49 protein-coding genes and 5 pseudogenes (1 of these 54 running past the window's edge) are annotated in these 57,423 nt (G+C 56.8%); 20 read left to right on the plus strand and 34 right to left on the minus strand.

Annotated elements, in window-relative coordinates:
• On the minus strand, positions 1–353 hold the 5' portion of the coding sequence (locus RBH20_RS19810; protein WP_306711937.1) for an Eco57I restriction-modification methylase domain-containing protein. The gene continues 3,955 nt to the left of window position 1, outside the view; the window shows 353 of its 4,308 coding nt (coding positions 1–353); the start codon lies at positions 351–353; its stop codon lies beyond the left edge, outside the window.
• 253 nt (positions 354–606) lie between these two features.
• Between RBH20_RS19810 and RBH20_RS19815 the strand changes: the two genes are divergently transcribed.
• From RBH20_RS19815 to RBH20_RS19830, 4 genes are read left to right on the plus strand one after another with little or no spacing between them, the layout of a single operon-like run.
• The gene (locus RBH20_RS19815; RefSeq protein WP_306711939.1) at positions 607–3,339 is read left to right on the plus strand and encodes a hypothetical protein; all 2,733 of its coding nucleotides are present in this window, start codon (positions 607–609) and stop codon (positions 3,337–3,339) included.
• 4 nt (positions 3,340–3,343) lie between these two features.
• Positions 3,344–7,186, plus strand: coding sequence for a helicase-related protein (locus RBH20_RS19820; protein WP_306711941.1), 3,843 nt, complete (start codon positions 3,344–3,346; stop codon positions 7,184–7,186).
• Positions 7,187–7,192: 6 nt separating this feature from the next.
• Entirely contained in the window at positions 7,193–9,157 is a 1,965-nt protein-coding gene (locus tag RBH20_RS19825; RefSeq protein ID WP_306711943.1) for a hypothetical protein, read from the plus strand.
• 56 nt (positions 9,158–9,213) lie between these two features.
• Complete coding sequence (locus tag RBH20_RS19830) at positions 9,214–10,143, plus strand: phospholipase D-like domain-containing protein (protein WP_306711945.1); 930 nt, start codon at positions 9,214–9,216, stop codon at positions 10,141–10,143.
• Between the two features lie 403 nt (positions 10,144–10,546).
• On the opposite strand, the gene RBH20_RS19835 is transcribed toward RBH20_RS19830, so the two are convergent.
• The 4 genes from RBH20_RS19835 to RBH20_RS19850 all read right to left on the minus strand — a co-directional run bounded on the left by RBH20_RS19835 (position 10,547) and on the right by RBH20_RS19850 (position 13,673).
• On the minus strand, positions 10,547–11,377 hold the full coding sequence (locus tag RBH20_RS19835) for a hypothetical protein (protein WP_306711947.1): 831 nt from the start codon (positions 11,375–11,377) through the stop codon (positions 10,547–10,549).
• Between the two features lie 51 nt (positions 11,378–11,428).
• Positions 11,429–11,725, minus strand: coding sequence for a hypothetical protein (locus RBH20_RS19840; protein WP_306711949.1), 297 nt, complete (start codon positions 11,723–11,725; stop codon positions 11,429–11,431).
• Positions 11,726–12,162: 437 nt separating this feature from the next.
• Positions 12,163–12,681: a hypothetical protein gene (locus RBH20_RS19845; protein WP_306711951.1), complete on the minus strand. Its 519-nt coding sequence runs from the start codon at positions 12,679–12,681 to the stop codon at positions 12,163–12,165.
• Positions 12,681–13,673, minus strand: a complete 993-nt coding sequence (locus RBH20_RS19850; protein WP_306711953.1) for a ParA family protein — start codon at positions 13,671–13,673, stop codon at positions 12,681–12,683. Before RBH20_RS19850 ends, RBH20_RS19845 begins: the two co-directional genes overlap by 1 nt.
• Before the next feature lie 556 nt (positions 13,674–14,229).
• Between RBH20_RS19850 and RBH20_RS19855 the strand changes: the two are divergent.
• Both RBH20_RS19855 and RBH20_RS19860 read left to right on the plus strand, forming a co-directional pair.
• A pseudogene (locus RBH20_RS19855) lies at positions 14,230–14,450 on the plus strand (RNA-guided endonuclease TnpB family protein); the annotation flags it as partial.
• A 535-nt stretch (positions 14,451–14,985) separates the two neighbouring features.
• Positions 14,986–15,249, plus strand: coding sequence for a hypothetical protein (locus RBH20_RS19860; protein WP_306711955.1), 264 nt, complete (start codon positions 14,986–14,988; stop codon positions 15,247–15,249).
• Positions 15,250–15,482: 233 nt separating this feature from the next.
• Here RBH20_RS19860 and RBH20_RS19865 read toward each other — a convergent pair whose 3' ends face one another.
• From RBH20_RS19865 to RBH20_RS19900, 8 genes are read right to left on the minus strand one after another with little or no spacing between them, the layout of a single operon-like run.
• Positions 15,483–15,893, minus strand: a complete 411-nt coding sequence (locus RBH20_RS19865; protein ID WP_306711957.1) for a DUF3830 family protein — start codon at positions 15,891–15,893, stop codon at positions 15,483–15,485.
• Positions 15,890–17,179, minus strand: a complete 1,290-nt coding sequence (locus RBH20_RS19870) for a Zn-dependent hydrolase (RefSeq protein WP_306711959.1) — start codon at positions 17,177–17,179, stop codon at positions 15,890–15,892. Before RBH20_RS19870 ends, RBH20_RS19865 begins: the two co-directional genes overlap by 4 nt.
• Positions 17,179–18,588, minus strand: a complete 1,410-nt coding sequence (locus tag RBH20_RS19875; RefSeq protein WP_306711961.1) for a dihydroorotase family protein — start codon at positions 18,586–18,588, stop codon at positions 17,179–17,181. The genes RBH20_RS19870 and RBH20_RS19875 overlap by 1 nt, the downstream gene beginning before the upstream one ends.
• Positions 18,578–19,609: an ABC transporter ATP-binding protein gene (locus RBH20_RS19880; protein ID WP_306711963.1), complete on the minus strand. Its 1,032-nt coding sequence runs from the start codon at positions 19,607–19,609 to the stop codon at positions 18,578–18,580. Before RBH20_RS19880 ends, RBH20_RS19875 begins: the two co-directional genes overlap by 11 nt.
• Positions 19,606–20,706 (minus strand): ABC transporter ATP-binding protein, encoded by a 1,101-nt coding sequence (locus RBH20_RS19885; protein WP_306711965.1) that lies wholly within the window; start codon positions 20,704–20,706, stop codon positions 19,606–19,608. The genes RBH20_RS19880 and RBH20_RS19885 overlap by 4 nt, the downstream gene beginning before the upstream one ends.
• Entirely contained in the window at positions 20,703–21,614 is a 912-nt protein-coding gene (locus RBH20_RS19890) for an ABC transporter permease (RefSeq protein ID WP_306711967.1), read from the minus strand. Before RBH20_RS19890 ends, RBH20_RS19885 begins: the two co-directional genes overlap by 4 nt.
• Positions 21,611–22,639 (minus strand): ABC transporter permease, encoded by a 1,029-nt coding sequence (locus tag RBH20_RS19895; RefSeq protein ID WP_306711969.1) that lies wholly within the window; start codon positions 22,637–22,639, stop codon positions 21,611–21,613. The genes RBH20_RS19890 and RBH20_RS19895 overlap by 4 nt, the downstream gene beginning before the upstream one ends.
• The gene (locus RBH20_RS19900; RefSeq protein WP_306711971.1) at positions 22,639–24,342 is read right to left on the minus strand and encodes an ABC transporter substrate-binding protein; all 1,704 of its coding nucleotides are present in this window, start codon (positions 24,340–24,342) and stop codon (positions 22,639–22,641) included. Before RBH20_RS19900 ends, RBH20_RS19895 begins: the two co-directional genes overlap by 1 nt.
• 392 nt (positions 24,343–24,734) lie before the next feature.
• Between RBH20_RS19900 and RBH20_RS19905 the strand changes: the two genes are divergently transcribed.
• A complete protein-coding gene (locus tag RBH20_RS19905) occupies positions 24,735–25,529 on the plus strand; it encodes an IclR family transcriptional regulator (protein WP_306711973.1) in 795 nt (264 codons plus the stop codon).
• 493 nt (positions 25,530–26,022) lie between these two features.
• On the opposite strand, the pseudogene ureA reads toward RBH20_RS19905, so the two are convergent.
• Positions 26,023–26,097, minus strand: a pseudogene (gene ureA, locus RBH20_RS21425) (urease subunit gamma); the annotation flags it as partial.
• Complete coding sequence (locus tag RBH20_RS19910; RefSeq protein WP_306711975.1) at positions 26,094–26,225, minus strand: hypothetical protein; 132 nt, start codon at positions 26,223–26,225, stop codon at positions 26,094–26,096. The pseudogene ureA and the gene RBH20_RS19910, both read right to left, overlap by 4 nt.
• A gap of 140 nt (positions 26,226–26,365) precedes the next feature.
• Here RBH20_RS19910 and RBH20_RS19915 point away from each other — a divergent pair.
• The 6 genes and pseudogenes from RBH20_RS19915 (at position 26,366) to RBH20_RS19940 (ending at position 34,008) form a co-directional block, all read left to right on the plus strand.
• Positions 26,366–27,783: pseudogene (locus RBH20_RS19915) on the plus strand (transposase).
• Between the two features lie 584 nt (positions 27,784–28,367).
• The gene (locus RBH20_RS19920) at positions 28,368–28,865 is read left to right on the plus strand and encodes a hypothetical protein (RefSeq protein WP_306711977.1); all 498 of its coding nucleotides are present in this window, start codon (positions 28,368–28,370) and stop codon (positions 28,863–28,865) included.
• 1,162 nt (positions 28,866–30,027) lie between these two features.
• On the plus strand, positions 30,028–30,444 hold the full coding sequence (locus RBH20_RS19925; protein ID WP_306711979.1) for a hypothetical protein: 417 nt from the start codon (positions 30,028–30,030) through the stop codon (positions 30,442–30,444).
• 141 nt (positions 30,445–30,585) lie between these two features.
• Positions 30,586–31,032 (plus strand): hypothetical protein, encoded by a 447-nt coding sequence (locus tag RBH20_RS19930; protein WP_306711980.1) that lies wholly within the window; start codon positions 30,586–30,588, stop codon positions 31,030–31,032.
• Between the two features lie 281 nt (positions 31,033–31,313).
• Complete coding sequence (locus RBH20_RS19935; protein ID WP_306711982.1) at positions 31,314–32,729, plus strand: PQQ-binding-like beta-propeller repeat protein; 1,416 nt, start codon at positions 31,314–31,316, stop codon at positions 32,727–32,729.
• Between the two features lie 334 nt (positions 32,730–33,063).
• A complete protein-coding gene (locus RBH20_RS19940) occupies positions 33,064–34,008 on the plus strand; it encodes an SDR family oxidoreductase (RefSeq protein WP_306711984.1) in 945 nt (314 codons plus the stop codon).
• A 217-nt stretch (positions 34,009–34,225) separates the two neighbouring features.
• Here RBH20_RS19940 and RBH20_RS19945 read toward each other — a convergent pair whose 3' ends face one another.
• Positions 34,226–35,062 (minus strand): hypothetical protein, encoded by an 837-nt coding sequence (locus RBH20_RS19945; protein WP_306711986.1) that lies wholly within the window; start codon positions 35,060–35,062, stop codon positions 34,226–34,228.
• Positions 35,063–35,439: 377 nt separating this feature from the next.
• Here RBH20_RS19945 and RBH20_RS19950 point away from each other — a divergent pair, with 377 nt between their 5' ends.
• On the plus strand, positions 35,440–37,116 hold the full coding sequence (locus RBH20_RS19950; protein ID WP_306711988.1) for a transposase: 1,677 nt from the start codon (positions 35,440–35,442) through the stop codon (positions 37,114–37,116).
• A gap of 355 nt (positions 37,117–37,471) precedes the next feature.
• Positions 37,472–38,487 (plus strand): annotated as a pseudogene (locus RBH20_RS19955) (tyrosine-type recombinase/integrase).
• A gap of 216 nt (positions 38,488–38,703) precedes the next feature.
• Here the strand turns inward: RBH20_RS19955 and RBH20_RS19960 are convergent.
• From RBH20_RS19960 to RBH20_RS19970, 3 genes are all read right to left on the minus strand, one after another.
• The gene (locus RBH20_RS19960; protein WP_306711991.1) at positions 38,704–39,657 is read right to left on the minus strand and encodes a hypothetical protein; all 954 of its coding nucleotides are present in this window, start codon (positions 39,655–39,657) and stop codon (positions 38,704–38,706) included.
• 288 nt (positions 39,658–39,945) lie between these two features.
• On the minus strand, positions 39,946–40,077 hold the full coding sequence (locus RBH20_RS19965; RefSeq protein WP_306711993.1) for a hypothetical protein: 132 nt from the start codon (positions 40,075–40,077) through the stop codon (positions 39,946–39,948).
• Between the two features lie 310 nt (positions 40,078–40,387).
• Complete coding sequence (locus RBH20_RS19970; protein WP_306712029.1) at positions 40,388–41,221, minus strand: hypothetical protein; 834 nt, start codon at positions 41,219–41,221, stop codon at positions 40,388–40,390.
• 195 nt (positions 41,222–41,416) lie between these two features.
• On the opposite strand from RBH20_RS19970, the gene RBH20_RS19975 reads away from it, so the two are divergent.
• From RBH20_RS19975 to RBH20_RS19990, 4 genes are all read left to right on the plus strand, one after another.
• A complete protein-coding gene (locus tag RBH20_RS19975) occupies positions 41,417–46,027 on the plus strand; it encodes a VWA domain-containing protein (RefSeq protein ID WP_306711995.1) in 4,611 nt (1,536 codons plus the stop codon).
• The gene (locus RBH20_RS19980) at positions 46,024–46,536 is read left to right on the plus strand and encodes a hypothetical protein (protein WP_239641355.1); all 513 of its coding nucleotides are present in this window, start codon (positions 46,024–46,026) and stop codon (positions 46,534–46,536) included. Before RBH20_RS19975 ends, RBH20_RS19980 begins: the two co-directional genes overlap by 4 nt.
• Positions 46,537–46,721: 185 nt before the next feature.
• A complete protein-coding gene (locus RBH20_RS19985) occupies positions 46,722–47,183 on the plus strand; it encodes an Imm49 family immunity protein (protein WP_004595039.1) in 462 nt (153 codons plus the stop codon).
• Between the two features lie 5 nt (positions 47,184–47,188).
• Positions 47,189–47,722 carry a hypothetical protein gene (locus RBH20_RS19990; protein WP_306712000.1) on the plus strand — a complete coding sequence of 178 codons (534 nt, stop codon included), beginning with the start codon at positions 47,189–47,191 and terminating at the stop codon, positions 47,720–47,722.
• 553 nt (positions 47,723–48,275) lie between these two features.
• On the opposite strand, the gene RBH20_RS19995 is transcribed toward RBH20_RS19990, so the two are convergent.
• The 4 genes from RBH20_RS19995 to RBH20_RS20010 all read right to left on the minus strand — a co-directional run bounded on the left by RBH20_RS19995 (position 48,276) and on the right by RBH20_RS20010 (position 50,499).
• Positions 48,276–48,545, minus strand: a complete 270-nt coding sequence (locus RBH20_RS19995) for a hypothetical protein (protein ID WP_058992503.1) — start codon at positions 48,543–48,545, stop codon at positions 48,276–48,278.
• 63 nt (positions 48,546–48,608) lie between these two features.
• On the minus strand, positions 48,609–49,433 hold the full coding sequence (locus RBH20_RS20000; protein ID WP_306712005.1) for an N-6 DNA methylase: 825 nt from the start codon (positions 49,431–49,433) through the stop codon (positions 48,609–48,611).
• Between the two features lie 122 nt (positions 49,434–49,555).
• Positions 49,556–49,951, minus strand: coding sequence for a hypothetical protein (locus RBH20_RS20005; RefSeq protein WP_152422986.1), 396 nt, complete (start codon positions 49,949–49,951; stop codon positions 49,556–49,558).
• 107 nt (positions 49,952–50,058) lie between these two features.
• Positions 50,059–50,499: a hypothetical protein gene (locus RBH20_RS20010; RefSeq protein ID WP_306712010.1), complete on the minus strand. Its 441-nt coding sequence runs from the start codon at positions 50,497–50,499 to the stop codon at positions 50,059–50,061.
• Between the two features lie 106 nt (positions 50,500–50,605).
• Between RBH20_RS20010 and RBH20_RS20015 the strand changes: the two genes are divergently transcribed.
• Complete coding sequence (locus tag RBH20_RS20015) at positions 50,606–50,995, plus strand: hypothetical protein (RefSeq protein ID WP_080505417.1); 390 nt, start codon at positions 50,606–50,608, stop codon at positions 50,993–50,995.
• Here the strand turns inward: RBH20_RS20015 and RBH20_RS20020 are convergent.
• The 11 genes and pseudogenes from RBH20_RS20020 to RBH20_RS20070 form a co-directional block, all read right to left on the minus strand.
• A complete protein-coding gene (locus RBH20_RS20020) occupies positions 50,974–51,261 on the minus strand; it encodes a type II toxin-antitoxin system RelE/ParE family toxin (protein WP_005532770.1) in 288 nt (95 codons plus the stop codon). The genes RBH20_RS20015 and RBH20_RS20020 overlap by 22 nt on opposite strands.
• Positions 51,251–51,547 (minus strand): ribbon-helix-helix domain-containing protein, encoded by a 297-nt coding sequence (locus RBH20_RS20025; protein WP_049943801.1) that lies wholly within the window; start codon positions 51,545–51,547, stop codon positions 51,251–51,253. The genes RBH20_RS20020 and RBH20_RS20025 overlap by 11 nt, the downstream gene beginning before the upstream one ends.
• An 82-nt stretch (positions 51,548–51,629) precedes the next feature.
• The gene (locus RBH20_RS20030; protein ID WP_005532774.1) at positions 51,630–52,016 is read right to left on the minus strand and encodes a hypothetical protein; all 387 of its coding nucleotides are present in this window, start codon (positions 52,014–52,016) and stop codon (positions 51,630–51,632) included.
• 75 nt (positions 52,017–52,091) lie between these two features.
• The gene (locus RBH20_RS20035) at positions 52,092–52,991 is read right to left on the minus strand and encodes a transcription initiation factor IIB family protein (protein ID WP_306712018.1); all 900 of its coding nucleotides are present in this window, start codon (positions 52,989–52,991) and stop codon (positions 52,092–52,094) included.
• Between the two features lie 55 nt (positions 52,992–53,046).
• Positions 53,047–53,733, minus strand: coding sequence for an SWIM zinc finger family protein (locus RBH20_RS20040; RefSeq protein WP_306712020.1), 687 nt, complete (start codon positions 53,731–53,733; stop codon positions 53,047–53,049).
• 277 nt (positions 53,734–54,010) lie between these two features.
• Positions 54,011–54,199, minus strand: coding sequence for a hypothetical protein (locus tag RBH20_RS20045; RefSeq protein WP_188853641.1), 189 nt, complete (start codon positions 54,197–54,199; stop codon positions 54,011–54,013).
• Positions 54,192–54,395 (minus strand): hypothetical protein, encoded by a 204-nt coding sequence (locus tag RBH20_RS20050; protein WP_188853639.1) that lies wholly within the window; start codon positions 54,393–54,395, stop codon positions 54,192–54,194. Before RBH20_RS20050 ends, RBH20_RS20045 begins: the two co-directional genes overlap by 8 nt.
• A gap of 73 nt (positions 54,396–54,468) precedes the next feature.
• Positions 54,469–54,710: pseudogene (locus RBH20_RS20055) on the minus strand (IS5/IS1182 family transposase); the annotation flags it as partial.
• 55 nt (positions 54,711–54,765) lie between these two features.
• On the minus strand, positions 54,766–56,340 hold the full coding sequence (locus tag RBH20_RS20060) for a methyl-accepting chemotaxis protein (protein WP_188853637.1): 1,575 nt from the start codon (positions 56,338–56,340) through the stop codon (positions 54,766–54,768).
• Positions 56,341–56,342: 2 nt separating this feature from the next.
• Positions 56,343–56,624 (minus strand): hypothetical protein, encoded by a 282-nt coding sequence (locus tag RBH20_RS20065; RefSeq protein ID WP_188853636.1) that lies wholly within the window; start codon positions 56,622–56,624, stop codon positions 56,343–56,345.
• A gap of 532 nt (positions 56,625–57,156) precedes the next feature.
• On the minus strand, positions 57,157–57,387 hold the full coding sequence (locus RBH20_RS20070; protein ID WP_188853634.1) for a hypothetical protein: 231 nt from the start codon (positions 57,385–57,387) through the stop codon (positions 57,157–57,159).
• Positions 57,388–57,423: the final 36 nt, after the last annotated feature.

Below are 57,423 nucleotides of genomic sequence, written 5' to 3' on the forward strand. Positions count from 1 at the left end.
CTGTAGAAGTCGCCACCTTCCTCACGACGCTCGAAGGCACCACGAGCAGCGTCGTCGGATTCGAAGAAGCCGTAGTCGGGCCGGCGCTGTGTCCGGCTGGTACTCTCCTCGACCTCGAAGGGGATGCCCAGCTTCCGGAACATCGGTCGGATGAATTTCTCCTCGAGCTGGGGCTCATTGCGTTTGGGAGCGGTCTCTTTCTCGCGCTCCCAGAGGTCCATGATCTCCTCGCGGGCCTCTCTGAGGTCTGCATCACTGACTGCATCCCACTCTTCAGTATCAGGAAGGTGCTCGTCGAGATAGTGGTTGGAAAACAGATCGCGGTTCGTCCGGTATGTTAGTGCGGTTTGCATTGTTGAGAGTGAACAATCAGTCCTGGAGGGACCCTCCACGCTGGTGATTGCTCGTGATACCAGTCCGTTCCCGGACAGCCACATAAGTGTTTTCCAGAGCGGCGTGCCGATACCACCCCAGGCTACACGCGAGCGCGCTCGCGATGCGCGTGGGACCGGGCGCGCTTGCATGCGCCCATGAGCGCGTAAAAATTAGAAACGACTCACCCCCAAATATATGTGCAGGGGGTGAGTCGATGCAAGTGGAGAGTAAATGAGCAACTCATCGCTCGCGGGAGCTCCCTCCCGTACGTTCGCCGACCAGCTCCTTGTTGCAAACAGTCCCGATGCCGTCGCGACTGTCCTCGAGGAACTAGAATCAGACTACAACGTTGTCTGGCAGCCGCTGGGCAACGACGAGAACAACTACTCTGACGTATACACGCAGGCGGCCTCCCCGATTCCAGCGTTCTGTGAGCTCCCGCTGAACAGCGAGGACTCCCAGATGCTCCGGTTCTACGACGAGGCCGACGGCGTCGATCCAGATGAATACACCTCGATGAAGGCGGCTGTCGAGGCTGACTGGGTCGATCTCGATGACGCAGAAATCGAGATTATCGCCGATGGACTGAAGCCCTCGGATGGAAACCTGCTCAATCTCACGGTCCGTGACAACGGCAAGGGCAAGGGCCGAAGCGAATTCGAGGACTTCATCGGCCTCCATGCACCGGGCCTGAAAAAGCAGGATTACGGGTTTCTGCAGGGCCAGTACGGGATGGGGAGCACCGCTGTGATGCAGTTCGCCGGGAACATCCAGCAGGAGTACAACGAACGAGCGTACAAGTTCATCGCCAGCGCGTCAACAGACGCTCCGGGTGAGTGGACGTGGACGCTCATTCGAAACAACCCCCATCGGGCACAGGTAGAATACCTCACTGTCGGCGGCGAGTTCCCAGTGTTCGATGGAACGTTCGGAGAGGCGATGGTGGAGAAGTACCGCGACAGCTATCCGGACAAGTACGACTTCGAGAAACAGGCCGACGCGTTCGACCCACAGAAACACGGCGCGTTCGTCAAGGTCTACGATTATCAGACCACGGCCTCGCGGGCGCTTATCAGCGGGTACGAGGGGTTCCGCAAGAAACTCGAGCGCTGTATCGTTGATTCGCCGTTCCCAATCCGGCTAACCGATATGCGATACGAGAGCAAGCTCACCCAGAGCACGACCCGTGGCCTCCTGCCAGCGATCCGAGACGGCAACGAGCACCTGCTCAAGGGCGAGGAACACATCACGACCGAGACTGGCTCCGAGACGCTTGGCGAGCGGGACATTCATGTCCTGCTGTTCCGTGACGAGGACGAACTGGAAGATATCGAGACGACTACACGCGGCAAAAGTGATTTAGTCGCCGGCACAAGCGCCCACAAGAACGCAGCTAGCCGTGCAGGCATCCAGCGTGATCACGCGCTGATGCTGACGATCAACGGACAGACCCACGGGAGCAAGGGCGAGCGGTTCCTCAAGCGGCTCGGCTACTCGAAGGTGGCCGGAGACACCGTGGTCATCGTCGAGTTCGACGACCTCGCAAACCTCGGGATGGTCAACATGTTCTCGCCCTCGCGGGACTCGCTGAAAGATTCCCCACAGGCTAACCGGTTCACCGCAGCGCTCGAGGACGCGCTGGAGGACAGTGATCTCCTTTCGGACGAAGAAGACCGGCGACGAGCACAGCGCGGGAGCGAGGAAATCGAGGTCGACACGGAAACGTTCTCGGAGTTCGTGGCCGACCACCCGGAGTTCGCGAACTACATTGCGACCGGGACACAGGTCTCGGCTCCACGGATCCGGCCATCGGATCTCCCCGACGATGAAGACGAGGTGACCGACCCTGCGGACGACTCGGCCCGGTCAGAAACGGATGCCGAAGACGGGGAGGAGACCACCGACAGCACCACCGAGCCGCCGAAACTCCCGACATATCTGCGCCCCATCCGAGAGTACGATCCTGCAGGAGACCACGAGTACTGGGACGAGCGTGACGGCATCATGCCTGTCGAGATGCCAGTCAACAGTCGTACCGTTATCCGGTTCGAAACAGACGCACAGAGCAACTACCTCGTCCGCGAGGTACTGGGTGGCTCGCTCACCGTCTCGCCATCGGCCCGCTTCGAGGCCGTCGAACTGCAGGATGGTCTCCTGTCGCTGACGCTCTCGCCTGCCGAGGATGCCACAGTCGGTGACGACTTCGGTATGACGATAGAACTGACCCGGCCTGACCCGACCGAGTCCGACCTCTACGAGGAAGCTGCAGAGGCGTTCCCTGCCGAGCAGTCAGCGGAGGAGTCACTCAGTACTGACGGTGGAGCGGTCAACACCGGTCCGCTTACTTCGATGTTCACAGTTGAGTACACTGAACGCGAAGAGACCGACGACCAGACCCCGACACCCGGTAGCGACGACGATGACAGTCCTGATGGCGATCACCCTGACAGCGGTGAAGATTCCGCCAGCGACGAAGCCGCGGAAGCAGACAAGGGCGACAGCGAGACCACAGAGATGTCCTTGGCCATGCCGGATATCAACATCGTCCACGAGGAGAACTGGCGTGTCGACGACAGTGGTGATCCGATGGACCCCGAAGAATTCAAACCCGGGATCGCAGCGGACTTCGACGAGCAACGGCTCCTGCAGGTCGATGAGAGCCGTGATGGGACCATCAGCGGGCTCACACTGACGATCAACATGGATGCTGCTACGCTACGGTCGTTCATTGTCGAACAAAACGTCAGCGACACGTGGAAGCCATTCGTCGAGAATCAGTACCGCCTCGCAGTGGTGTTCTACGCTATCTGTGAGTTCCGAAGCTTCGTCGACCAGTACGGGCAGACAGTCGATGGCGGTGAACTAATGACAGCGGAACTCGTTGACCGCAGTATCAACGCGCTGGGACCCGCACTCATGCCGACGATCATCCCGGAAGACCAGCTCGACCGCATTACTGAATAATATCATGTCACAGCAGAAACCAGGCAGCCGACACAACACAGACGGACCGCCATCGGACGACGAACGGATCGCCCGCCATCTCAGGAAGCGGGTCCTCGAACGCGTCCGCGGTGACATAGACGAACGAATTCACCGTGACTTCCCCAGTGACCGGTTTTTCGCCGGTGCCCTCGCGCCAGGCAGTGAGGACCAGCTCGATGACCCCGACGATGATCTGCAGTCGAAGATGGAACCAAGCGGGCTGGGCGCAACTGTCCGTGTGAACAGCGGGGCCGAAGATGACGAACTGGTCCTTGGGGTGACGGCCAGTGTCTGGGTGCGAGTGAACCCAACATACGAGGAGATGGTCAACCGTGACTCCTTCGTGGCTCTGGGCGACCGGGATGACGACGACGAGGGCGACCAGCTCCTGCCGGTGTTCGAACGAATCGAGCTGGACGTTCCTGAGATACGGATTCCGGCCAGTGCGATCCAGACACAGACCCGAGAGACGCCAGAAGTTGTTCGCAAACGAGCCACAGACGCCTTCGAGGCCGCGTTCGAAGACGCCCGGGAGATTGCCCGGGCGAACTACGACCTGTATGCTGAGACGGAGGATGATGACACCGTCCCTACGGCCGCACTTGAGGACGAACAGAGTTTCCGGGGCTATCTTGCCGAGCGGGCTGCCGACGGTTCCATCTCGCTGCCGGACTGGCGAGCGGATCTGAATCTGTCAGTGATGCCCGATCGCGAGAACAGCGATGACAGCATGATCGTGGACCTTGAAATCGCCAATTCGGCGATTCAGTCGCGTGAAGACGCGATCTATACAATTCGTGACCCAACGCTATTCGAGGTTGGAATGGATCTCACGACGACTGGTGGGCTGCAGTTCGTCCCGTTCACCTTCGACCCGCTGCCGGAAGATTTCCGCTACAACCGCGATCTCTGGGGTCACGGACGAAACTGTACCGTGACCGCACCGGACAGGGATGACCAGCATGTTGACGAAAAGGGTCGGCCACCAGGTCGTCGGGCACCGGCTGCAAACCCGACTGCAACGCACTTAGAAACGCAGTTCATCCCCGAGTACCGCCAGCTGGTCTATGAATCTGCGGACCGGGAGGTGAATGCTCGCTTCGAGACGCTTGCTGCCTTGCAGGATGGGGGCCTCGACGTTCTCGACGCTGTCGCCACAGAGATGCGTGAGTACCTCACCGAAGAGTACGACGATGCGCTGGAGCAGTACCGCCAGCGTGACGACTGGGACGATGACCCGGAGGACGGTGACTTGGCTGATTTCAACGACGACCGTGCCGCCTTCGAGCGAGAGATCATCCGGTTCGAGCGTGGTGTCCGGTGTCTCCGCCAGCATCCAGAGACCGTGGGGCGTGCGTTCGAGCTGATGAACGAGTCGATGGACCGGATGCACGAGTTCCCCGGCTGGCGACTGTTCCAACTCGTCTTCATCGTGATGCAGGTCCCGGATATCGCCAGTCGGGAGCATGACGGCTGGGAGGAAGTCGAATGGCGCGATGGCGATACCGAGGATCTGGCCGAAGACGCGGATTCCGCGCTAGATATCGTCGACGTACTCTGGTTCCCCACGGGCGGTGGCAAGACAGAGGCGTTCCTTGGGGTCGCCGTCTGGAGTATGTTCTTCGACCGCATCCGCGGGAAGGACTTCGGCGTTGCAGCCTGGACGCGGTTCCCGTTGCGTCTGCTATCCCTCCAGCAGCTCCAGCGAATGTCCGAGACGGTGATGTTCGCGGATCTCGTCCGGCGAGAACAGGAGGACATCGGCTCGCGTCCCTCGCGACCGTTCTCTGTCGGATATCTAGTCGGGAAAGCGAACACACCAAACGCACTGACTGGCTACGACAACAACAACTACCAGAAGTATCAGGGCCCCAGCGGTGAGGCCCTTCGCGAGGACGCAAAGGTCGTTCCCAGCTGCCCGGCTTGTGGTGCGAAGGTGAAGATGCGGGTGAGTACTGCTGAAGACGACGGTGACAATCACCGGCTTGCACACTACTGTACAGGGAACTCATTCGACTGTCCTTGGCAGAAGCGGCCACAGGATATCAACGAACCGTACGCCGAGGATGAGCTTCCCGTCCACGTCGTCGATAACGAACTCTACCGTTACGCACCGACGATCCTCGCCGGGACTATCGATAAGATCACCGCTATCGGATATCAGCGAAAGGTAGCCCACCTGATAACGGGCAAGATGGACTGCGAGTGTCCGATGCACGGGTTCGCGAGTCTCGGCGAATGTACGGAAAAATATGGCTGTGACATCGACGGGGACGAGTTCAGTAACCTCGCTACCCCGATCGAACCTTACGACCCGGCCCCGGAAATCATGGTCCCCGACGAACTGCACCTACTCGAGGAGAGTATGGGGAGTTTCGATGGCCACTACGAGACGGGAATTGACGCGTTGCAGGACTTCGCTGATGCGGGCCAGACAAAGATTATCGCTCCGACGGCGACAATCACCGGCTTCGAGGATCAGGTGCATAATCTGTTCCTGCGACCCGCCGAACGTTTCCCGTCACCAGGGCCATATCTGCGGGAGAATTTCTACGCTCAGGAACAGGCCGAAACACAACGATACTATATTGGCCTCGTCCCCCACGGCAAAACCCATATCAACTCGATAATCGATCTCCTGTTCTACTACCATCAGGAGATACAGGATCTGTTCCGGTCGGCACTGAACGATCCGACACAGATACTGACAGGTGCAACACTGGAAGGGACGGAGACGGATGCTCCGCTTGAGGCCGACAGTATCGATGAGGTGCTCTCGTTGCTCACGTACTACAGCACGAGCATCACGTATCTGCTCTCGAAGAAAGACGGCGACCGGCTCGACCAGTCGATCGTCTCACAGCTCAATACGTATCTTCGCAAAGACGGCCGCCCACCATTGGCTGCCGAACGGATGACGGGCGGAACCGGGTTCGAGACGATCATGGAGGTCCTAGACACCATCGAGGAGCCATGGGACGAGGAGGCCGACACCAAGATCCTTGATGAACTCGTCGACCGCGGCGTCCTTGATGCGGATATCGGTGACGATGTTCTGGAGCTGCGTGAAACGCTAGAGCAGAGCCTCAGTGGGGAGAACCCACGGGTCGACAGTACACAGTTCGACGGCGAGCGTGCACGGGCCAGCGAGGACGTTCGAGAGGGACTGGCCTGGCTGCTGGCCAGTCGCCTCAACACGATCACGGCCACGAGCATGATCGCCCACGGTGTGGACGTCAGCCGGTTCAACATGATGACGTTCTTCGGAATGCCACGGGGAACGGCCGAATATATCCAAGCCAGCTCGCGTGCGGGTCGATCGAAACCGGGGCTGGTGTTCAATGTCGCTCATCCGATCCGCGAGCGTGACCTGAGTCACTACCACTTCTTCGAGAAGTACCATGCTTTCCTTGACCGACTCGTCGAACCAGTGCCGATCAACCGGTGGGCGAAAAACAGCGTCAAGCAGACGCATCCAGGACTGTTCATGGGACTGCTACTCAACCATTACATGTACCAAGATGATGTCGGGATGCTGTACTTCGGCGATAACGCCGAGGAATTCATCGACTCGGTTAACGAGTCGACCCTGACACAGCAGCTCAGAGAGATGTATGGTGATGTCGACGATCACGAGGAGTTCATGGGCAATGTAGAAGAGCTGACACGCGAGGCGATCTCGCAACTCCGGCTCGACGACTCCCAGTGGACAAGCGAGCGAATCAAACGTTCGCCAATGCGGAGTCTGCGCGACGTTGATGACCAGCTGAGTATCCGCTCGGAGTACTCCTTCCGGGAGATATTCGAGACGCTTGACAACAGGTGATTACACATGAGTATGGAACGTAGCCGTCAGCAGGTCCTGTACCAGTTCCTTCCAGGGAACACCTTCGATTACAGCGACAAGCGCGGCATCTGGCAGGTGAATCGACTCGAGACGACTGATGCGAGCGGACAGGTCGACCGACAATACATTGTCGACCGAGTGTTTGCCCGGGCGAAAAACTGGGATGGTGGCGAACAGGGTTTCAATTCGAGTAACCCCGACCATTACGACTTTGCCGAGCCCGATGAGGTGCGAGCACGTCCCTTCCCGACGACGTTCGCCTGTAGCGTCTGTGACAAGGCACATGGCTACTACTCGGCAGACGACCTGAACGGGAAAAACAAGAGCCTGACCTGTACTCGCTCTGGATGTAACGGCGATCTCGAGCAGTACCAGTTCGTCAGCGTGCACAGCTGTGGTGAGCTGCGACGACTCTATCCACAGAACTGTCCACAGCACGGCGACCAGCACATCGTGCTGGATGACCAGAATAGCCAGCGGGCACAGAACTTCCTGTGGCGGTGCAAGGTCGGTAGCTGTGGCTGGAGTACACGGGTCAGTTACTACCAGAACTGTGGCTGTGAGTACGTTCCGCCGTCCGTCGAGGACCCCGATGAAGACAGTATGTACACCACAGTCCACCGTGCTGGGTCGGCATACTATCCCCACTACCTGACGACGGTGAACCTGCACACAGCAGGGATCGGGCATCTCCGCGGCAGTGAAAGTGGGTCCCAGCGAGCCATTGCAAAACTCCTAGATCTAACTGACCGACCATTGCAGTCTGTCGATCTCGATGAAGCGCTCGACGGTGCCGAGATCGACGACGACCGGAAGATTGAGGTGTACCAGACCAAGGATGGTGTCGACTCGCTCGCAGAAGCCGAGACATGGCTGCGAGAAAACGGCGAGATTGATAGCCAGACGGTCGGTGAGCTCCTTGACGAACTGATCGTCTTGGAGACGGGTGATGATGCCCAGGAAATGACTGACGCCGGCGATGAACTGCTCCAGTATGTGCTCAGTCTGGAAGACCTGACCACACACTCACTCGATGAGTTGCGCGAAGACGCGCTGGCCAGTGGATTCCCACGAAAGGCTGACAAGATCGATACCTACTTTGATGTCCTCGACCGGCTCGGGCTGGATGCTGTGCGGGTAATCGAGGATTTCCCTGTCCAGACATTTGTCTACGGGTACACACGTGGCGGACGTGAGGAGGATGAGGCCCGTCTCAATGCCTTCTCACAGAACGCCAGCAGTGGGGACGGGACGCCGATCTTCGTCGATACTTCGGAGACGGAGGCGACGCAGTTCGACCTCGACCCGGCTGCAGTGTTGCTATGGCTGGCGGTCAACATCCCGGCAACAAGTGATCCCGGAGCAGTGCGGGGGCAGATAACGCTCCCAGAGATTCCGGCTGATCCTGACGATGCAGCCATCGACATGGCCCGCAACGAGATCGACAGTCTCACACGGGCCGAGCAGTGGTCGTTCCTACTGAACCACCTCGACCCAGTCGATGGATACGGTCGATTCGATACCCATGTCGAGGACGATGTCGAGGGACAGGTCACAAAGTACGTCTTCGAGCTGATGCACACGCTCTCGCACATCCTGCTCAAGCAGGCCAGTACCATCAGCGGTTTTGACCGGACAAACCTGAGTGAGTTCCTGTTCCCTCGTGCACTGTCGCTGGTCATATACACGAACAACCGCGAGGAGTTCAACATCGGTGGCATGACAACGATGGTCGAACAGCAGCTCGATAACCTGTTAGGCCAAGCACATGCACACGGGAATGACTGTATGATGGATCCGGTCTGCTCACAGCGTGGTGGCGCCTGTCTGTCCTGTCTGCACGTCAGCGAGATTAGCTGTTCGTATTTCAACCAAGTGCTGGCCCGGGACTATCTCTACGGGAGTCGACCCAACACTGATCGGGATATTCGCGGGTTCTGGGAGCTATAGAAACTTCCGTGATCACACCAGAGCAGTGAGCAATCAACGTCGGCGCATATAGAACCATGTCTGAGAACACAGCTGGCCCGGATCGTGCGCTCGCAATTGCAGATATTGCTGAGCACGATCTATCGATACTTGATGAAGTAGAGGGGCATCTACTAGTTGCTGCAGGTCGATCAGAATCCATTTCACCAGCAGCTGTCGGGCGTGAAACATCACTCTCCCGAAACGCGGCAAGCGATCTGTTTCGACAGCTAAACAGGACGGATGCGATTCATCGTGACTCTCACGCCACACCGGTCGTCGAGAGTGACTACACGGTTAACCCCACTGCCCTTCGAGAGTCACTTGCCGCTGCACGGACTGCAATACAGGTAGTAGCCTCCTACCGTGACAGACAGCCAGCGACAGATGCGAAACCCTTGGTGACGTTCCCAGATGATCCGTCGTTTACTGATATCACGCCTGCAGCATTCGGCATGGACGGTCTCATGTCGACGCTGGCAAGCGAGGTCAAACAGAGTGAACAGCGGATCTGTCTGCTGTCTCCGTTCTTCGAGCGAGGCGGGTTCGATCGCCTCGCCGATGTTCTCCTCAATGCACTTGACCGAGACGTCGAGGTGACAATCGTGACGCGGTATCTCCAAGATACAGATTCACACAACTATGCCGTAATTAGTGATTTCGTTCAGCGGGCTCGTGAGCGGGGTTTAGCCAGTGATCTCACGACCGTTGATTACACAGTCTGGGATGACGATGTGCCAGCAGCTGATCGTCGACAGGACGGTGAGAATCCGAAATTTACCCTTCACGCGAAGGTGATGTCATTTGATACCCGTGCAGTGTATGTCGGGAGTGCTAACATGACCGACTATGGATTTGGACGGTATCTTGAACTCGGTGTGCTTCTCGGGCGGAAAGAAACTAGGCAATTCGTCGATCTCTGTGACTTCTTGCTGGAGTCGGATGCAGCCACTGCTGTCAGATTGTGACAGTACTTGCTGGATTATCCACAGAAACCAACTAGAACGTGAGACACAGTTGCTGGCGCGATCGTGTTCGTTGTTCTTCTCGTTGTACTGGGTGGCATTGTCGGCGCTATTGGCCTTGTGCCACCACTGGATACCGGCGACATCCTCGAATCTGAAGACACACAGAGAGAGCAATCCGACACCTGAACCGAGTGACATCGAAACGGACACGACTAATGCTGGATCGTCCGGATACAGTGGTGACTACGATTGCAACGATTTCTCGTCACAGTCGGCTGCATAGGATGTGTACGCGGAATCTGGTCTGCCGCTTCAATACCTCCCGGACTCCGTGTCAACTTTCAACTAATTTGAACAAAGAAGCGACAACGATTGAAAACGGACTCCAAAAGTCCTGCGTGAGCTATTGGACGACCGCGTCTGGTTCCAGTTGCTCAACCTCGAAGGTCAGCAGATGTGACCGAAGACGGGCATAGGCCCCGTCGCCGTCAGTCGTCACACAGTACCGATTCGGCCTTGCCTCACGAGGGTTGCCGTCGTTCTCTTTCCAGTCTTTCAGCGTGAACTCAAGCGTCTTCAACTCGCCGTCAGCACTCTCGAAGACGGTCGCAGCCGATGGTGTTCCGTGGTTGTTAGCGATATAGGCCACCTTGACAGCGTTGTGGTCAGCGTCAAGTTTCGCCCAGCCATCGAGTTCGTCCGGCGGGTCCTCAGCAAACTGCTCGATCTCACGCTGTGTCAGTTCGGCCTCTGCTGCATCCCGCCACGCTTGTTTGATATCCTCGGCTTGAGACTGCTCGATCTCCTGAAGGACGTCGCTGTCGATACAGTCCTTAGCCCACGCAAGCACTGTCTTGGCTTTCTTGTATCTCTCCTCGGGTCCGCCGTTTAGCTGGCCGAAGTTCATCTCCTTGGGAGACATCAAGAGAACTGATGACCGCCAGTAGCCGGGGTCAGCGTCGCACTCTTCACTGGCATCGGGAGCCCACGATTCCATCGAGGTCCTGACTTCCTCGTGATGGCCGAAACCGGTTCGGACGCCGCCGGCGCGCAGGACTCGTTCCGCGAGGTCGATAGTTCGCTCGCGCTCGTCAGCAGGCGCTTCGTCTGGACGGTCAACGTCGGCATAGAATGGCAAGCCGACGTTGTCGATGATCGTCTCTTTGTAGTTTGGACTGAGCGGCGGTTCCTCGACGAAGATCGGGTCGAACGGTGGTTCGGCTGTAGGCAACACACTGGAAAGCCTCCAGCCAGTGAGGCGGCACAAAATCGCTCTGAGGCGGCGTTAGGTCTGGAGGTACTGGTCGGCAGTGTCGCCGTGCTTCGCTTCTAGATCGTCCCAGTCAGCCATTGAATCGTACTCTGGACGAATCTCACCGTCCGAGAGCATATCGTCGGCAAAGGCTTGGACTTGTTCGTCGATGGACGCGGTCTGCAGGTTTCGCTCTTGGGCGATGAATCGGATGCCACAGAATGTACGTCCGTCTGCTGCGAGTTGCCAGAGCAGGAGCTTCCGGTTCTGTTGGGTTGCAAGTTCGACCAGTAATGCATCGTCGTTACCGTCTTCTGTTGAGTTGGGCACGTCTTAGAACCTCCAGCTGAAGGGGGTGACAAAAATTGTAACGTGGGTTAACCAATAAACAAGATAGATACAACTGATTGTTGCTTAGTAATCTTACAAACATAGCCAACGGCATTGTGTCACTCGGTTTTGCGGAGTTGGCCATTGACTTCGTAGAGCCAACCCCGGTCAAGAAGACGATCTACCGCGTGTACTGCATCAGCTTGCTCTTCTATATGCTCATCCTCAGCCAGGAGGAACTCATGTGCTTCAGTTTTAGAGAGTTCATCAGAGCCTGAAGCGTACGCTCTCTCAAGTGTCTGGTAGGCACTTTGGATCCAGTCTGGGAGAGGGGGTTGGCCTGTGTCCTTCATAGCCCCAGCTATACATTACAATTGAGAGATAGCAACTTTACTTATCGGGAGAGCTGGATTTCGTAGTTCGGCCGTCTGTTACGACTAGTCGAGTTCTCCGTATCCGTCTCCCCGCATGAGCTCTGCAACGCCTTTTACGTTGTCAAACGCCGCAAGAAGCGCATACTCACGGGCGTCCGTCTTTGAGATATCGTCTGCTCCGAGCTCCGAAGCAAGCTGGCTCCGAAACTCCGCTTCTCGCGAGACGACTTTATCGCGAGCGAAGAGTTCGAGACGATTGTCTCTTTCGTCCCCAACGTTACTCCGACGCACGAAGTACGGATACTGGTGGTCACTCGTTTGGCTTGATCCGGCTTCGTTGGCCGTCGAGGTGCTCGTCGGACTCTCTTCGCTGGTACTCTTCGCTTCCTTCGCTTCTGAGGAACCCCCGCTGCCATCTACTTCCTCAGAATTGTCCTCCTTGGGCTCCTGAACATCCGCCCCCTCGTTGGCGATGTCATCGATTTCCTCACCGGTTTCCTCCGGCTCGTCGTCTGCTTCTTCCTCATCACTATCTCCGAAGCTGAGGTTACCTGATCCTGATTTGAATGAATCGCCCCCCATTAGTCAGCCACCTCCGGTTCAGCGGTGAGGTTGAACTGTATCGTCTCGGTACCATAGTCGTCGATATCTAAGACCAGTTCATCCTCAACATCGGCATCGAACGTCTCAGTCGCAATGAATCCCGCCAGTTGCCAAAGTTTATCGAGAGTCTCGAGTTCACGGTCGGGTACTCTACGCTCCCCTTTTTTCGAGACCATCTCGCCGTCTTCTTCGTAGGTTTTCCACCGCTCCTCTACTACTTTGAACGCAGAGCCACGGGCTTCCCACATGGCGTCCATCAAACTTTCTCGTGACCCAATAGAGACTGGCGTTGCGAAGGCGTCCGTATTTTCGAACTGATCGCGATACTGCTTGTGGGCGTTCGTCTGGCCGACTCCCGATGGAACAACGCACGAAAGCCCGATTTCGATATCTAGCGCAGTCTCCATGTTTCCAACCATCTCTTCGAGGCCATCAAGGCTGAGACTCCCCTTTCCAGCTGGCTTGACGGGCGCCACCAATGTCCGAAGCGCGTAGATCGCATTGTAGAGGAGGTCTTCAGCGCGTGCGTTGGGATCGATAAGAATCGCGTCGTACTCCTCGTTCAACTCCTCTTGCTCCCAAAGAAGATTATAGAGAAGCTCAAAACGAGGGTATTCGTCGCGGGATATTCCCTTCATCCCCGTTTCGTAGGAAATCTTCTGTTCAAGATTGGAAGTGAAATCCCCAAGCATATCGTGACTCGGAATTATGTCAACACCCTCCTCAGAGGTCTCTATGAGGTCGTCGAAGTCCCCGTCTGGCATCTCGAGAATGTGCTTTACGAGATTGTCAGCATCCGGGTCTCCACGGTTCTTACCGACATCGAAGAGTGAGGTGAGGTTGCCTGTTTGTGGGTCCAAATCGATCACGAGGACATCAAGTCCCATCCGTTTGAGCCCAACCGCGAGATTCGCTGTCATGGTCGTTTTGTATGTCCCCCCAGACTCAGCGTAGACGACGGTCGTTATCATACACTTTCTCGTTCGGGATTCTGTTACATATATCTGTGTCAGACATCCGTGGTGGCTATCTGTATCAGCTGCCTGTATAAATCATCTGTAATAGCAAGTTCCACGTCAAGATTAGGGCCGAATTGGGTTGGATATGGAATATCTGCTTGTATAATAGTCTGGAACGAATGTCAGTAACAATTAACTGTAACACTTGTATAGAACAGGCATCTATTACAGATGTTCGTTACAGACATCCGTCTGGACTATCCTCGAAGCCAAACCTAGCTGATGTCAGAACAGACCTCTGTTACAGATAAATACTACAGAACTCTGTCTGTAATTAGTTGGCCTGAACGTCTACAAGATCGCAGATGGTGACTTAGGCTTCAGAAACGAACCCAGAATTCTGTTACAGATATTAATTACAGATCTCTATAACAGACATAGGCTACTTTGAAAGAGGCAGATATTATGACCCAAACTGTCTCATAGATTATCGGGAAGGAAAAACCTCAATCTACTTTTGTATAAGGGCACACCTGCCCGACGGCTGTTTCTCCGAGAATAATGGAGAGATATTGAATGCTTGGATTGGGGCTACCAGAACCATGCCGACTACAACGCGGCAAAGACCATTGGTTTGCGGTATTCCGCTGGAATCAAATTGATTCCGGTGGAGGCGCACCCGTAGGCGTGCACTTGAACGGCGGGACGCTGAACGCGAACGGAGAGTATGATCCTACTTCCGACGAGTCGCGTAAAACGGGATTCCACGCTGAAACCTCACTAGCTTAGGAGTGGGGCGGCCTGCATTGCTGATTAAGGACCTCGGAAAGCTCCCCTGATGGCCAGTGGGGACAACAGGTACCACTACATAATCGACCGGCGTCCTAAGGTGGGTTGTCCAGTGTGCCGGCACTGCCGACGTCATCAGCGCGGTCTCGTTCGCGACGGAACACGATTTCTCCATCTCCGTGAAAGGCAGTGGGCTCACATCGCAGGCAGGGCTCTCGAAAATCATGCCCTGATGATCGAACTCTCGACGATGAACAGCGTTCGCGTGGACCCCGACGCACAGAACGCCTTCGTCGAACCAGCAGCTATGAAAGAATCGAAAACACAACTAGAAGTTCGGGTAGATGGTCTGACAGTGGCGGCTGGTCTGTATCACTCATCAGTGCGGTTGGTCTGTGACTTGCTTTCAAGACCAGTCGCTTCAATCAGTGGCTCTGTGCTGGCCTACGAAGTTTTTACCGAGTGTTTCCTTCAAGAGCTGATGATGAGATAACGACTGCAGCCGCTTCCATTTTGCCGATGCAATCGAGGATCGATGTCGGAGACACTGGACCCGCTCCCGGAGCGTACATGCCGGAGGACCCACGCCTACAAAACTGGAATCGAACTCAGGGACACGCTGGGATATGGAACGTGTCTTCGGGGTGCGGTGAGCGGGGTCACGCTTTACACAGAGCAACTTGAGGACGCCTATCCGGAGTGGCACCCAGCATTCGACTCGTTCCAAGGAATGCTCAGGCTGTTCATGTATCGGGAGATTATGTGTGAAAGTTACCGAACTATAAGAATGAATATCTGAAATAAATATAGATATCTTATTTATGCGAGTGTATAACACTTAATATTCAAATATTGGGTGCATTATGGGTATTTATACGCCGAAATGAGAGCCTTCGAGTCGCAGATGGTATCATTTTTCGCGCTTTGATACGTCACTGACGCGCTCGACGACGGCGTCGTGTGCCTGCCCATTCGACGCGATGAATCCATCAGCGTCGGAGGTCCATGGGCTCCCAGCGATGTCGGTCACCGCTACACCTCCCTGATGACGACCTCTTGAATGCCGTCGCGGAGGGTCGTCCGTTCGAGTTCTCGGAGTTCCTCGGCGCTCGCGTCGACTGACGCAACGTGGTTCCCCGCGAGTTCGCCAGCCTGGCTCTTGAAACACGTCGGCCCGCAGGGGAGCAGTATCTCCGCGTCGTTTCGAAACCCCGGGTAGAGTAACAGGTCGCCACGCGATGGATACGTCGTGTGGTTCTCCCGGGGGAGGTCCGGGAGGTCGATCTCGTCGATGTTTATCCACGTCGCGATACCGCTCCAGCGGACGTGCATTAGCTCCGAGCGTAGCGGCAAGATCTCCCTGAGTGCCGCGATGGTTTCGGGGGCCTGCTGTTCGTGTAGCTCTGCTGTAAACGTCGTCTCGTCGGTCTGAATTTCTATCATTCGTAGGTACGGTGTTGGTTGTGCTCGGTGTTCGATGCAAGCAGTGCGAGGCTCTCCGCGAGGACCTGTGTCGACACAGCGCAGTCCGCCCAGTCGGCCCACTCCTTGGGCGAGTGTGAATGCCCGCCCGTCGACGGGGCGAACAGCAACGCTGCGTCGGTCGCCTTGGCGATCTGCATCGTGTCGTGGCCCGCGCCGGAGTGGAGCGTCAGCGTCTCGACCCCGTGTCGGGAGGCCGCTGTCTCCACGGTGTCTCGGACGCGCTCGGAGAGCCGCGTCGGCGGGATTTCGTACGGAATGTCGAGTGACGTTTCGACGCCGTGTTCGCGTTCCAGGCCGTCGAGGGAGTCCTCGACGGCCCGGACCTGTCGGTCGATTTCCAGCTGGTCGACCGACCGGAGGTCGAGCCGCATCGACACGCGCCCCGGAACGACGTTGACCACGTTTGGCTCCGGTGTGAGCCGGCCGACCGTTCCGACCGCCGTTCCCGTCCCCGCGGTGGCGATTTCGCTCGCCGTCGCCTCCACGTCGAGGACGAGTTCGCTCGCCGCGACCAGTGCGTCCCGACGCGCGTCCATCCCTGTCGTCCCGGAGTGATCAGCCCGCCCGTCGATACTGACGTGGCCCCGCGTCGTGCCGGTGATATCGGTCACGACGCCGAGGGGGACGCCTGCCGCTTCGAGGTGTCCGCCCTGTTCGATGTGGAGTTCGACCCAGGCGTGCCACTCGCTCGCGTCGAGGCGGCCGGTCCCGCGGAAGCCGGCCTCCTCCAGCGCCGTGCCCAGCGAGACGCGGCCGTCGGAGAGGGCTAGGGCATCCTCGACAGATAGCTCTCCGGCAGCGACCGAGGAGCCGAGGACGCCGTCGGCGAACCGGGTCCCCTCCTCGCCGGTGAACGAGACGACCTCTAGCGGTCGCTTGAGGACGACGCCGCTGTCCCGAACAGCTCGGACTGCTTCGAGCGCGGCGTAGACGCCCAAAACCCCGTCGAAAATGCCGCCTCGCGGGACCGAGTCGAGGTGGCTACCCGTCGCGATCGGTGGAGCGTCCGGGTCACACGTTGACGGCGTCCACCGGCCGGCGATGTTGCCGACGGCGTCGATTCGGACGTCGAGCCCGACTGCTTTCATCCGGTCGACGAGGTACTCCCTCGCCCGTACGTTGGCGTCGTCCGCCGGAAGCGCTGTCCGGCCGACCCCAGTGTCGGCGTCAACGTTGCCGAACTCACCGGTTCGCTCGACGTCTGCCCGGAGCGACTCGACGTCGATGTCGATCCGTGTGTCCACTACGCCATCCCTCCCTGCGGGTCCCACGTCGGCACCTCGCGGGCACGGAACTCCCCGCGCGGGTCCCCGAAGACACCGGTCTCGTCGGCGATACGGTGTCCCCGGAGGTAGGTTTCGAGGACTTTCCCAGTCACTTCTCGGCCCTCGTATATCGAGTAATCCGCGACAGAAGCGTTGTCCGCCGCCGAGATCTCGTAGGTCTCCGTCGGATCGAACACGACGAAGTCGGCGTCGGCCCCCACGGCGAGCCGCCCCTTCTGTGGGAGCCCGAACGTCTCGGCGGGGTTTCTGGAGAGGACCCGGACGAGGAACGAGTAGGGGAGTCCACGCCGGTTGACCGCTTCGTCGTGAAACACCGGGAGCGCCGTCTGGAGGCTGTTGACGCCGAACGGACAGTCCCACCAGTCCTCGACGGCTTTCTCCGCCCGTGTCGACGCGACGTGGTCCGTCGATACGACGTCGAGAGCGCCGCTTCGAAGCGATTCGAACATCGCGTCGACGTCGTCCTCGGACCGGAGCGGGGGTGACTGGAGCGCGAGCGTCCCTTGTTTCTCGTACGCTTCCGCGGTGAGCGTCGTGAAGTGCGGGCACGTTTCGCCCCGGACACGGGTCCCGTCCTCGCGTGCCGCCGCGAGTTCCTCTACTGCAGCCCGTGAGGTGGTGTGGATGCCGTAGTACTTGCAGTCGGTCTCGGTCGCCAGCGACACGGCGTCGGACAGCGCCATCGCCTCCGCGTAGTCGGGGCGTGCGCCGGGGTAGTCCGTCGGGTGGCCGCGGCCGGCACGACGTCGCTGTTCGGTCAACGCCTGACACACCGAGTCGTCTTCCGTATGTAGGACCGCGACCGCGTCGAGGTCTGCGAGGCGCTCGAAGGCGAGCCGGAGGAACCCGTTCGAGACGCCCACGTCGTAGACGGTGAAGAACTTGAACGACGGGACACCCGCCTCTACGACCGCCTCGAACTCGTCGAAGACAGTGAGGTCCTCGGCGGTCACCGTCGCATGCAGGCCGTAGTCGACGTACGCTGACGACGCGCTCTCGCGCTGACGGTCGATAGCGTCCAGGAGCGACCCGTTCTCGGCCCACACCGACCCGGTCGCGTCGCGCTCGCGCTCACCGGTCCACGTCTGCCAGGCGAAATTAATGACGGTGGTGACGCCACCGCGGGCCGCCGCCGCCGTCCCGGTTTCGTAGGTGTCGATTGAGTTGAAGCCGTTTATGTGGACGTGCGGGTCGACGACACCCGGCAGGACCATCTTCCCGCCCACGTCCAACGTGTGGTCCGCGTCGGGCAGGTGGCGCTCGTCACCGATGGCGACGATAGTTCCGTCCTCGACGGCGAACCCCGCGTCGAGGGTCCCCTGGGCCGTGGCGAGCGTCCCACCGACGACGCGGAGGTCAGGTGCCATCTACCCCACCCCTGACGGGGGCCTGCTCGCGGAGTCGGTCGAACCCGTCCGCGCCGTCTTCGTATGCGATACACCGTACGTCTCGGTCGTCTACGTCGTACTGTTCTGGGTGTCTCATAGCACAGTCTTCGGTCGCGTGTGGACAGCGCGGGTGGAGCCGACACCCCGACGGTAGGTCACGCGCACCCGGGACTTCGCCGTCCAGGGACTCGCTGTCCGGTTTGAGCGCCTCCTCCTGCTGGGACGTGACGGGGATAGACGACAGGAGTGACCGCGTGTATGGATGCCGGGGGTTCTCGAAGAGCCGGTCGGTCGGCCCCTGTTCCTGTATCTCTCCCAGGTACATGACCGCCGTCTCGTCGGCGAAGTTCCGCACGAGCGAGAGGTCGTGCGTGATAAAGAGGTACGTGAGGTCGAACTCCGCCTGGATGTCCTCCAGCAGCGAGATGATCTTGGCCTGCACACTCACGTCGAGTGCGCTGGTCGGTTCATCAAGCAATAGCAGGGACGGTTCAACAGCCAGCGCACGGGCGATGTTGACGCGCTGTTTCTGGCCGCCGCTCAGTTCGTGCGGGTACTTGTACAGGTATTCGTCGTTGAGCCCGACCCGCTCCAGCATCTGTCTGACCCGCTCCTCGCGTTCCGAGCGAGGCACTCCGGTCGCTTTCAGCGGGACCAGGAGCGACTTCCGGATGGTCCGGCGCGGGTTCAGACAGGACGTTGGGTCCTGAAAGACCAGCTGTATCTCCGAGCGCATCTCGGCCAGTTGCTGTCGAATCGGGTTGGTGATGTCTTGGCCGTTGAACCGGATGAGCCCCGCGGTCGTCTCGTGGATGTCGATGATGGTCTTTGCGACCGTCGACTTCCCACTTCCGGACTCCCCGATGAGGGCGAGCGTCTCCCCCTCGTCGATGGTGAAGGAGACGCCGTCGACCGCCTTCGCCGGCGGGTCGGACGAGAACAGCCCCTCGGCTGGGAAGTGCTTTTTCAGGTCCTTGACTTCGAGAACGGGGCCGCTCATCGCCGCCCCTCCGCCAGCGTCCGTTCCGGCTCCGAGAGCCGCCGTTTCGTCTCTTCAAGCGTCGGTACCGGGCCCGCGTCCCCGTCCGCGTGACGGACGCAGGCAGCCCTGGCCTTGTCGCCAAACGAGACTGCCGGGGGTTCGCTGGACCGACAACTTTCGTCGGCGTACGGACAGCGCGGGTAGAACCGACACCCGAGCGGTGGGTCCGTGTACTCCGGGACCGACCCGCCGATGCCGCCGGCCATCGAGTCGCCGGACAGGCGGGGGATAGATGCTATCAACCCCTGCGTGTACGGGTGGCGCGGTGCGTCGAATATCTCAGCCGTCGGCGCGGTCTCGGCGATGCGGCCGCCGTACATGATGTAGACGCGGTCGCTCAGCTGTCGAGCGACCCCGAGGTTGTGCGTAATCATCAGGATGCTCATGTCCCGTTCGGCGATGAGGTCTTCGAGCAGCGAGAGGATCTCGTCGTGGACGGTCACGTCCAGCGCGGACCCCGGCTCGTCGGCGATGAGCAGGTCCGGCTCGTTGAGCAGCGCCTGCGCGATTATCGCCCGCTGTCGCATCCCGCCCGAGAGCTCCGACGGGTAGCTGTCCATCACCGACTCCGGGTCTGGCATCCGGACCTCTTCGAGGAGTTCCAGCACCCGCTCGCGGGCGGCCGACCGGTCCGTCGATGAGAACCGCCGCCGGAGGTACCCGACGATGCCAGTGTCTCCGTGCCCGCCAAACTGTGCCGTGTCGGTGAGTTGCTCCCCGATAGTGAACACGGGGTTCAGACTCGATAGCGGGTTCTGGAATATCACGCTGATCCGGTCCCCGTTCAGGTCCCGTCGCTCGTCGTCTGGGAGGGCACGGAGGTCCTGTCCGTCGAACTCGACGGTCCCGGAGACGTGTGCCGGGGGCTCGTCGAGAAGTCCGGTGATGGCCCTGGTGGTAACAGATTTGCCACAGCCGGTCTCGCCGGCGATGGTGACGACCTCGCCGTGGTCGACCGTCAGGTCGACGCCGTCGACGACGGCCGCGTACCCATCGAAGCCCTCGAACCCGACCGAAAGGTCCCGGACTGAGAGCAGGGGTGCACTGTCGCTCATTGCTCTACCTCCACGTCAAAGAGGTCGCGCAAACCGTCCCCAAGCATATTGAACCCCATCACGAGGACAAAGATAGCGAGTCCCGGGAATATGCTTATCCACCACTCGGCGGGCAGATACTGGGTGCCGTTTGCGACCATCGTTCCGAGTCCCGGCCTGGGGGGCTGGACGCCGAGACCGATGAACGACAGCGACGCGCCGGTCAGGACCACGATGCCGGCGTCAAGCGTCGCTTTGACCAACAGCGGCGAGAGGCAGTTCGGTAGGAGCTCTCGGAAGAGGACGTGCGTCGTACCCGCACCCGCAAGCTCTGCGGCCTGTACGTACTCCTCGTCCGAGAGACTCGCGGCCAGGCCCCGGGCCAGCCGTGCGTACCACGTCCACCAGAGCGACGCGATGGCGAACATCGCGATCTCGAGAGTTGGCTCGAAGGCCGACGCGATGGCAAGTGCCAGCACGAGCGGCGGGAGCGCGAGGAACGTGTCCGTAACGCGCATGATAATGGTGTCGACCCAGCCGCCGGCGTAGCCGGCGACCAGCCCCAGCATCACGCCGACTGGGACGCCGAGTCCGAGCACCACGGCGACCAGCAGGAGCGCGATGCGGTAGCCGAAGATGACACGCGTGAGGATGTCCCGCCCCGCGCTGTCGGTCCCGAAGGGATGGTCGAGGGACGGCGGCTGATAGGCGTTTGCGAAGTCCGTGAACGAGCCCACTTGTTCCGGGTACGGGGCGATGTAGGGCGCGAACACAGCCATGAGTGCGATTGCGACCACTATCACGAGGCCGACGACGCTCATCGGCTGGTTCGCGAACCGGCGATACGAGCGGTACCACAGCTCGCGGCGTGCCGGCGAGACGATACCGTTGAGTCTGGACGTATCGAACGAGAGGGTTTCGATGCTCATGCGCTGTCACCTGCCAGGCCGATACGCGGATCGATGACGCTCGTCAGCAGGTCGACGGCGAAGTTCACTAACACGAACACGACGCCGACCAGCATCGTGACGCCGACGACGGCGTTGACGTCCGAGGTCAGGACGGACTGGACGCCGTACTTGGCGAGGCCGGGCCAGGAGTAGACGATTTCGATGATGAACGCACCGCTGAGCAGCCACGCGTACTGGAGGCCGAGGATGGTCAGCGTCGGGACAAACGCGTTCTTCAGCGTGTACTTGTCGGTGACCAGCCACGTCGGCAGGCCGTAGCCGCGCATCGCCTCGATGTAGTCCTGGCCCTCGATGTCGATCATGCTCGAACGTGTGATACGGATGACCTGTCCCATCCCGCTGAACGAGAGGGCGAGCGCCGGCAACAGGATGTGCATCCACGCGTCGACGTGTGCCGCAGGCGACCCCGACAGGAGCGTGTCGACGAGCATGAACCCCGTCGTTCGGACTACCTCGCCGCTGTACGCCGAGGAGAGCCGTCCCGTGATAGGGAACCAGTTGAGGAAGTAGCCGAACACGAGCTGGAAGACGATGCCGACGAAGAAGCTCGGGACGCTCACCGTCGAGAAGGCGAAGAACCGGGTCGCGTTGTCGAGTACCCCGCCGTGGTGTTTCGCGGCGACGATGCCCAGCGGGATGCCAAACACCACCATGAACGTGAACGCGAGCGTGATGAGTTCGAGCGTCGCGGGGAACTTCGTCACCAAGTCGTACACGACGGCGTTTTTCGTCTGGAGGCTCTGCCCCAGGTCGCCGACGAAGAGCCGGCGCATGTACTCGATGTACTGGACCGGGAGCGACTGGTTGAGGCCCATCTCCGCGGCGAGTTCCGCCACCTGCTCCTCGCTGGCCATCGCTCCGAGCGCCATCCGGGCCGGGTTCCCCGGCAGGACCCGCGAGATGACGAAGATGAGGACCGACAGCCCCAGCAGGCTGACGGCCATCCCCGAGAGCCGACGCAGTAGCTGTCCTATGCGCGCCATTACACTTGGTGGAGGTCACGGAACGTGTACTCGAAGCCCTGTGCCGGCCGGAGCGTGAGCCCCTCGACGTCGTTCTGGAAGCCGATTGTCTTCACCGTGTGATACAGGTGCATGTCACAGTGCAGGTCCGCGAGCTTGCTCTGCAGTTGGTTGTACAACTCGACGCGGGCCTGTCGGTCGGGGGTCTGTCGCGCCTCGTCGATGAGGCTGTCCACCTCGGCGTTGTCTAGGTGTTCCATGCTCATCCAGGTGTTTGCCGCCTCAGAGTGGAACTGGTTGTAGAACATCGAGTCTGGCGACGGGTAGGTCGGGACGTAGAACACCTGGCTCGTATGTGGCGTGTCCTCTACCGTGGTCGCCATCTCCGTGATGGTCCCCCAGGTCTGGGGATTCAACTCGACGTTGATTCCGATGTCCGCCATGTTGTCTTTGAACAGCAGCCCGATGCGCTCCTGGAAGGAGTACGAAGAGGTGAACGTGTTCGTGATGGTGAGTTCCCCCTCCGAGTAGCCGGCGTCGGCGAGGATCTGCCGTGCTCGCTCGGGGTCGTACGACGGCTGGGTCACGTCGCTGTTGTGCGCTCCCCACGTCGGCGGGAGCGGCCCCTGTGCCTTCTTCATGTCCGGGCGGATCTCGTTGACGACCTGTTCGTAATCGAAGCCCCAGGCCATCGCCTCACGAACCGCAGGGTCGTCAGTCGGTGCCTTCTGGGTGTTTATTTTGTTGTACAGCAGCCCGAAGGTCGGTATCTTCTCGACCCGTGCGTTCTCCATCTGGTCGATGGCACTGTAGGTCTGGGAGTTCTGGTACTGCCCGGTCATGTCCAGTTCCCCGTTTTTCATCAGCGTCTGTACGGTCGAGTTTTCGGTGATTATGCGGACCTCGACGGTGTCGAACGCGCCATCGGGGAACTCCTTGAAATAGTCGTCGTACTTGGCGAACGTAATCGAGTTGCCCCGGGAGAAATCAGCCAGTTGGTAGGCACCGGAGCCGGCGTCGTTGTTGTTGATGTACGCCTGCCCGTAGTCGTCACGCTCGCCGTAGTCCCCGTCTTCAAGATTGTCCATGATGGTGTCTCTGTCCACGACGAACACGAGGACCATGATGGGGAGAAACGGCGCGTACGAACGGTTGAGTTCGAACGAGACCGTCTGCTCGTCCTCTACCACGATGTTCTCCTTATCGAGGACGCCGCTCAGCAGCGACGCGTACCCTTGGTTGAGGTCGAGGAACCGCTCGGTCGTGAACTTCACGTCCTCGGCGGTCACTGCGTTCCCGCTGTGGAAGGTCACGTCGTCACGCAGGGTGAAGGTGTACGTTTTGCTGTCCGCCGACACCGACCAGTCCGACGCGAGATGGGGCTGAATCTCCCCGTCGCTGTCCGGGAACACCAGCGGGTCATAGAGGTTCACGAGCGCCATCGCTTGCACGTAGTCGGTCCCCTTCGCGGGGTCTATCGTCCCGAGCCGTTGCGAGATGTTCGCGGTGAGCGTCGAGCCGCCGGTGCTGTCCGTCCCTGACCCGCTCTCTCCAGTCGACGTGCCACCGGAACTCGACCCCGACCCGGATCCCCCCGAACAGCCGGCCAGCCCGGCAGCGCCAGCCGACCCGAGCGCGGCGAGGAACTGCCGGCGCGACCCCGCCGAGGTGAACTCGGACGCGGTTATTCTGCCACGAACAGGCTCGCTCTCGCCGTCAGTCATTCGCGCGCTCCCTGTGGTTGGATGAGGCATTCGACACTGTACAGTAGTAGCTCGTTCTTCTGGGCGTTTACTTTCATTTTCGCGTCGACATAGTCGATTCGCCAGCTATTGAAAAGCTTTTCCCTACATACGTCATTATTGCACCAAGGCGATATAGGTCCGTGTAGACCTTAATCACAGTGTGTAGGCCTTAAATTTCCGAGACGAAAGGCATCGATTCAAGATGTGCGAACATCTTTTCTCCCACAATCGACTTCCTTCTGTCCACTATTCTCCGACAATAGTGCTGTAACACGCTGCCTTCACTCAGAAATAAATATGTATGCACTGTTTTCCGGACTATTGTTCAACATATACGAACATATAAGTCGTTCTGGTGTGACGGTTGTAGTATGCCTCCAACCGGTGGTGACGACGGACCGCGGACGCTACAGACCGTCTCTATGTCCGCCCAGGTGCTGGCGACGCTCAAAGAGCTAGATGGGGCTGGCGTGACGGAACTCGCGACGGAGCTCGACCTCTCGAAGAGCACTGCTCACATCCACCTGACGACGCTGGTGGAGAACGGGCTCGTCGTGAAGCGCGACAGCAGGTACGAACTGGCACTCAAACTGTTTGCGTTCGGGGAGTACGTCCGGAGCCGGAACCAGCTCTACCGGCACGGGAAGCCACAGGTCGACGAACTCGCCGACGAAACGGGGCAATACGTCCACATCGTGACCGAGGAGAACGGGCGTGCTATCAACCTCTACCAAGTGAAAGGCGACACCAGCGTGAGCGGCGAATACCAGACGACGAAGCCTCAGCAGCGGGACCACCTGCACTACACCGCCTCCGGGAAGGCGATTCTCGCTTCCCTTCCCGAGCAACGTGTCAAGGAGATCATCGACCGTCACGGACTGCCGGAGCGAACGGCGAACACGGTAACCGACCCCGAGGCGCTGTTCGAGGAGCTATCGGCCATCCACCAACGCGGGTACGCGTACAACGACGAGGAAGAGATAGAAGGGTTCCGCGCCATAGCAGCACCGGTTCAGACACCGGACGGCGAGGTCTTGGGTTCGCTGAGCGTTTCGGGGCCTGCAAGCGTCTTGCAGGCGGACCGGTTCGAAGAGACCCTCCCGGAACAGGTCGTCAACTCGGCCAACGTTATCGAAGTCAATATCAACATGAGCAATCGGTCCTGAGCCCGATACTCCGTTCGAGTATCTTGAACGTCACACACTGAGCTGCCGGGTACAGTGTGACCCGGAGGACTATCGCGGAGCAACGTGTATATACATAACATATGTACGATTGTTATGGGCTAGGGCTGATGACGAGCGGTCCGACTGAACTGCCAGGGCTGTCTTATCGTCATCTGTATCCGAAATCACAACATACGAACTTGGAGACTACTATTTCAATTTATTTTTCCAATATATGTAGAGTGAGTACTGAAATCCCAATGCAGAATGATTTATTGTTCTAATTTTCTGCCTGTTCAAGATATTTCAGTCCTTTTTACAGCCGTTACGTATGTGGATGTCGCAAAAAGGTTCAACTGGCGAACAGCCGCCGCTCAGCGCGGCGTGTGCTGCCCGGAGTGCGACGAGTTCAGTTGGGCCAATTTGATGTCCGGGGTATGTTGACAGGACCCATTAAGATCTGGTGCGTTTTCGACCCGGTCGTCCTGAATGGTTCCTTGCGGCGTCGCGCGACCTCTGCGGAGGTAAAGACTGTGAGTCGTCCCTGTTCTTTGATTGTGAGTTTCATAGCAGGTATCGCTGTGCGAGTGAGAGTCCGGAAGACCGTTCACAGGTGAGGTGGTTGCCGTCGACCCGGACCTCGAATTTTTCCGGGTCGACCTCGATGTCGTCCGGACAGGAGCTATTGTGCACCATGTCGTGGGGCTATCAAACAGGAACGGACTGAGCAGACAGGGAGTCAGTCAATGGAGCGCGTTGCTGTTGGAGTGACTGCGAGTATTTCTGGGCTGGGCGCGAAGGTTAGAGGGCGAACAGGTGGAGATGAGTGGGAGTCCATCCGAAGTGGTACGCAACGACGCGATTCAGTTCCCCTTCGACCAGTGAGATCAGCGTCGACGGCACTCCTCACGTACCTCACCCACAGTCCAGAACTCTGTGAGCAAATAGGCATAGAGACGATCCCTGACCAATCGACGCTGTGGCGCAGCTGGCACGAGCGATTCACTCCAGAGCTTCGTGAGACAATTGAGGCAGCCGCGCGGACGATTCTCATCAAAGCCCAGAACGCGGGTGTTACTGTTCCGCGCGAGCCAGAACAAAGCTTTCTATCGCAGGATGACAAAGCGGACAAATCAGACCCAGACGATCAAACCATCCTCAAGGAAGCGGGATCGATTACGAACCACATCAGCCACATTGTCTTCCCAGCCTTCTCGTTAGATCGCGGTGATGGTTGTGAAATCCACGAGAACGCCTATTGGGACTTACAAACGCATCTCGGACTTCGAGAACGGTTGGCTGCGAACGAAGGAGCTCGGAGTTTCGTCTACGAATCCACCCGGGATCGGACGCCGTTGGGCCACGCCCATCGCGATCAGATTCGTAATCTCTCTATCGAACAGGTTCGAGAGATGTATCGACGAGCCGTGAATCGATCACTGGATGAAGTCGCAGAGACGGAGGAGTTCTTCCGAGCTGGGATCGTCACTATCGATATTACGGAAGCCGACCCGTTTACTGGGGATCGGACTGGTCACGAGGACGAAATCATTGGCACGAAGGAAAAGACCGACGAGTACGCCTATCAGTGGGCCACTGTGCAACTGGTCGGGAACGCTGTCCCAATCGTGCTAGACGCACGGCCGGTTCGGAAAGGCGAGACTCGCAAGGAAATCGTCAAGGATCTACTCGCCTCTGCTGAGGAGTTGGTCCACGTCGATAACGTACTGATGGATCGTGAGTTCGACAGCCAGCACATTCTGGAGATGCTCAGCCAGCGTGGACTGTCGTATGTCGTCCCGAAACGGATGCAGACCAGCGAGAAAGCCAAGCTAAGAGTTTGCTTCAGCGTGGCCAGAATCGGTACGAAACCGACAGGAAACTCCATCTCGGGAAGAACGAGTGGCACGAGACGACACTGATCTATCGGCGAAAGGAGGACTCTGAGCATGACGACCACCGGCAGTACTCAGTGTTCATGACGAATACCAGCAGTGCCTTTCTCACCGAATACGGGTATCGGTGGGAGATTGAAAGTGGTTACAGATCGATCAAGCGATTCATGGCCGCGACGACGTCGAAGCATTTTGGACTCCGGTTCTTTTATTTCGCGTTTGCCTGTCTCCTATACTCGATTTGGCGAGCGGTGGATCTGCTTGTGCAAGTCGAGTTGACTGGTGAGTATGAACACTCACCGATGGTGACGGCGGATAATACGCTGACGCTGCTGAAGAAGGAGACTGGGATCGGGTAGGGATAACTCGATCTGAGGTAGCGCGATGTCGAGTGGCTACACTACCGACAGTCTTCAGAATTCGGCGATATAATTAGTAGTACAACAGGAACGAGTAACTGAGAGCCAATCTGGAGCGGTTTCCGTTCGACGATTCGCCCAAATACACGCATTACAGCCTCGCTAAACCCGCTGTAGTCTCAACTTCCAAAGTAGCGCGCAGTAGTTGAGACTGGATTTCTCAATGCATACGTCTTCGAATCTTTTCGTGGTTGAGCGTAATCACTACTGGTGAACCACAAAGTATCATAGTTTTCAGTCTTGAAACTCTTTAATGTAAGTGACGTACATTTGACCACTCATGCCATATTCTCAAATAGAAAACATTTATTTCATCAATGTCCGTGAACTGATTGTGAAACGGCACCCAGTGAAATCGGCACGTTCCCCTACTGTCCGGAGTGATAGGCCCTCTCTCCGAGGACAAGCGGACCAGTATCAGACCCAGACTGGACCGGTAACCGATCACGGACCATCCACGGACGAACGGCCCCGGTGACATGAGTGGGGCCCCACAGCGTACGACTGCGGGACTGATCGACGAGATGGAACCGGGTGTGCTGGCTGTCCTTAGTGGGGTCGTGACGGGACTGATTGGAGGGGTGGCGTACTTTCTGGTCCCCCTAGCGACCAGCGAGTACGTCAACACTGTCAGTCGTGACTCCTTTGAGATTACCTTATACATCTTTGAATACTTTTTTGCGCAGTCGCTTTTCTATCATGTCGGGGTTCTGGTCTTGGTGCCGCTCGTGACTACAGCAGTAGCTCTGTCACTTGCCCGCCGGAGTGGACACGTCGGCCGATCAACTGCCGTGGCTGTCATGGCCACGGTCGTCGTTGGGCCAGTCATAATGGTCTGGCTCGGGATGATTGTCGCTCTGGTCGCCATCGCGGCTCAGCAACTGTACGTCGCTCTTTTCGGCTTCACAATTGCCCTCAGCATTGCGATAGTTTTCTCGATATTTGTCGCCACCATCACCGCGGTGAGTGCGGTCGGCGGCTACGCGTTGGTTGAACAGTTTGGGGCCCGGCCTCCGGAATAGTCGCAGGCTGGAGTGCCGTCTCGCCACAGATAACAGCGGGAGAACGGGACTGGTGGTGAGTCATGCATCGTAGTTCAAGAGTGATCAATTTTTGACATGCCCTGTACCCCTCCAGTCATACGGTAGCATAGTACCGAGTTATGTCTCTGTATTGAGTGGTTCTTGGCCTGTAGTGAACGATTCATGGTTGGTGCTTCCGGGTTTGTGCTCCGTCATTCGTAAAATGATGTTTTCGTATTTGTTCCTAATGAGTTAGAGGTCTTATGAACAGATCGAAATTCGGGCAGATTCACGTATTGCCCTGTAAGACCGCTAATGTCAACTGCTATAACTCCAGAGATGGATTTGATATGAGATTTTGAAAAAGAAACTCAGATGAAAACTATCTCAAAATGGAAATATCATGCAGGATACTTATATCGGGTGCCATTAACAATGATATGTGAACGATAGGAATCTCAAACGGAATCATTCAAATATAACAAGTTCACCAGATCAGAGCAAAAGAGACAATAAATTGAAACTGTTTTCTCGGCGTCAGGTTCTTCACGGTATCGGAACAGCGGGAATCGCCGGAGGCGTGTTGTCGGGAACCACGGGAATAGCCGGTGCTGCGTCTGACACAATTCTCGGTGATTTTGAGGACGGCGTCAATGGGTGGAAGACTACCGGAGGGAATACACTTGAGACTGTAAGCCGCAGTGACAAACCTGCACCTGTCACACGCGGAGAGTCTGCACTTGCGGTCACAGCTGACGGTGACCCCCAACCTGCGGTGTTCACTCAGGCGCGCGGTCGCGACTCCACCCGTGACGGAAAAAATCCGGCGTTCGACGACTTTACCGCTGACGGGCTTTCACCGGATCGGACTCCCTTCCGCCCGTTCGCCCCGCTCAGATACAAAGATACATTCGGTGATGGAAAGGGGCCGCATCCGGTGATGCGAGAGGTCAACGCTGGGACAACCCTTAACGAGAGTCAACTTGAATCAAAATTCAATTCCCCTCTCTTTCCGTCACCGTTCTAAATAAGGTACTTACACACTGTGCTCCCTATCCCAACATCGCTGACCAATGTTGATCATCTCACGGTCCTCGCAGTCGTCTCAATGCTGTTAGTGATTTCCGGGTGCCTCGGCACTCCCACGGGACAGACCGGGCCGGTGAGCCTGCACCTCGCAAATGGTGGCAACGCGACCCACGAGTTGTCCGTCTCGGTCGTCTCGGGAGAACTCGGGGATGAATCGGTTGGGCTCAACCGAATCGGGAGAGATATCATTCACGTCTCACCGAGACAGGGATTGGTGACGTATAGGTTCACGGGTGCTCAACCCGACGTGGAATCGATCGAACTCCCGCAGAACAGGGTAGTTTCACAAGAGGAATTTCGGCTAACCCCGAACGAGAGCGTTCAGACGAACATCACGGACTTTCAGACCGGTGACACGCTTGTGATCATCGACCGCAGGGACGGTCGGATATCGACGTTGATAACGGCCAACTGTGATGACCAAGGGCTCGACTTCGTTTCGATCATCGCAAGTACCGACAGGACATCGGCCGCCTACGCCTGCGACTAGCCAGGCGTCCGTTTCCCCAAGAGAAAGCCACCAGAGAACCAATCCATGCAATCGATCCGCTCCACGGGCGAATCGACCGGTCGCCATACGGCGGTAGCTGCCTCGCTGGTGGTCGTGCTAGCTGTCCTCGGGGCTGGGTGCATGAGCGACTCGCCAGGATATACCGGGCCAGTACGCGTGGGTCTGGCAAACGGCGACAACGTGAGCCACGAATTCTCCGTGTCGGTTGTCGAGGGTGAAATCAAGGAGGATATTGTCGGTATCCATAGAGCGGACGGAACAATCGGATATACCGCACCTGGGCAAGGTACAGTAACGTACACGTTTCGGAAAACGAACAACACGGTTTCTAGAATTGAGCTCCCGGCGAATCGTACCCGGTCGGTCGGGACCTACGATCTTGCGCCAGATGAGCAACATCAAATGAACGTGACAGGGCTCGAGACCGGCGACACGCTCGTCATCGTCGATCGCTCCAACGGTATCGTGGGAAGCCTTGTCACGTCCAACTGCGCTGAAAACGGACTGGAATTTGTCTCGGTCACGGCAGGTCCTACCAGAACCCAGGCAGGCGACTCCTGCTACTAGCCTGGCCGTGGCACCACAATCAATCGACTCTTGACTGACCAATGCACCTGCTCCACTCCACGGACGAATCGGCCGGGCGACCGGGCTTCCCGGAGTCTAGCGCGCCAAACTACCTCACGTTGGCTCCAGGACCCCCTCAGTCCGTATTCAGTGAAAATCAAAACGGCGATCCGCTCAGTGCAAGCACCGACACGTCCCGGCTTCCCAACACCGTTCTGAGTCCGTTTGCGAATACTATCAACAACAGATAACTTTCACGTCTTCACTGTAATGTACCTAGTATGAACCGGCGAGTGTTCCTGGGGGCAGTTGGAAGCAGCGCCGTTGCGCTGAGTGGCTGCAACGCGTTTTCCGGTGAGTCGGAAGAATTCCCGGGCCAAGGAACCGTCTCTTGTGGCGCTGATGCGAGCGAAACGACGACGCCGGCGTCCCAGAGTTCGCTCACGCCAGTTGAGGGATCGTGGCCTACGACATATTACGACGCCCAGTTGACGGCGTACAATCCGGATGCTACCCCGCCGCGCTCGTGCCCACAGGTCCAGTGGCGCTCTCGTATCGAGGTACAAGCCGAGGTCGCTGGTCAGGGAGACCGGTGGGACCTCTATTACGATCTCCACGGCTCACCAGCCGTTGTAGATGGCAGTTGCTACGTCTGTGATGTCGAAAACGAGTTCTACGCGTTCGACGCAGCCACCGGTCAGGAGCGATGGCGAAAGGAGCTAAACCGGAGTGGAAGCCAGGGTGTCTCGGTCGTTGACAACGTCGCGTATTTCGGGAACGGGCCAAGCGTTCGTGCGATTGACCTAATCGACCGAACCGAACGGTGGCACGCGACCCCACCGCAAGCGGAACTCAATATGGATTCGACGAAGTTCAGTCCGACGACTGCACCGACTGTGGGAATGGGGAGTGTCTGTGTCGGGACTGTCGGTGGCCTCGTGCAAGCGTTCGATGCCAGTACCGGGCGACTCCAGTGGCAGTACGACGTTGTCGAGGATCCGCCCGAACCAGTCGACTGGCGGCCAGACGATGATGACTACGAAGCATATCCGTCGGTTGGGGCACCGGCTATCGCTGGGGAACGCGTCTACGCGGGAGACCTCACTGGCGCTGTTACTGCCTTCGATCGCCCGACCGGTGACCGGCAGTGGCGGACCCAGCTGAACACACTGGTTAACGGTGGTTTAGCCGTCGCCGGGGATAGTGTCTATGTGACCACGCTGACAGATCTCTACAGACTGTCACGCGAAACCGGGCAGATCATCTGGGCATTGAGCGACACGTTCGAATCGGAGACGGCGGGGCCCGGTGAGACGCCACCGACGAAGCAGGGAATCCATGTCATTGGCCAGCCAGCTATCGCGACCGACTCCCAGAGCGCCGAGGGGAGTTCGCCGGATGGACTCGTGTATCTGTTTGCCGCCCAACGGGGACGACCACGACAGGTACGGGCGGTCGATATGATGACGGGGAGTGTCGAGTGGACGGCACCAGTTTCGACCAGTTGGACTGCTGGTATCAGTGTGGGTGGTGACGTGGTCCTAGCAAACGCTGGTGACTACGCGGTGGCAATGGATCGGTACGACGGCTCGGTGCTGTGGGGTATCGAAGTATCGCACTCGACCGATACGTGTGCGCTCGTGGGGGATGCCGTCTTCATTTCAGACTTTGCAGGCTACGTGTACGGTATCGCCTGAGAATACCGAATTGGGGTGCGTAATGGGACCGCTGTGGGGAACGGTACTGCAACTGGTTGGTTCTCGATTCGCCTCAATCTCTTCGAGGGGAGAATAACGTCATCTGGATAATAAGAGAGAAGAGAGGTAGGTAGTGTTCTAAACCAAAGGCGCCATTGAATCACTAGACGGCGTCGGTATAGATCGGTGAATCAAAGGCAGTTAAGCGGGTGAGTAGCGGTTTGGATGAACGTCATTACCTGCTTCACCGAGAAGATTAATGCGGCCGCACGGTTAATTGGTGTATAGAAAGTGTATCTGAGATTTAATAATCTATGGTTCATATCGTCTAATAATGAAGATTGGCCTCACGGGTGGAACCGGATTCATAGGTTCCCATCTTGTTGACCAGCTTGCCGCCGATGACCACCGGATAGTTCTCGTCTCGCGAAGTGGAAGCAAAGGGAATGAGGCGCTTCAAGATCACCCCGGGACTGAATTATTTCAAGCTTCGATCACAGATAGGGAGGCATTACGGACTGCCTTCGCAGACTGTGATCGGATTATCCATCTCGCGGGCATCAATATCGAACGCGGAACGCAAACGTACGACGCGGTCCACGTTCGAGGAACGAAAAACGTCGTAGCGGCAGCCAAAGATGGCGATGCATCGAAGATACTTCTCTCAAGTTTCCTTCGGGCACGACCAAACTGCGGATCTGCGTATCACGAGTCGAAGTGGCAGGCTGAACAGATTGTGAGAAACTCGGAAATGGACTACACGATATTCAAACCAGGAATCACGTACGGTCCGGGGGACCACATGCTCGATCATCTCTCACGAGCCCTCTCTACAGTTCCCGTGTTCCCAACGATTGGATTTGCTGAACATCGATTACGGCCGTTAGCGATCGCTGACCTTGTTGATTGTTTAGTTGCCTCAGCAGTTGACAACAAGCTCTCGAAGGCGACGGTCGGCGTCGTAGGCCCCGAAGAAGTCACGCTACGCGAGATGGTCCGGAGAGTCGGAACTGTTCTCGGCAAGAATCCGCTAATATTTCCACTTCCTGTTTTTGTACACTATGCACTGGCACAGGTACAAGAACGGGTACTGGAAATACCCATTACAACAGTTGGACAGATCCGAATTCTTGCGGAAGGTGCAAGCGAGCCTGCCCCAACATCGGTTTGTGAACCGCTCACCGACGAATTAGAACCAACACGGTCGTTCTCGAAAGAGCGGATCGCAGACGGAATTACGACTACCGATCCCTATGGGTTCAGTGATCTCCGATGGTAGATTTCGCGAAGATCTCAAATCCACTTGTTCAGACAAATCTCGTATTAATCTTGTCGGTCAGATATGCTCTTTGGATTTACAGAGATGTGGACATCCAGCGGTTCTCTGGTCAGTACAGGAGACTCACGTAGTAGTGCTAGACGCCAAAATCACCACAGTCTGTCAGTAGCGCTGTGCGAGATACAGAACGTGTCGTCGGCAGCAGCCGTCACGACCCTCATCCGTGGCCGGCGTTCGAGACGGTAGTGAGTCGATAGCGGAGGTGACCGCCAGCGAAGGCGATAGCAGCGATTCCCAATATCACGGGGACGACTGGCAACAACAGAATCCCGATGAATGGGATTCCGAGCGCAAGGCCGAGGAACCCAATGCCGACGAATAACAGCCCACTTCCGACTCCCCATCCAACAACGATGGGCCGACTCGATCTCAGTACCGCGATCGGTGTAGCTCGGAACTGGGCTACTGCTCGCTTACCAGCAGCAACGAATGACATCCGCCCACGAGTGAGATCCACCGGGATCGAGCGTCCTGCCACGCCAGCAACGGCACCGGTGATGGTGACTATGACAACCGCAACAAGCCCGAAGACAGGGGCTGAGAGCAGTTGCACGAGCCCATGGGGCGGCAAAATCGGGTTTATAACCGATAGCATGGCCCCGAGTCCGAACACCGCGAGAAGCGTCCAAGCGGCCAGTCCGCGGCGGTTCGGAATCGAGCGGTCGGTCAGCGACCGGAGAGCGATGAGGTCAACTGCAACGGTACACACCGCAAACACGATGGGGAACGAGGTGAACGCAATCCGGAAGAGGCTCCGAACTACCGCTCCGTCGGCGGCGAACACCCCGGTCGCTTGTCGCGTCCAGTCGAGTTGGTAGCCGAGCAGGTACGGAACGGCCCATGCAGCGATGAGGCCGCCGACGAGCCCGAGCACGTAGCCACCGGTGATGAGACCAAACAACACCGGATGATCACTGAGGCTGTCGGTCCTCTCGGCTGATCGATCCGGATTCGTGGCGTCAGCGCGACGTTCGTCAGGCTCGTTATCGACCACACCGACTGCTCGCTCAGAGGCTACAAAACGATTTGGGGTGGCCCCGTTGCAATCAGTGGGTCGCTGAAACGGTGGCTCGGCGGTGAGACTGGCCGTTCCGTCGATGGGGTGAGCGGCTGTCCCACCGGTAGTGTGGTTTGTGTGGACCCCGCTTCCCCGCTCTACATACGCGCTGTGTTTTCAGCACGCCCCTTCCGAGTCATCGAAATTTGGAAGGATCTAAAGTAGTCCATTCGCAGGCTTACTGGACAGGCATTTTACCCCTACAACTGAATAAAGAACCGTATTGGCAACACCGTTAGCGACATTGAGGGCTATATGTGTCCTCTATTATCAGTTAGACGAATTTTTGGGCGCGTCGTGGCCAGTTTCTCGTAGTGGTTGCGAGTTGTGATTCCAAACGCACTGTCTTCCGACGAATCGCCCAGCAATCATTCGTTGAATGGCCAGCATACGATTCGACACCACTGTACGCCCGGAGTTCGCTCGCCGCCCTCAAAGAAGACATTCGGACCGTTGCCTCCGCATGGTTCGACCACGAGGCCCACGATTCTGTTGACGAGTTCGTGTCTCACTACCCAGTAGCGTATTTCAATTTTCGGCCACATGACCGGTATTCTGGAGCCACCCAATACGAGATGGCGCAATTGTTCCGACTGTTTCTGCTCAAAGAACTTCACGACTGGACCCACGAAACGGCACTCCTCACGTACCTCATTCACAGTCCAGAACTTTGTGAGCGACTAAGCATAGAGACAGTCCCAGACCAGTCGACGCTGTGGCGCAGCTGGCACGAACGATTCACAACAGAGCTTCGCGAGACAATTGAGGCAGCCGCCCGGATAATTCTGATCAAAGCCCAAGACGCAGGCGTTGCTGCCCCACGCGAGCCAGAACGTCAGCTTCCATTTCACGGCGATGAACAAGAGGAATCAGATCCAGACAATCAAGCACTCCTCGACGAAGCGGCATCGGTTACGGACCACATCGGCCACGTCGTTTTCCCGGCATTCTCACTGAATCGTGACAACGGTTGTGAAATCCATGAGAACGCCTACTGGGATTTACAAACGCATCTCGGACTTCGTGAGGGGCTGGCTGCGAACGAAGGAGCCCGGAGTTTCGTCTATGAATCGAACCGAGATCAGACCCCGTTGGGACACGCCCATCGTGATCAAATTCGTGATCTCTCTATCGAGCAAATTCGTGAGATGTATCGACAGGCTGTGACTCGACTGTTAGGGGAAGCAGCGGAGACGGGGGAGTTCTTCCGAGCAGGGATCGTCGCTATCGATATCACTGAGGCGGACCCGTTTACTGGGGATCGTACTGGTCACGAGGACGAAATTATCGGGACAAAGGAGAAGACCGATGAATACGCTTATCAGTGGGCGACGGTCCAGTTAGTCGGCAACGCCGTTCCAATCGTGTTAGACGCACGGCCGGTGGAAAAAGGGGACACGCGTAAGGAGATCGTCAAGGACCTACTTGATTCTGCCGAGGAACTGGTCCATGTCGATAACGTACTGATAGATCGGGAATTCGACAGCCAGCACGTTTTGGAGATGATCAGCCAGCGCGGCCTCTCCTATGTCGTGCCGAAACGAATGCAAACCAGCGAGAAAGCCCAAGCCAAGCGACTCTTGCAGCGCGGCCAAGATCGGTACGAGACCGACCGAAAACTCCATCTCGGGAAGAACAAATGGCACGAGACAACGCTGATCTATCGACGAAAGGAGGACTCTGAGCATGATGATTCCCGGCAGTACTCGGTATTCATGACAAATACCAGTAGCGCCTATCTGACCGAGTACGGGTATCGCTGGGAGATCGAGAGCGGCTACAAATCGATCAAGCGATTCATGGCCGCAACGACGTCGAAAGATTTCGGGTTGCGATTCTTCTATTTCGCGTTTGCGTGTCTGCTATACTCGATCTGGCGGGCGGTTGATTTGCTCGTACAAGTCGAATTGACTGGTGAATACGAGCATTCGCCGGTGGTGACGGCCGATAACACGCTGACGCTGTTGAAGAAGGAGACTGGAATCGGGTAAAGAGGGAACTCAATCCGGGTGATTGCGGAATTTGAGTGGATACACTATGGAAAATCTTCGGAATCTGGAAATATAGTCAGTAATACAACATGATTGGCTGATTGAGAGCTAATCTGAATCTGTCCTCGGTCACTTAATCGTCCAAATACATACATTACAGCCCCGCTACACCCGTTGTAGTCTCAACTTCCACCAGCACCCATTTTGTATAGCAGCATATAGTTTATCGGGTCCAGTATATACAGTTCCCACGCCGTTTAGTCCCTGAAACACCGATATTCTGGTTCGGGGATTAGGTTTGTATTACCGCAGTAAGCACCACCAGTTTCACCCGAACCGACGCTGTACGGGAAGCATGGATCGGCTTCCGCCGGAGTACAACGCTACTCCCGGGATGATGCCCTCGAAGCAGCCATCGAGAAGCGACTGATCGACATCGACTCCGGACGCTACCGAACAACCGTCGCGAGCGTGCTGCGGAAGTTCGCGGCATGGAGTCGAGACCAGCATGGCATTACCAGTCCAGAAGAGATTGACGACAATCGCTGTCGACAATACCTCGTGAGCTAGTCCGAGCCGATGATCGGGACGATATCTCGCCAGAAACAGCACGGCGGTACTTCGCTTACGTCCGCTCATTTCTCACCTGGCCCGTCTACGAAGGGCTCATACCGACGAACCCAGCTAAGACCAACCACGCCGAAGGCCCCCGACAGACGAGACCGAGACTGACCAACAGTACTGGACGACACGCGACCGCGAAGCCATTTGCGCGACGCCACTGCCCGCGTCGACGAAGCCGGCGAAAGTGGAGACGTCGACCGCACGGCGGCCTACCGCGACCAGGCACTCGTCTTCTTACTCGCCTATTCCGGAGCCCGCAGTGCGGAACTCGCCGCTGTCTCTGACGATGAGGAACGGAACGGCCTGCGGTGGCGTCACGTCAACCTCGATGCTGGCACGATGCAGGTGTTCGGCAAGAATCGCACCCGAGAGTCCGCACCCATCCTTGATGATGCACTTCGTCCACTCCGGCGCTGGAAGCAACTCCGAGAGCCTGACGAGAACGAGGCCGTGTTCCACAGACTCGACAACGCGGCGAAAGCCATGGACCCGACACTGTCGATCACAACGCAGTCGGCGAGGAACATACTAGCAGACCTCTGCGAGTGGTACGACTACGTGTTCAAGGAACTGCTGAAACCACACGGCGCACGCCGGGGGCTTGGACGAGAAATCTATCGCGAAAACCCACAACTGGCACAGGACATACTCCGACACAAGTCCATCGAGACAACGCATGAAGGGTACGCTCAAGAAGCGGCAAAACGCACCCGTGACGAAGCGAACGATATCATCGGCCGTGAGTAGGCTAACCAACGCAGGCAGGAAGAACACTCGATTTGTTGGTTAGCCCAGTCAGAGGTTCGTCAATGAGCCTTCTCGTCGGCGTTGATATCCAGGCCCAATTCGGGATCCTTATCCACACCTGCTGTCTGACCTGCCCCGTAGATTTGACACTTCTAGTAAGAATACTTCTGCAGTCTCTATCAGTGTATCTTTGGAACTCACAAAGCCTCAGATCAATTATGAACTACTATTCTGCGGGTCTTTTGTGACGATTGACGCACTTTCCGGCTGCTTCTCTAATGACTCTACCTCGGCAACTTGTTCCCAGACAACAGTTTTCATCTTGGAACTTAGGCCGCTATATTTAGCCGCAACTGTCATCGTGACGTTGTACTCAAGACCTTGTTGAACCGACCAGCCTGCGGTCTCCTCATTTTCTAGAACAGAATAAGGAGAGTGTAACCCATTACCAATACTCCCATACGTCTCAACAAACTGTCGTCTTTCCCCTGGATGAAGGACTACTGGCACTTCTGCGCCACTTTTGAATGTGGGAGGGTTGACCAGACTTTCTTTTTGACTTTCTGGCGACCATATCTCTGATATGCTGGTTGTCTTGTTCTCTTCTCCCGGGGGATACCACTCTGCGGTGTACGTTTCGGATTCGTAGCCAACCCACTTCATCTCGTCCGGCGCAGTTCCAGCGTTCTTGACAGTTAATACCGGACTGGCAATAGAAACCTTGTTTTCAGGCGTGTAAGCGCCTGTCTCAGTTGCTGTCTCCCACTCAACGAGTTGGATGTCCGGCACAAACTCCTGTTTCACTTCGGCGATGACACTATCATTATCGGAGTTGATCGCGGCGAATCGGTAAGTTCCTGGCTCGTAGCCCGAGAAGTCAAGTGACACTTTCCCGGCTGACGGCGTCACACTAGTGTCAGAAAACTTTTCGCCGTCGTAAAACGCAACAATCTGGTCATACCCTTCGGTTGTCGCCAGCGAGATGTTGAGTGTATAATCTTCGAACGAAAACCCGGCGAAGACGCTGGAGTCGCTATCTTCTCCACCGCTGCCATCAGAACTGCTTCCTGTGCTATTCCCACTTCCAGAATTTCCACCGCATCCGGCGATGGCAAGAGATAGTGAAGTACCAATACCAGTCAAGAGTCGACGACGTGTCTTTTTAGTCATCAATAAACACCATCTGAGGGACCGATATACGTAGCTATCCTATTTTCGGTATTTGTAACTGGCGATAAAACAGCAAGTAGAAACTGTATAGGATCAGTTCGAACCACTCGTTTCTGATACTGGGTCGATGAGTGTTCGTAACACCGAATAAGCCACTTCTCAAAGAATAGTTGAGAGGAACGGGCCACACGCCCGGCTGGTAGCTAGCTCAGTCGGGAACTTCGTTGACGAAACCCCCCATAGCGTCGGTATCCGCCTAACTCCGTAGCTTCGTCAACACCGTGCCGTTCAGTCCAGTCTCTGGGCAGCGACCGACGCTTTGCGTGAAGTCGTCACACCTTGGATATAGATGTAGAGTGCTGCTTCCAGAAGCCCGTCACCAGCAAAAGCGACAGCCTCGCCCGCCTCAACCACGTCCATAATCGGCGAGAGACCCGGAACTGCAAGTATCTGTCCGGCCACGACCAAATGAGGAAGGCACCATTAATACACGAGCCAACAGCCCGCATGAATGCTATCGATGTTATAACAACTCACCAAGACTCGCCGACCGAAACCGGCGATATCGGGAACATATACACGAGGGCTATGCTCAGGAGGCAGCAAAGCGAACGATATTATCCGCGGTGAGTAGGTTGCTGACATCTCTTCAAAAAGGGTAGACAGACGATCACGCCCCAGCTGAGCTGGTCAGCGAGGTGAGAACGCATCGTCTGTTCTGGAACTGCTTCTACAACCGCCGGTAGATGATGAGTCCACCGAGAACAGCCACGAGAATGCTCCCACCGACAAGCAAATTTGTTGGTGAGCTGCCAGACGATTCAACACTGTCGGCCGCTCTGGTCTGAGACGGTGTATTCGTTACGTCTGGTGTGATTGCGGGCCCACCACTGCTGGTCTGGCTTGAGGTTGCCGTCTCGGTTCGTTGTTCAGTTGTCGCTGTCGTCGTTGTCGGCGTGTCACTATGCGTTGTTTCCGTTACTGTCGGTGTGTCCGTCGGTTTTCCCGTGTCTCCAGAGTCACTGCTACCGGAATCGCTATCATCGTCATCGCTATCGCCATCATCATTACTATCGCCGGAACTGGAAGAGTCTGTGTCGGTTGGTGTCTCCGTCGGTGTCGATGTTGGCGTTTCCGTTGGGGTTGTTGTATTATCTCCGGACTCAACTGTCAGTGTTCCATCGCGTACGCTGGTGACATTGTACGCGTTCCCGGATTCGTCACCAACGGCTGCAACAGTCAGTTCCACATTGCTTGTCCCGACAGCCTCGCCAGTGAGCGTGACCGAGACAACAGATGGCGAGCCACTGTCGGCAGTATCCATGCCAGTCGCTGCAATGCGGACGCTGTTCGCTTCTTGAGAAGTCTGGACTGTTTCTGGGTTTCCAGCAACAGTCGTGTTCGAGACCGTCGCAACCGACCCGTTGGTGCTTACAATATCGATATCCAGCGAGCCAACTCCGTCTGTGGCAGAGGTGACCACGATATCAATAGTGGTTGTGTTCCCAACGGTAACGGTGTCAGTCGATGGCTGGACGACGACAGTGGTCGTCCCTGCTCCCATCGCGAGTCCCGCACAGAGGGACAGCGCTACACACAGGCCAGATACTGTCGCAAGCCGTTTCATTAAATATATCGTCTAAATGAGTAAGATTAAATATTCCGGTACTAAACCGAACTAACAACAGTACCTCTGGTGGGGGTTTATATGGCAAGTTCAACGAGAAAATTACAGGCGTTGTTTGGTGTATTACTATTAGTGACTGTCGGTCCGGCTTCCGGGATGATGGCCGGGGCCGGGGCTGGCCCGTTACAGACGGCCGGCAATGATGCGTCTCTCACAGGTGCCGGAAACCAGACTGTCACCACGGCCGGTAATGAACCAACACGGACACAACCACAGACACCTACCGCAACGGCTGGGAACCAGGCGACCGGGCCACTTTCGACCAGCTGGAATGATTCAACAGAACCGAATGCGAGTGAAATTGAGCAGTTAGCGCCCCGGGAAAACAATTCTCATCCATACCCACTCGTCGGTGAGCACCAACCCACTGACCCAGATGGTGACGGACTCTACGAAGATGTCAACGGCGATGGCGCTGTCAATATCGTCGACGTTGACGCACTATCGCGCCATCTGGGAACGACAGCAGCCGGTGCTAACTGGAGCTCGTATGATTACACGGGTGATAACCGAACCGACGTCGGGGATATCCAGTGGCTCCTCGCCGCCTCACTCTCAACGGCCTCGAACGACACTGATGGCGATGGACTTCCCGATGCCTACGAGCGAAACGTCACCGAGACTGACCCCGTGATAGCAGATTCTGACGGGGATGCTGTGATTGACGGCGCAGAAGACTGGGACAACGATACGCTACCAGCATACCGAGAATACCGACTCGGCACTGACCCTCGAAGCAACGATACAGACGGTGACAGGCTCTCTGATGGCATAGAATCACGGCTCCCCAGTGTTGATCCGACCGACCCTGACACGGATGACGACGGCGTACAGGACGGCGCTGCCGATCCAGATAACGATTCACTGAACACCTACAACGAGACCCTCGAAGGCACCCTTAGCACCAACTCAGATACAGACGGTGACGGTCTGCTGGATGGGACAGAGGTACACCAGCTTGGAACCGACCCACTCGCCGCTGATACAGATGGTGATGGCCTTCTAGACGGCGAAGAAGTTCGCCTCGGAACAGACCCACTCGTCGCAGATAGCGATGACAACGGCGTTATTGATGGCAAGGAGAGCTATACTACAACGGCTACGAACGAGACACTCGGAGTCACGCTGAGTCTGACTGGCAACGGTGATGTTGGCAATGGGACGACCATCGCTCCCCAAGACGACCCACGGTTCAACACCTCCCGTGTGGCGAATATGAGTGCCTCGCCCGTAGTTGAGCTCGACTCTGAGCAAGACTTCTCCTCGGCTAACGTTACGCTGGCGTACAACGAGACGGGGGCTCAAAATGAGAGTCAGGACCTCGCCGTGTTCACGTACGATCCTGAGGCGGGGATTTTCGTCCCGCTGAACTCCACTGTCGACGCTGCTAACAACACAGTAACTGCAGAGACAAGCCACTTCTCTACGTTCGCGGTCTTTGACATCACCAACTGGGCGGCGACGTACAACGCAACCGAGCCAGTCCGACAAACGGACGACGATGGTGTCCAGCCCGTCGAAGTCGTCATGCTGTTGGACGCGTCTGGGTCGATGGAAAGCGAAGACCCCAAGCGACTAGCGAAGGATGCTGCACAGCGATTCACCGGGAGTCTGTTAGAGACCGACCGTGCAGCCGTCATTGAATTTGACAACTTTGGTCGTGTCAAACAGCCGCTGACGAGTAACCATACAGCGGTCAACCGCTCGATACGGGATGTCGAATACGAGGGTGGCAACGGCGGGACGGACTTCGCATCGATTAGCGCAGCGAACGAACACTTTGCCGAACAGAGTAGTCCGGACCGCGCCAAGATTATAATCTTCCTGACGGACGGGAAATCAAAGTACTCCGACGGCGTGACCGAAGCCGAGCAAGCGGCCGAACAGAATATTACAATCTACCCGATCGGTTTCGGTGGTGCAACGCGAGACCAACTCTCAGCCATCGCAAACGCAACCGGCGGTGAGGTCAACTTCGTCGATAACGCAGGAGGGCTCCCGACGGTGTTCTCTCGTGTTGCGAATACCACAACCGAGATCAACGATACCGACGGCGACGGTCTGAGTGACGAGATGGAACGCGAGGGATTCATACTGGGTGGTCCCAGCGGGGATCGCGTCACAACAGATCCCACGTCGAACGACACTGACGGCGACGGCCTCTCAGACAGCAGAGAAGTCGGCCAGTACGCCGAAGTCACGTATCGCGGCGAGACTGCCTCCTATTACAACCACGTCGCTAATCCACGGCAGGTCGACACCGACGGCGATGGGATCAGCGATACTCGAGAGGTTAGAAACACGACAATTGTCACTTTCGATTCTAAAACTGAGGCAAATGCCTTGCGCGAGGCGATGGTCACAGACAATCAGAGCCTCAATCTCCAAGCGGCAGGGACCGTATTGAATGTCACCTCGTCGGCTCTAAACCCGGACACCGATGGAGATGGAATCTCGGACGCAGAAGAGTGGCGGTACCGAACGAATCCACGGCAAGTAGACACCGACAACGACGGAATCTCGGATACGACCGAAGTGCACGACGATCTGGACCCAACATTATACGATATTCGGGGTCCGGTCATCAAATCCCTCCGTACTGACTCATACAATCCCGGCTGGGCCGGCCCTCACTACGTGCTTGACTTCCGTGTGCGCGACCGAAGCGGGCTTGGCACTGTTCGTATTGCTCAACGCGGAAACGAAACTCTCGACCGAGCAAACTTCACCGGACACACGCAATATCACTACAGTCAGGACCTAACTGGAAATGCGCTCCAGAGCGCGGGAACCTTTGCAGGTGGGACTGAGGTGTACATCTATGCCTACGACAGCCACGGCAACAAACGACATGTCCGCGCGCTGACGCGGTCGAACAATATCGTCAACAATCTGCAGGGACATTATGATGCAATCGGACCGGTAGAGGCCAAGACATTCGGGCGTGGGTCCGGTCTAATGCACGGCGCTGGGGAATTTGGATCCACTGTCTCGAATCCAGTGGAGACAGCAGCGGGACTATCTCAGGTTCCGAATGCACTGGCAAATTATGGCCGCACGTATGAGTCAATGGAAACACAATTCAAGAACCGCCAGCGTGTAAACAACCCCTTCCCCCCGAATACACCAGAAAATGAGAGCTTCGCGCGCGGGTACTTCGACGGCTACATGGGATTCCTCGTCATCGAAGAACTCACTGGGACAGCTGCACTAAAAACAGTAAAAGAATCTAGCAGGGTCGCACGTACGATCAATAGAATTGACAATACTCGTTATTTAGGTAAATCCGTCACTGCGGCTCGCAAACTGAAATACGCCAGCGAGCTCCCGGCACGAGGTGTTGGGCGTGTGGCAGCATTTGGCGTTGACCAAGCCAAGCGCCCGTTCGCACGCTACTCACTACGCAATTCCCGGACGGTCGGGAAGGTGGTCCGAACACGGCGTTATGTAGCCGACAAAACGCCGCAGAAGGTCTACGACCTGAACACCAAGCAACGGAAGCTCTCAGCCCGATACTTCCGAGATGCCGACCTTGGCGGTCGCTCCCCGTCGGAACTGGAGACTGCCGGGAAGCTGATGGCTGAAAACAACCCCAAGCAGGTCTCACGGATGTTGCGTCGGATGGACGACGGTCAGCAAGCGGCGTTCCTGAGCGATGACCTCGACGAAGCGACGCGTGCGGATTTATATAAGGCTTGGAAAAACGGCGACAATGTGGGTGCCAGCGATGTTGCAGAAGCCACTAGCGCCGATCCGCAGACAGTGCGGCTCATCGCAGATGGCTCCGGTGATGTAGACGACGCATATGATCGGGCAATCATTCGGGCAGCCAACAGCGATAGTATTGATTCCAACAAGCAACTCCACCGAGTTGTCCGGAAAGTCGACGACCTCGACGCTACCAGACAGCGACGGGCCAAGCAACTCATCGCTGAGACTGACGGTGCTGGCATCAAGCTCGTGGACGAACTCGACACTACACAGCTCCGCACGGCCATGGACGCTGTCGACTCGACTGATGGGCTGTCGAGACTCTCGCGCCAATTCGATGCCGGGACAGTCGAAGGTCGGCATATCGATGAGATCACCGACCTGTTGGACAGCGGTGACATGGACGGGGCTGATCTGCGTCGATTCTCCAAGATGCTCCATCAGCGGGGGAGTGATCCGCTAATCGACGATTCGATCGATGCTGATGACCTGTTGGATGTTGCTCAGAAGGGCGAATTGAGTGAGACTCGGCTCGTGACAAAAGACCGCGATGGTGAACCCATACGATTACAGTCCGGTGACACTGATAGTGGCCTGGAACATATCGAGGGCCGTCATGTCAACGGAGATATTGTCCGCCGACAACAAGCCAATGGAAAGGACTCTGGTGCCGCTTCGTTCTTCCCGACTGGCCGAAAGATCGAGGTCGACGGGAAAACGAACAAGTTGCCTGATAAGATGAACGGCAAAGACGTAAAAGAGCTGATATACGAAACGGTCGAAGAGGGGTCAAAAGATGCTGGGCGTGGAGATCGAATACAATATACACTAAAACCATCTGATCATGGACACGATTACGGTATTGAGCGCATGAAAGTGATCGTGAAAGATGATGGGTCGATTCATACCGCTTACCCGAAATCGGGTGGGTCAGTAGAAAAATGGTCTTTCCCTGCTGGTGATTGGGTATGACTAAGGTTTCGTTAGTGTTTGACTTCGACGAACGAGCGCATGATGCCTTTCAACAGGGTAATGTAGATATTTCGGTGGGTGCACGGCTGCAAGTCGATCAGACACATATTCTGGGAAGCTCTGATGCCTATACTAGGGATTTCATTGAACCCTATGTAATCGGCCTCCTCGAAGGCGCATTGGCCGCTCTCAATCAGGAGAGATATGTCTATGACTATTACATCGACGCGATGTATCTCGTGTTCGAACCAGCCGGCGATGGACGGACGAATCTCGCGTTCTGCTACAGCGAAGAGGCCGTCGAAAACCCCGACTACCGCGGGGAACAATCACCGAAACTCCCCGAGCCGGAAGCCGTCGCGCCGACGCAAGCGCTCGCCGAGGCCATTGCTGGCGCGGCCCAGACATATCTTGATACCATCCGTGAGTACGATCCCGATGCTGGTTCTGAGTACGTCGAACCGCTGTTAGATGAGTTGCGTGAGAGACTCGGCGGCACCGAGAAGTAGCTGATCGGTCCCCTCTTTTGACGAATTTCGCGACTGATTGCCCGTCCGCCAGCAGACGACTCAGCAGTTGCGCGAGATGGACTCGGATACCTGGAAGTGAATCAACGTCAACGGCAGGGCTGCACTGCTGCAACTCTCTGAGGCGACTACGACCGTACGAACGTCGCTTCGGGCCTAGAAACGCGGTGTTCTCTCTGATACTGCACTTCGACTCCTACAAACAGCTTGACCGGGCTGTCCGGAAAGTCGACGACCTCGACGGTACTCAGCAACGCCGGGCCAAGCACGCTCGCGACAAATTTGAGCAGGTGTTGGATAACCCAGATGACCACTGGCGTGGAACACGGGATGTCCAGATCGGGCTCATCGAGCGTGACTCGGGCCGAGTTACCAACGGTATCGAACGGATAGTCGCCTACCACAAGGAGCATGTCGAAGATATGCCACGCTGGCGGGAACTGCTTCCACTCTCGGCATCTGTGTACGTCCTTGTGGCACGAGACTACGGGCTAGAAATCGATATCGAGAGCGAGTACCTGCCCGACGCTATCCGACAGTACAGTATCGATGAGCGGATTACCCTTCCCCAGCCCGACTATCTAAAAGACCACCTTCGGGTGCCGGCTGGGTCCATCTCAGCGGAGTAGTATATATGCGCGAGCTCCTCAATGAGGAAACATATATTGTGCGGTTCGAAGGGATATCTGACGGGTACCGGGCAGAATTCAAACATCCGGAAATGTTAGAGAAAAAGAGCGAGGATGTCGCCCTATACGAGTTTTGCGATGTTCACTACACATTGTTACCGATGAAGGGGCGCCATCACAGCGCTCTGTATTCGATCGACCTTCGGTTGAGTGCAGAGCCGACTGACACACCAAATGAAATCGGCGGTACTGTTTCCACCGCCGAACTCCCTGTTGAAATACTTGATCGGGACAAGCATATCAAAGTTCGAGGCCGGGACGATAACGGGCTGCTCCTGGTCAGACACCTCCATTTTTCCTCGTGGTGGGACGGCCACGACGTCTCCGAATACGAGTATCTGACCATCGAACTCGAATATCTTCACCAGACACGGAGCGAACCCGACCCAGACCCTGAATATATCGAGGACTGCCGACAGTCGTTCCAGAAACAGATCGACCGCTTCGACGGGATTGCTGTCGACGATACTGCGTTCTAGCGGCCATCGAACTCTAAGCGGACGAACTAATCGATTGAAATTGGTGATTGCTTCGTGCTTTTCGATGCGTTGGTAATGTGTTAGCCACGAACGACGAGAGATCAGAGGCAGTTATCATATTATTCGGTAGGTTGAGGATGGACTCTTTACCGAGTCGCGCGGACTCGAGAGGACCGACCGACCATCTACGCACAGAAACAGTACCTCAAGGTGGCGGTCTGGGTACCACTCCTTCGATTCTCCGCTGAGTTTCCTGATACCGGAGATCTGCAGGCCATTGACGAAACTGGCTTCGACCGCCAATTGGCCAGTCACCACTACGCAAAACGGACAGATTACGCTTTCAGATCGGTCAAGCCGACAGAGTTGGTAGGCTTCGACACCAGCACTGTCTGGGATATTCACCGTTCGATGCAGCAGCCTCACGACGTCTAAATCAGACAGCAAGCACTCGCTTGGAATCTTAACCGATTACAGGCCGTTACCGCTGGTAAAGGATGTCACTGGCAACATGAGCGGGTTGTTGCTCCACATCTGAACAAGGCCGAGAATCCTACTCGTCGGCCTCCTCGTCGTCTTCCTCGGGCTGAATATCCCGAAGCCGACCACCGATCTCCTGCTCGTACTCTTCTAAGAGCTCGTAGAACTCTGCAATCGTCTCCTCAGCAGTCTCACCTTCCGCTGCAATCGTCATTCTGTCTTCGTCCCGTGTTTCGGTTCCTCGTTTCAGCCGGGCCTCCATACTACAGCCGACATCTGTTCGTTTGACCTTCTCAACTGAGTCTGGAGCCGTGTCTTGATCTTCGTCTGTTTCGTTTGACATGGTTCTTTTCAGGACGCTCTCACTGGAACGCCCCTCACCCGACTGGGGCACACAAAACAGTCGTCAATCGCTGCTCTCGAACGCATCCAGACTGGCCTGCTCGCTCGGGACGGATGTTGCAACTGGAGCTGTTCGATCCTCCGTGCTCGCAGCTCTCTGTTGCTCTGGATTAGGGTCGTTGCTGTCCTCAACCGTATTCTCGAAGGCGTCGGTCACCCACTCACGAAGTTCAGAGACTTCCTCGTCGTCTAGCTCGCGAACGCTGCCGCCCAACGCAGAGTACGAGGTCTGCCACGCTCGCTGGAACTCAACAGTCAGTGAGTCGCCCTGAATGATATAGGCGTCCAGATTCAGGAAACAGCAGTTCAATGCTGTCATCCGGGCACACAGCGGGTCCTTGTCCTGCCCGAACAGGAGCGCGTCTGGCTGCTTTCGGCCGGCGACTAGTAGCATCCGACTGTTCCCACAGGCCGGGTCAAGAACCGTCTGCCGGTCATCGGTATCATTTTTATCTACAACGCCGGCGATCTCGGCCATCGTCTCGCAGACATTGTGTGGCGTGAAGTGCTGGCCGAAGGCATCGCTCGACATCCCGTATTCCTCATAGACAGCGCCCAGAACGTCCGCGTCGGTGGCTGCCATTCGCTCTTGGAGGTGACCGAACGCTTTCGAGAAGAGGTCGACTGACCGTTGTCCCTCGGGATGGTCCATATCGCCGCGCTCGCGGTAGTCGTCGACGATCTCCAGATATGGGTCGTCCCGGCGTTGCAGTGCGAACAGCATGAGATTAACCCAATCTCGGAAGACCGTGTGGGCGCTGTGCCCTCGTTGACGGATCTGCTCAAGCGTTTCAACAATCTCGTCGACGTCGATCTGTGGCGAAGCCATGCTCTCTCGGCCACCAGAGAGTCACAAAATCTGGCCTGCCAGTTATCGTCACTACAGTAGCTCTCGCTGAGTGATCTGGTCAATGCATGAGATTGATGAATCGATTAACACAGGAGTTTGACTCAGCAAATAGAATAGATTGTTCCCGGTGACCCGTCTTCTTCAATAATCACATGTGCACTTCCGTAACAGGTGCTCGTGGTTATATTTACCTGCCCGGTTTCGTTTCGTGCCATCCATCGGACTTCGAAGGTTTCGATACCGTCAGGTGACGAACTATTGGTATTGTAGACCTCTCGCTCCTCGCCCGCATCGAGCACATAACTCCGGTCGTGAACTGTCTCATTCGACGCCTGTCTCACGACGGTAATCTCGAAGGTTGCACTCTCGTTCCAGTTGTTTTCAAGATAGAGAGAGTGGTCAGGGGACGGTGGATTCGAAGCAGGGACTCCAACGCACCCCGCGACAAGTAGTGACAATACAAGGACACAGGTTACATTTTGCACTTGCTTGTCCATACTCTGGCTACATCGTGGTTGCCATATGTGGTTTCTGCTAAATTCGCAGGCTTACTGAGCGGTCGTTTCAATCGCGTTCATGAGCAAAGAAACTGTTTCCACAGCGGCTACGGCGAGTCGTACAGGTCTTCAACCGAGCGTCGGTAGTAGTCCTGACTGGAGTCTGGAACTGGGTCAGCCTCCTCCGGGTCCTTCGCGATGATGCTGGCGAACCGCTTGGGCGGCTTCCAACTATCGTCAATTTCGCGGGCTTCGGACTCTTTGACGAGTGCGTACTCACCGTCGGCGGTAACGTACAGGACACGAATCCCCGGCTTCTCGCTCAGCGGACCCCTGAGCAGTTTCCCCGTTCGTGTATTGACCAGCCATTCAAGTAAGAGCCCAGCCCGACACTGGATTGCATACAGTTGCACCTCGTCTTCTTCGGGAGATTCTGTGCGACCCTTGTCGGCCCACGATTGGGGCAATGACCGGTTATCAGTCTCATCTTTCCAGCGCCATTTTAGCTTTTTCTGACCGCGATTGCGACGTCGGTATTTACTGCTCATTATTGGATTCTCTCAGCCACTAGAGAAACGCAAAATTCGCTTTTCGTAGCCTCTAGAACAACTTTTTTGCTGTTTGAGAATTTAATGATTAGTACGAGGACTCACTATGAAAACAGCCGAGTCCCCCACCACGACTAGCGAGGGTTCGCCACCAGACCAGTGGATATCCCGCCAGCCCAGCGGGGCCCGTGATCTCGACTTCCAGCAGATTCGAGAGCGCCAGTCAGCGACGTGGAACACCGCCCTCGATGCTGATGTCGACGTGACAAAGGGTAGTCGCCCGGATCTGTTTCTCGTCTCCGTCGACGACGACTGTCCCGTGAATTGCTCGCTGGCTGAGCATCCCAACGGGACCCACGCTGGCTGGTGCAGCTGCGAGGCCTTCCAGACGACCACCGTCTGTCCACATCTCTGTGTCCTTCGTCAGTACGCTGCTCTCGGTGATCTCGCCCTTCCGGAACGAATAAGCGATAGTCAGTCGTCGTCTGCTGTGTAAGCACCACTCCGGTGTTCGATTCTGTGGACTTCAAGTACCGAAGCATCGTGTGCGAGTACACACGCAAGACGGTACGTACCAACCCGAAGCTTCCAGAACGGCCCGCCAGTCAGTGGCTCTAGGAAATCCTTTGGCTCCCGCCATGTTGAGTCAACAACCTCATCAAGTTTTGAAACGATTCGGTCCTGAACGTGCGTATCAAGATCACTGAACTGCCCAGTGGCACGCTCAGTGAACTTCCACGTCCACTCCTCGTCACTCGTCATTACCGTCTTGATTCATCATGGCACGGACTTCCTCACGCGAAACCAGTTCAGCATCACCCACGCGGAGATCGTGCTCGCTCGCGGCGATCTGTTTCCACCCACTCCGACTAAATTCGGGATGTTTCACTGCATCCCGAGCGACGTGGCGAAGGAACTCGCTCCGTGAGTTGAACCCCTCTTCTTGCCACGTCGCATCGATATCCTCAAGAAAGGATTTGCTCAATCGGAGGTTTATTTGTACCATCTCTGGACCACCGTTTCCAGTATCGCTATCTGCATCAGACATATACACATGCTATACGCTGGTGTAGTATAATTCTTCACCTATTGTGCGGAGCATGAGTACTCTGCCGAATAGTGTATCGTCATCAGTCGCTGCTCACCGTAACATCAGTCAGTGGTCGGACATCAACACGCCCAGTCCGGTCGTGGTCAAGACACTGGCACAGTCGCCTCCGAACCGTCGCTTGCGAACACGGTTCCACAGCAACGCCTACTCGTGGATCGTCCCGAATCTGAACATACTCCGCGTCGACGTCCAGTTGCGTGTGCTTGACCCGACACCAGATTGTCTTCTCCCATTCCTGCCCTAGATCGGTCACATATCGAGCAGCCAGCGCTTCGTGGTGAAGCTCGACGAGAACTCGTTCGACAAACGATACGACCTTCGTTGGCGACCGTAGCGCCGGGACCGACCCAAGAGCAGTCTCGGAGTCGTGCTGTGCCGCCGATTCGGGAGTATCAGTTACAGACATACGTTCTCTCTCAGGACGCGCTTTCTGCCCGCCCTGCACCCAATCGGGGCACACAAAACAGCCCGTCACGACGCCTCAGTCAACGATGTGTTCCTCGATCCGCTGGAACCACTGGCGGATCGTCTCTGGGTGCACATCCAGCGGCTCGCTGATCGTCGCCTGTGTGAGTCGGATGTCTGACTCCCGACCAGCAAGATACAGAGCGCCGGCGGCAACGCCATCCGGTCGCCCGTTGACCTCAGCGGACTCGGTTGCCCGCTCTACCAGTTCGAGTGCCTGCTGTCGAACCTCCGGCGCAACATCAAGCGGAAGGTCCGAGCAAATCCGTGCCACCCAGTCCACCGGGAGCGATACCGGAATCGAGAGTTCGAGTTCCACGAGGAACGTCCGGTAGCAGTTCCATATACGTGAGTCAGAACACCGAGCAACGTCAGCGACCGTCTCCATCGTCACGAGCCCGTTGCATCGGCAGGCAGCGTACACAGCGGCCGCTGCACCGCCTTCAATCGACCGTCCGATTAGCAGGTCCGCATCCTGTGCCTCACGGAAGAGCGTGGATGCCCGCTCTTTCACCGACCGACTCTCAGACAACGCACTCGCAATCCGTCGGACTTCACCGAGCCCGTGAGCAAGGTTCCGGTCGCGCTTGCTGGAGTACTTTGACCGACCGTGGAGCCGACGCTGGCGAGCAAGCCGTCGACGCCGTCTCGGAGAGATATCTGAGCTCTCAACAGAGCCGATGTTCGTCGACAGGCCTCGGTCGTGGCGAGTGGGCGTCCGGGGAGCACCCGTTCGCTTCTGTTCCTCCCGATTGTACGTTCGCCACTCCGGCCCGTGGTCGATTTGGTCTGCTTCGGTCACCAGGCCACAGCTCTCGCAGTGCGTTTCCCGTCCGCTGCTATCAAGCGTGCCGCCACACTCGGGACAGCCCTGTGCAACTGCAAACAGCTCTGTCTGGACAGTTTGTGAAGACATTGAGAAGATATCTCTCAGCCGACTGGAGGGTCAGAAAACACGCTGCGTCGCCCGGTCAGGCGTCGGGCAGTTTCCCATCCGGGCGCGGGACTCGCTTGGCTTCGATCTCGATCTCGACCCGGCGACGGTGCTTGCATCGCTCGGCGGTATCGGGACAACTGCAGGTCTCCTCAAGCACGTCAACCTCGTACCGGCTCTCTGACGCCGAGTGGACCTCGTAGCGACCGGGCTTTGCGAGAAAGGAGACATCTATATCTTCCCGTTTCGCTCGCTTCGTGCGTGGCTCGTCCTCAGAAGTGACGGCCAAGGGGTCCTCCGTGGGGTCTGTGACGCCACCGTCATTGAACCGCACCTGCATGACCCCACCGTCAGCGACCGCTTTTGATGATTCGCCGTCGACGTGCATACCGAACTGGTCGTCGAGAGCGTCGTCGTCCACCCATTGCGGGATGGGTTGCTCGCCGGTCGCGAAGGCGACTCGCTTCTCGTGCTTGCACTCCTTTTCGGGGTTGTACTGCTTCCACGGACACTCGCAACTCCCTGTTCGAGTGTCGTAGAGGTACTCTGAACCCGAACTAGAGTTGACCAAGAAGAGGTCGTCGGCGTTTCGTGCCCGACCAACCGAGTCCATCACAGTCATCACTTCGGTCAACGCCGAAACAGTGCGGCTGTTCGGGCTGGCCTCTGCAATCTCACTCTCGTCGATGCTGCCGGCGTCGCTACTGGATTCTGTGGTAGCCATGAATGACAGGCGGCACGCCCTCTCTGGGACGCCCCTCACCCTGCTGGGGCGCAGAAAATCCACCTAATGCACCGTCAGACCATCCCAGAAGGCCGTCTCGTGGTGCAAATGAACGTTATGAGGGACTTGCGTGCATCGGCTTTGTCGTCACATTCCCATACCGTGTTTGGGCCACCGAATACCCAGCTGTCAAGCTCGTCAGAGTACCGCATACCGACTGTCTTGCCATTGAGGTCATTCTTGAAGGCCAACGGGTCGGTGCTGACAAGTGTCCAGTCTAGCATCGGTCGGTCAGCTCCTCGTGGGCGTCGAGATTGACCACTGGAATGACGCCCTCAATCTCCTCTTTGTCGTACTCTTCACAGATGAGGCCAAAGATATCGTTCGCGAGAGCAGCAGGCTCGTCTTGCTCGATGTCAGCCGGTCCGATACCCTCGACAATCATGAACAGGCGGTCGTCACTCATTGTCGACCTCCTCGACGAGTAGTGTCGTTTCGGTCAATGGATCGCGGGAGGTCGACAGGTTCTCGGAAGTTTCCAGCGTTTCCTCGACTAACTCGACCAGTGCCCTCGGGGCATCGCCAAAGTGAACGATGGCGTCGGGGTCGGGATAACTGTCGTATTGCTGTGCAGTCGTCTCGTCTGTCTTGTTCTTACTCATAATCGGTATGTAGAGCGCCCTCAGTGGGACGCCCCTCACCCGACTGGGGCACAGAAATCACGCGACAGTGTTTCTGGAGTTTCCGCTCAACCGGACAAGTACCGTAGATGTCCTTGTAGTAGCAGCGGAGAAAGTCACTCATCAGCTCTGGAGGGGTCTCTTGTTCGTCCCGTCTACGCCGGAGCGACCACGTCGAACTCTTCGAGAACTTTGAAGCAGAGGGACTCAAACAACGCTAACCTCAGCTCCCACGCCATTGAAGAACAACTCTGCCGAAAGATTATCTTGCAGGATCGATGGCCCATTCCACCTCAGTGTTCACCTACCCTTTGTGTGGTGATTATTCTATGCCACCCACAGCATCTCCCAGTTAGTCCGTCGTCACTCCAGCACTTACAGTCTCTGACTGGGCCTGTTGTTCCTGTACATCAAACTGAGCGACGAGAGAGAGCAGTCGCTCTGCACTGTCTGACAGCGAGTCCGCACTGGTCGCGATTTCCTGAATTGTCGCAGTCTGTTCCTCCGTCGCTGCCGACACTTCCTGTGCCTGTTCGGCTGTCTGGTCGCTAATTGAGGTTACCTCGTCCAGCATCGTGACGACTTTCTGTCCGGAATCAGCTTGTTGATCGGTGGCTTGGCTGACCGACTGGATCGCGCTGCTGGCCTCCTCAACTTCAGTGACAATTCTGTTCAGTGCGGTGGCTGTCTCATCAATCGTCTCCCGGGTTTCCTCAACTTCCGACTGAGTGTCATAGATGTCGTTGGCGACACTTTCTGTCGAGTCTTCAATACCCTCAATGAGCGTCTCAACTTCCTGGGTTGCCTCAGCAGTCTCACCGGCCAGCGATTTGATTTCGGACGCCACAACAGCAAATCCTTCACCCGCCTCGCCGGCACGTGCGGCCTCAATCGACGCGTTGAGCGCGAGCATATTCGTCTGTTCCGCGATGTCGTTTATTAGGTTCACAACCTCCTCGATTCGTTCAACAGCGTTCTGGAGGTCGGCTACCTCCGAAACGGTTTCATCAGTTCGAGCTTCGAGCTTGGCCATCTTTTCGACAGCCGTCCCGGCCGCTTCTTCGCCCTCTTGGCCCAGTTCTGCGGCCTGCTGTGACTGGGTGGCGACTTCTTCTGACGAGGAGGCTATCTCCTCAATTGTCGCCGATAGGTCACTCATCTCGCTACTCGCTTCGTTGATTTTCTCGCTCTGTGTTTCCGTTCCAGCAGAAATCTCTTCAGTGCTCTCAGCGACTTCTGCACTGGCGGACCGAATATCCGAAGCGCCGCCTGTGACTTCTGTGCTTTCCGTGTCAACCTGCTGTGCAAAGGATTGAATCTCGGCGATAACGGTTTGGAGTTCGTCCATCATCGAGTTGAACCCAGACCCAATTCTCGCCATCGCATCGTTCTGGCTGTCCGCATTTACCCGGACGGTAAGATCTCCGGCCGCTGCTCGTTCCATCGCCTGGCCGTAGGACGTGGCAGTCGATTCCAGATCTGCGGTCAACTGCTCAAGCTCTGCCTCACGTTCTTCGATCTCTGCGCGCGCCTCTTCAGATTCACGTTGCGCGTCTTTTGCCTGTTTGCGCTGTTTGTTCGCCTTCTGTTTCGCTTGCTCTGCCTCCTGTCGTTTCGTCTCTGCTTCATCGACCAATTCTCGCATTTCTGTGACCAGCGAGAGGGTCGCTGTGCCCCCAATTGCAAAGACAGCAACGGTGGATGTCATCAACGGCCCTGTCGCGAGGTTGAATACTTCCTCGTAGATGCCAGCCTTCTCTAACATGAGGCTGAACGTCCAGACGGCGCCGAGCGTGGATGCAAAGCTGAACGTCAGCCAGAAGGCCGATTCGGCCTCAGTGTCCCGATAATTGAGCCAGCCGAGCGCCGTCGCAGCAATAAAGCCGAGCGCGCCCAGACCATCGAAGACAGGTGTAATTCCGACCATTGTTAGCTCTCCGTCTTAATCCGGTTCTCACGACGAAGATAGGCGGCCAGGAAGAAGGTAAGCCCAGCAACACCGATTCCAACGCCGTGCTCAACAAAATTCAGTACCTCACCGAGGACGACCGCTTCGAGGTTCGTTGCGACCATGCCGACCACAAGAAGGACGTACCCGGCGGTGAACCACCGAGTCTCCTCCCGGTACTGTGAGAGAACAGGTACTAAACCGATTATTGCAACGAGCAGACCTACAACTTCCAGTGTTCCGAATGGGCCAATACCGACCATGTTTGGTCAGGGGATTTCATTTTAAAAAGTCTCCCGCCCATAGCATCAAAATCGATAATAATGGCAGAATTAAAGAGATATATTTTATTTATTCATACACGACAACTACATCAAATAAGTGGCCGTGTTGATGTGAAGCATACATTACCGCTTTGCTATCCTAAGCAACTGTGAAAATGTTGTATTAGATATCTATCATCGTGTTTTTGTCATAGCCTAAACTTCTCACAGCTACCTCACGGCACATAGGCGCCATACGTTGGTCACCACTGGGAGTGGCAGGTTTGCAGCCCAGTCAGAATGACAGGTCGAAGGTGTCATAGAACGGTTGATATGATTTTGTGTTACTGGATGAGAGGGGGTGGCTGTTGCTACCCCTGAGTAGCGGCGATAATGTCAATCTCTCAGTTAGCGGTTTTCAGGGAGCTACTGAACTGTGCGAGTAGTTCTATGACACCCTATTGTTTTCACTCATACTTGATATGCAGAGCGCCCTTCGTGGGACGCCCCTCACCCCACTGGGGCACAGAAATTACGCGACGGCTTTCTTATCAGCATCCGATTCATCGCGACGGACTTCGCGTGCCCGCAGTCGAAGGCGAGACTGGACTGGCGTCCGGCTCTCGTGCTGGTTCTCGTAGGCAAGATACTGCTGGATCGTCTCGATGGAGTGCATACAATTGATGCCGGCGACGATTGGCTGGAGGTGGTCGGCGTCTAACAGCCGTTCAGGAGGGAGTTTGTCGAGAATTGGGTCGCTCATGTGTCCCCTCCCCGGAAATCATCGAGCGTTGTCCTG

Origin of the sequence: Haloarcula sp. H-GB4 (assembly GCF_030848575.1) — an archaeon.
Lineage (GTDB): Archaea > Halobacteriota > Halobacteria > Halobacteriales > Haloarculaceae > Haloarcula.

What these genes read in the sequence shown, in the direction of transcription:
- RBH20_RS19860 (WP_306711955.1), top strand. Translation starts at nt 14,986, where the DNA reads ATGTCGGAGACACTGGACCCGCTCCCGGAGCGTACATGCCGGAGGACC.
- RBH20_RS19995 (WP_058992503.1), bottom strand. Translation starts at nt 48,545, where the DNA reads ATGTCAAACGAAACAGACGAAGATCAAGACACGGCTCCAGACTCAGTT.
- RBH20_RS19940 (WP_306711984.1), top strand. Translation starts at nt 33,064, where the DNA reads ATGAAGATTGGCCTCACGGGTGGAACCGGATTCATAGGTTCCCATCTT.
- RBH20_RS19865 (WP_306711957.1), bottom strand. Translation starts at nt 15,893, where the DNA reads ATGATAGAAATTCAGACCGACGAGACGACGTTTACAGCAGAGCTACAC.
- RBH20_RS19965 (WP_306711993.1), bottom strand. Translation starts at nt 40,077, where the DNA reads ATGGACGTGGTTGAGGCGGGCGAGGCTGTCGCTTTTGCTGGTGACGGG.
- RBH20_RS19875 (WP_306711961.1), bottom strand. Translation starts at nt 18,588, where the DNA reads ATGGCACCTGACCTCCGCGTCGTCGGTGGGACGCTCGCCACGGCCCAG.
- RBH20_RS19930 (WP_306711980.1), top strand. Translation starts at nt 30,586, where the DNA reads ATGAGCGACTCGCCAGGATATACCGGGCCAGTACGCGTGGGTCTGGCA.
- RBH20_RS20045 (WP_188853641.1), bottom strand. Translation starts at nt 54,199, where the DNA reads ATGAGTGACGACCGCCTGTTCATGATTGTCGAGGGTATCGGACCGGCT.
- RBH20_RS20030 (WP_005532774.1), bottom strand. Translation starts at nt 52,016, where the DNA reads ATGTCTGTAACTGATACTCCCGAATCGGCGGCACAGCACGACTCCGAG.
- RBH20_RS20015 (WP_080505417.1), top strand. Translation starts at nt 50,606, where the DNA reads ATGAAAACAGCCGAGTCCCCCACCACGACTAGCGAGGGTTCGCCACCA.
- RBH20_RS19820 (WP_306711941.1), top strand. Translation starts at nt 3,344, where the DNA reads ATGTCACAGCAGAAACCAGGCAGCCGACACAACACAGACGGACCGCCA.
- RBH20_RS20020 (WP_005532770.1), bottom strand. Translation starts at nt 51,261, where the DNA reads ATGACGAGTGACGAGGAGTGGACGTGGAAGTTCACTGAGCGTGCCACT.
- RBH20_RS19905 (WP_306711973.1), top strand. Translation starts at nt 24,735, where the DNA reads ATGCCTCCAACCGGTGGTGACGACGGACCGCGGACGCTACAGACCGTC.
- RBH20_RS19825 (WP_306711943.1), top strand. Translation starts at nt 7,193, where the DNA reads ATGAGTATGGAACGTAGCCGTCAGCAGGTCCTGTACCAGTTCCTTCCA.
- RBH20_RS19960 (WP_306711991.1), bottom strand. Translation starts at nt 39,657, where the DNA reads ATGACTAAAAAGACACGTCGTCGACTCTTGACTGGTATTGGTACTTCA.
- RBH20_RS20050 (WP_188853639.1), bottom strand. Translation starts at nt 54,395, where the DNA reads ATGAGTAAGAACAAGACAGACGAGACGACTGCACAGCAATACGACAGT.
- RBH20_RS19885 (WP_306711965.1), bottom strand. Translation starts at nt 20,706, where the DNA reads ATGAGCGACAGTGCACCCCTGCTCTCAGTCCGGGACCTTTCGGTCGGG.
- RBH20_RS20065 (WP_188853636.1), bottom strand. Translation starts at nt 56,624, where the DNA reads ATGGTCGGTATTGGCCCATTCGGAACACTGGAAGTTGTAGGTCTGCTC.
- RBH20_RS20000 (WP_306712005.1), bottom strand. Translation starts at nt 49,433, where the DNA reads ATGGCTTCGCCACAGATCGACGTCGACGAGATTGTTGAAACGCTTGAG.
- RBH20_RS19895 (WP_306711969.1), bottom strand. Translation starts at nt 22,639, where the DNA reads ATGGCGCGCATAGGACAGCTACTGCGTCGGCTCTCGGGGATGGCCGTC.
- RBH20_RS19910 (WP_306711975.1), bottom strand. Translation starts at nt 26,225, where the DNA reads ATGGTGCACAATAGCTCCTGTCCGGACGACATCGAGGTCGACCCGGAA.
- RBH20_RS19970 (WP_306712029.1), bottom strand. Translation starts at nt 41,221, where the DNA reads ATGGGAGCAGGGACGACCACTGTCGTCGTCCAGCCATCGACTGACACC.
- RBH20_RS19880 (WP_306711963.1), bottom strand. Translation starts at nt 19,609, where the DNA reads ATGAGCGGCCCCGTTCTCGAAGTCAAGGACCTGAAAAAGCACTTCCCA.
- RBH20_RS19850 (WP_306711953.1), bottom strand. Translation starts at nt 13,673, where the DNA reads ATGATAACGACCGTCGTCTACGCTGAGTCTGGGGGGACATACAAAACG.
- RBH20_RS19830 (WP_306711945.1), top strand. Translation starts at nt 9,214, where the DNA reads ATGTCTGAGAACACAGCTGGCCCGGATCGTGCGCTCGCAATTGCAGAT.
- RBH20_RS20040 (WP_306712020.1), bottom strand. Translation starts at nt 53,733, where the DNA reads ATGGCTACCACAGAATCCAGTAGCGACGCCGGCAGCATCGACGAGAGT.
- RBH20_RS20060 (WP_188853637.1), bottom strand. Translation starts at nt 56,340, where the DNA reads ATGGTCGGAATTACACCTGTCTTCGATGGTCTGGGCGCGCTCGGCTTT.
- RBH20_RS20035 (WP_306712018.1), bottom strand. Translation starts at nt 52,991, where the DNA reads ATGTCTTCACAAACTGTCCAGACAGAGCTGTTTGCAGTTGCACAGGGC.
- RBH20_RS19890 (WP_306711967.1), bottom strand. Translation starts at nt 21,614, where the DNA reads ATGAGCATCGAAACCCTCTCGTTCGATACGTCCAGACTCAACGGTATC.
- RBH20_RS19845 (WP_306711951.1), bottom strand. Translation starts at nt 12,681, where the DNA reads ATGGGGGGCGATTCATTCAAATCAGGATCAGGTAACCTCAGCTTCGGA.
- RBH20_RS20025 (WP_049943801.1), bottom strand. Translation starts at nt 51,547, where the DNA reads ATGTCTGATGCAGATAGCGATACTGGAAACGGTGGTCCAGAGATGGTA.
- RBH20_RS19935 (WP_306711982.1), top strand. Translation starts at nt 31,314, where the DNA reads ATGAACCGGCGAGTGTTCCTGGGGGCAGTTGGAAGCAGCGCCGTTGCG.
- RBH20_RS19990 (WP_306712000.1), top strand. Translation starts at nt 47,189, where the DNA reads ATGCGCGAGCTCCTCAATGAGGAAACATATATTGTGCGGTTCGAAGGG.
- RBH20_RS20070 (WP_188853634.1), bottom strand. Translation starts at nt 57,387, where the DNA reads ATGAGCGACCCAATTCTCGACAAACTCCCTCCTGAACGGCTGTTAGAC.
- RBH20_RS19920 (WP_306711977.1), top strand. Translation starts at nt 28,368, where the DNA reads ATGGAACCGGGTGTGCTGGCTGTCCTTAGTGGGGTCGTGACGGGACTG.
- RBH20_RS20010 (WP_306712010.1), bottom strand. Translation starts at nt 50,499, where the DNA reads ATGAGCAGTAAATACCGACGTCGCAATCGCGGTCAGAAAAAGCTAAAA.
- RBH20_RS19815 (WP_306711939.1), top strand. Translation starts at nt 607, where the DNA reads ATGAGCAACTCATCGCTCGCGGGAGCTCCCTCCCGTACGTTCGCCGAC.
- RBH20_RS19980 (WP_239641355.1), top strand. Translation starts at nt 46,024, where the DNA reads ATGACTAAGGTTTCGTTAGTGTTTGACTTCGACGAACGAGCGCATGAT.
- RBH20_RS19900 (WP_306711971.1), bottom strand. Translation starts at nt 24,342, where the DNA reads ATGACTGACGGCGAGAGCGAGCCTGTTCGTGGCAGAATAACCGCGTCC.
- RBH20_RS20005 (WP_152422986.1), bottom strand. Translation starts at nt 49,951, where the DNA reads ATGGACAAGCAAGTGCAAAATGTAACCTGTGTCCTTGTATTGTCACTA.